Source organism: Streptomyces sp. GL_141 (assembly GCF_057834385.1).
Genome location: NZ_CM174402.1, coordinates 1,362,181 through 1,417,136 on the forward strand (window position 1 = coordinate 1,362,181; position 54,956 = coordinate 1,417,136).

Annotated in this window: 53 protein-coding genes, 1 tRNA gene and 2 pseudogenes (2 of these 56 only partly in view); 8 read left to right on the plus strand and 48 right to left on the minus strand. The window is 70.9% G+C overall.

What is annotated here, in order from left to right:
* On the minus strand, positions 1–353 hold the 5' portion of the coding sequence (locus AC3IX6_RS05920) for an LLM class flavin-dependent oxidoreductase (protein ID WP_489369184.1). Its footprint begins 241 nt before the window's first position; only the first 353 of its 594 coding nucleotides appear in the window; its start codon is at positions 351–353; its stop codon lies off the left edge, out of view.
* A gap of 35 nt (positions 354–388) precedes the next feature.
* Positions 389–1,327, minus strand: a pseudogene (locus AC3IX6_RS05925) (amidohydrolase family protein); the annotation flags it as partial.
* A gap of 264 nt (positions 1,328–1,591) precedes the next feature.
* Between AC3IX6_RS05925 and AC3IX6_RS05930 the strand changes: the two are divergent.
* Positions 1,592–2,089: a CYTH domain-containing protein gene (locus AC3IX6_RS05930; RefSeq protein WP_489369185.1), complete on the plus strand. Its 498-nt coding sequence runs from the start codon at positions 1,592–1,594 to the stop codon at positions 2,087–2,089.
* A gap of 82 nt (positions 2,090–2,171) precedes the next feature.
* On the opposite strand, the gene AC3IX6_RS05935 is transcribed toward AC3IX6_RS05930, so the two are convergent.
* The 22 genes and pseudogenes from AC3IX6_RS05935 to AC3IX6_RS06040 form a co-directional block, all read right to left on the minus strand.
* Entirely contained in the window at positions 2,172–2,975 is an 804-nt protein-coding gene (locus tag AC3IX6_RS05935) for an ABC transporter permease (protein ID WP_489369186.1), read from the minus strand.
* Complete coding sequence (locus AC3IX6_RS05940; RefSeq protein WP_489369187.1) at positions 2,975–3,772, minus strand: hypothetical protein; 798 nt, start codon at positions 3,770–3,772, stop codon at positions 2,975–2,977. The genes AC3IX6_RS05935 and AC3IX6_RS05940 overlap by 1 nt, the downstream gene beginning before the upstream one ends.
* On the minus strand, positions 3,769–4,695 hold the full coding sequence (locus AC3IX6_RS05945; RefSeq protein WP_489369188.1) for an ABC transporter ATP-binding protein: 927 nt from the start codon (positions 4,693–4,695) through the stop codon (positions 3,769–3,771). Before AC3IX6_RS05945 ends, AC3IX6_RS05940 begins: the two co-directional genes overlap by 4 nt.
* A gap of 119 nt (positions 4,696–4,814) precedes the next feature.
* The gene (locus AC3IX6_RS05950) at positions 4,815–6,158 is read right to left on the minus strand and encodes a metallopeptidase TldD-related protein (protein WP_489369189.1); all 1,344 of its coding nucleotides are present in this window, start codon (positions 6,156–6,158) and stop codon (positions 4,815–4,817) included.
* Positions 6,155–7,531 (minus strand): TldD/PmbA family protein, encoded by a 1,377-nt coding sequence (locus tag AC3IX6_RS05955; RefSeq protein ID WP_489369190.1) that lies wholly within the window; start codon positions 7,529–7,531, stop codon positions 6,155–6,157. The genes AC3IX6_RS05950 and AC3IX6_RS05955 overlap by 4 nt, the downstream gene beginning before the upstream one ends.
* Positions 7,532–7,541: 10 nt before the next feature.
* Positions 7,542–8,648 carry a nucleotidyltransferase domain-containing protein gene (locus tag AC3IX6_RS05960; RefSeq protein WP_489369191.1) on the minus strand — a complete coding sequence of 369 codons (1,107 nt, stop codon included), beginning with the start codon at positions 8,646–8,648 and terminating at the stop codon, positions 7,542–7,544.
* Between the two features lie 61 nt (positions 8,649–8,709).
* The gene (locus tag AC3IX6_RS05965; RefSeq protein WP_489369192.1) at positions 8,710–8,853 is read right to left on the minus strand and encodes a hypothetical protein; all 144 of its coding nucleotides are present in this window, start codon (positions 8,851–8,853) and stop codon (positions 8,710–8,712) included.
* A gap of 380 nt (positions 8,854–9,233) precedes the next feature.
* Complete coding sequence (locus AC3IX6_RS05970) at positions 9,234–9,917, minus strand: IMP cyclohydrolase (RefSeq protein ID WP_489369193.1); 684 nt, start codon at positions 9,915–9,917, stop codon at positions 9,234–9,236.
* Positions 9,914–10,480 (minus strand): orotate phosphoribosyltransferase, encoded by a 567-nt coding sequence (locus tag AC3IX6_RS05975; protein ID WP_489369194.1) that lies wholly within the window; start codon positions 10,478–10,480, stop codon positions 9,914–9,916. The genes AC3IX6_RS05970 and AC3IX6_RS05975 overlap by 4 nt, the downstream gene beginning before the upstream one ends.
* Positions 10,477–11,172 carry a dTMP kinase gene (locus AC3IX6_RS05980; protein ID WP_489369195.1) on the minus strand — a complete coding sequence of 232 codons (696 nt, stop codon included), beginning with the start codon at positions 11,170–11,172 and terminating at the stop codon, positions 10,477–10,479. The genes AC3IX6_RS05975 and AC3IX6_RS05980 overlap by 4 nt, the downstream gene beginning before the upstream one ends.
* A 3-nt stretch (positions 11,173–11,175) precedes the next feature.
* Positions 11,176–11,739 carry a phosphoribosyltransferase family protein gene (locus AC3IX6_RS05985; protein WP_489369196.1) on the minus strand — a complete coding sequence of 188 codons (564 nt, stop codon included), beginning with the start codon at positions 11,737–11,739 and terminating at the stop codon, positions 11,176–11,178.
* Positions 11,733–13,154 carry a class I adenylate-forming enzyme family protein gene (locus tag AC3IX6_RS05990; protein ID WP_489369197.1) on the minus strand — a complete coding sequence of 474 codons (1,422 nt, stop codon included), beginning with the start codon at positions 13,152–13,154 and terminating at the stop codon, positions 11,733–11,735. The genes AC3IX6_RS05985 and AC3IX6_RS05990 overlap by 7 nt, the downstream gene beginning before the upstream one ends.
* On the minus strand, positions 13,147–15,291 hold the full coding sequence (locus AC3IX6_RS05995) for a beta-ketoacyl synthase N-terminal-like domain-containing protein (RefSeq protein ID WP_489369198.1): 2,145 nt from the start codon (positions 15,289–15,291) through the stop codon (positions 13,147–13,149). The genes AC3IX6_RS05990 and AC3IX6_RS05995 overlap by 8 nt, the downstream gene beginning before the upstream one ends.
* On the minus strand, positions 15,284–15,544 hold the full coding sequence (locus AC3IX6_RS06000) for an acyl carrier protein (protein ID WP_489369199.1): 261 nt from the start codon (positions 15,542–15,544) through the stop codon (positions 15,284–15,286). Before AC3IX6_RS06000 ends, AC3IX6_RS05995 begins: the two co-directional genes overlap by 8 nt.
* Before the next feature lie 1,239 nt (positions 15,545–16,783).
* Complete coding sequence (locus AC3IX6_RS06005; protein ID WP_489369200.1) at positions 16,784–17,800, minus strand: TIGR03842 family LLM class F420-dependent oxidoreductase; 1,017 nt, start codon at positions 17,798–17,800, stop codon at positions 16,784–16,786.
* Between the two features lie 39 nt (positions 17,801–17,839).
* Positions 17,840–19,228 (minus strand): dihydropyrimidinase, encoded by a 1,389-nt coding sequence (gene hydA, locus AC3IX6_RS06010; RefSeq protein WP_489369201.1) that lies wholly within the window; start codon positions 19,226–19,228, stop codon positions 17,840–17,842.
* Positions 19,229–19,369: 141 nt separating this feature from the next.
* Positions 19,370–19,909 (minus strand): annotated as a pseudogene (locus tag AC3IX6_RS06015) (dihydropyrimidinase); the annotation flags it as partial.
* 17 nt (positions 19,910–19,926) lie between these two features.
* On the minus strand, positions 19,927–21,222 hold the full coding sequence (locus AC3IX6_RS06020; RefSeq protein WP_489369202.1) for an aspartate aminotransferase family protein: 1,296 nt from the start codon (positions 21,220–21,222) through the stop codon (positions 19,927–19,929).
* Entirely contained in the window at positions 21,219–22,061 is an 843-nt protein-coding gene (locus AC3IX6_RS06025; protein ID WP_389687673.1) for a nitrilase-related carbon-nitrogen hydrolase, read from the minus strand. Before AC3IX6_RS06025 ends, AC3IX6_RS06020 begins: the two co-directional genes overlap by 4 nt.
* A gap of 173 nt (positions 22,062–22,234) precedes the next feature.
* On the minus strand, positions 22,235–24,211 hold the full coding sequence (locus AC3IX6_RS06030; protein ID WP_489369203.1) for a hypothetical protein: 1,977 nt from the start codon (positions 24,209–24,211) through the stop codon (positions 22,235–22,237).
* A gap of 45 nt (positions 24,212–24,256) precedes the next feature.
* Positions 24,257–24,655, minus strand: coding sequence for a PPOX class F420-dependent oxidoreductase (locus AC3IX6_RS06035; RefSeq protein ID WP_489369204.1), 399 nt, complete (start codon positions 24,653–24,655; stop codon positions 24,257–24,259).
* A gap of 22 nt (positions 24,656–24,677) precedes the next feature.
* Positions 24,678–25,106, minus strand: a complete 429-nt coding sequence (locus AC3IX6_RS06040) for a MarR family winged helix-turn-helix transcriptional regulator (RefSeq protein WP_489369205.1) — start codon at positions 25,104–25,106, stop codon at positions 24,678–24,680.
* 134 nt (positions 25,107–25,240) lie between these two features.
* Here AC3IX6_RS06040 and AC3IX6_RS06045 point away from each other — a divergent pair, with 134 nt between their 5' ends.
* On the plus strand, positions 25,241–26,143 hold the full coding sequence (locus AC3IX6_RS06045) for an MBL fold metallo-hydrolase (protein ID WP_489369206.1): 903 nt from the start codon (positions 25,241–25,243) through the stop codon (positions 26,141–26,143).
* Between the two features lie 37 nt (positions 26,144–26,180).
* Here the strand turns inward: AC3IX6_RS06045 and AC3IX6_RS06050 are convergent, their stop codons facing one another.
* Together AC3IX6_RS06050 and AC3IX6_RS06055 are read right to left on the minus strand one after the other, a co-directional pair.
* Complete coding sequence (locus AC3IX6_RS06050) at positions 26,181–27,401, minus strand: alginate lyase family protein (RefSeq protein ID WP_489369207.1); 1,221 nt, start codon at positions 27,399–27,401, stop codon at positions 26,181–26,183.
* A gap of 142 nt (positions 27,402–27,543) precedes the next feature.
* On the minus strand, positions 27,544–27,795 hold the full coding sequence (locus AC3IX6_RS06055; RefSeq protein ID WP_243339177.1) for a helix-turn-helix domain-containing protein: 252 nt from the start codon (positions 27,793–27,795) through the stop codon (positions 27,544–27,546).
* A 64-nt stretch (positions 27,796–27,859) separates the two neighbouring features.
* Here AC3IX6_RS06055 and map point away from each other — a divergent pair, with 64 nt between their 5' ends.
* Positions 27,860–28,627 (plus strand): type I methionyl aminopeptidase, encoded by a 768-nt coding sequence (gene map, locus AC3IX6_RS06060; protein WP_489369208.1) that lies wholly within the window; start codon positions 27,860–27,862, stop codon positions 28,625–28,627.
* A gap of 82 nt (positions 28,628–28,709) precedes the next feature.
* Here map and ggt read toward each other — a convergent pair whose 3' ends face one another.
* Complete coding sequence (gene ggt / locus AC3IX6_RS06065) at positions 28,710–30,503, minus strand: gamma-glutamyltransferase (protein WP_489369209.1); 1,794 nt, start codon at positions 30,501–30,503, stop codon at positions 28,710–28,712.
* 101 nt (positions 30,504–30,604) lie between these two features.
* Here ggt and AC3IX6_RS06070 point away from each other — a divergent pair, with 101 nt between their 5' ends.
* Positions 30,605–31,330, plus strand: coding sequence for a hypothetical protein (locus tag AC3IX6_RS06070; protein ID WP_489369210.1), 726 nt, complete (start codon positions 30,605–30,607; stop codon positions 31,328–31,330).
* On the opposite strand, the gene AC3IX6_RS06075 is transcribed toward AC3IX6_RS06070, so the two are convergent.
* The 6 genes from AC3IX6_RS06075 to AC3IX6_RS06100 all read right to left on the minus strand — a co-directional run bounded on the left by AC3IX6_RS06075 (position 31,290) and on the right by AC3IX6_RS06100 (position 38,279).
* Positions 31,290–32,546 (minus strand): cytochrome P450, encoded by a 1,257-nt coding sequence (locus AC3IX6_RS06075; RefSeq protein WP_489369211.1) that lies wholly within the window; start codon positions 32,544–32,546, stop codon positions 31,290–31,292. The genes AC3IX6_RS06070 and AC3IX6_RS06075 overlap by 41 nt on opposite strands.
* Before the next feature lie 84 nt (positions 32,547–32,630).
* Positions 32,631–33,176 (minus strand): hypothetical protein, encoded by a 546-nt coding sequence (locus AC3IX6_RS06080; RefSeq protein WP_489369212.1) that lies wholly within the window; start codon positions 33,174–33,176, stop codon positions 32,631–32,633.
* A complete protein-coding gene (locus tag AC3IX6_RS06085; protein ID WP_489369213.1) occupies positions 33,173–34,621 on the minus strand; it encodes an ATP-binding protein in 1,449 nt (482 codons plus the stop codon). The genes AC3IX6_RS06080 and AC3IX6_RS06085 overlap by 4 nt, the downstream gene beginning before the upstream one ends.
* Positions 34,622–34,630: 9 nt before the next feature.
* Positions 34,631–35,314, minus strand: coding sequence for a response regulator (locus AC3IX6_RS06090; RefSeq protein WP_489369214.1), 684 nt, complete (start codon positions 35,312–35,314; stop codon positions 34,631–34,633).
* Between the two features lie 92 nt (positions 35,315–35,406).
* A complete protein-coding gene (gene murJ / locus AC3IX6_RS06095) occupies positions 35,407–37,158 on the minus strand; it encodes a murein biosynthesis integral membrane protein MurJ (RefSeq protein ID WP_489369215.1) in 1,752 nt (583 codons plus the stop codon).
* Positions 37,104–38,279, minus strand: a complete 1,176-nt coding sequence (locus tag AC3IX6_RS06100; RefSeq protein ID WP_489369216.1) for a lipid II:glycine glycyltransferase FemX — start codon at positions 38,277–38,279, stop codon at positions 37,104–37,106. Before AC3IX6_RS06100 ends, murJ begins: the two co-directional genes overlap by 55 nt.
* 248 nt (positions 38,280–38,527) lie before the next feature.
* On the opposite strand from AC3IX6_RS06100, the gene AC3IX6_RS06105 reads away from it, so the two are divergent.
* The gene (locus AC3IX6_RS06105; protein WP_489369217.1) at positions 38,528–39,739 is read left to right on the plus strand and encodes a L,D-transpeptidase; all 1,212 of its coding nucleotides are present in this window, start codon (positions 38,528–38,530) and stop codon (positions 39,737–39,739) included.
* A 149-nt stretch (positions 39,740–39,888) separates the two neighbouring features.
* Complete coding sequence (locus AC3IX6_RS06110) at positions 39,889–41,505, plus strand: CocE/NonD family hydrolase (protein ID WP_489369218.1); 1,617 nt, start codon at positions 39,889–39,891, stop codon at positions 41,503–41,505.
* Between the two features lie 49 nt (positions 41,506–41,554).
* On the opposite strand, the gene AC3IX6_RS06115 is transcribed toward AC3IX6_RS06110, so the two are convergent.
* The 5 genes from AC3IX6_RS06115 to AC3IX6_RS06135 all read right to left on the minus strand — a co-directional run bounded on the left by AC3IX6_RS06115 (position 41,555) and on the right by AC3IX6_RS06135 (position 45,357).
* Positions 41,555–42,442, minus strand: coding sequence for an amino acid ABC transporter permease (locus tag AC3IX6_RS06115; protein ID WP_489369219.1), 888 nt, complete (start codon positions 42,440–42,442; stop codon positions 41,555–41,557).
* Positions 42,439–43,083: an amino acid ABC transporter permease gene (locus AC3IX6_RS06120; RefSeq protein WP_403719446.1), complete on the minus strand. Its 645-nt coding sequence runs from the start codon at positions 43,081–43,083 to the stop codon at positions 42,439–42,441. The genes AC3IX6_RS06115 and AC3IX6_RS06120 overlap by 4 nt, the downstream gene beginning before the upstream one ends.
* 17 nt (positions 43,084–43,100) lie before the next feature.
* Positions 43,101–44,036, minus strand: a complete 936-nt coding sequence (locus AC3IX6_RS06125) for a glutamate ABC transporter substrate-binding protein (protein WP_489369220.1) — start codon at positions 44,034–44,036, stop codon at positions 43,101–43,103.
* An 11-nt stretch (positions 44,037–44,047) separates the two neighbouring features.
* Positions 44,048–44,791, minus strand: coding sequence for an amino acid ABC transporter ATP-binding protein (locus AC3IX6_RS06130; protein WP_250740493.1), 744 nt, complete (start codon positions 44,789–44,791; stop codon positions 44,048–44,050).
* A gap of 125 nt (positions 44,792–44,916) precedes the next feature.
* On the minus strand, positions 44,917–45,357 hold the full coding sequence (locus AC3IX6_RS06135) for a DUF6278 family protein (RefSeq protein WP_489369221.1): 441 nt from the start codon (positions 45,355–45,357) through the stop codon (positions 44,917–44,919).
* A 112-nt stretch (positions 45,358–45,469) separates the two neighbouring features.
* On the opposite strand from AC3IX6_RS06135, the gene AC3IX6_RS06140 reads away from it, so the two are divergent.
* Positions 45,470–46,366, plus strand: a complete 897-nt coding sequence (locus AC3IX6_RS06140) for a DUF3626 domain-containing protein (RefSeq protein ID WP_489369222.1) — start codon at positions 45,470–45,472, stop codon at positions 46,364–46,366.
* On the opposite strand, the gene AC3IX6_RS06145 is transcribed toward AC3IX6_RS06140, so the two are convergent.
* The 9 genes from AC3IX6_RS06145 to AC3IX6_RS06185 all read right to left on the minus strand — a co-directional run bounded on the left by AC3IX6_RS06145 (position 46,356) and on the right by AC3IX6_RS06185 (position 53,432).
* Positions 46,356–46,991, minus strand: a complete 636-nt coding sequence (locus AC3IX6_RS06145; RefSeq protein ID WP_489369223.1) for a VOC family protein — start codon at positions 46,989–46,991, stop codon at positions 46,356–46,358. The genes AC3IX6_RS06140 and AC3IX6_RS06145 overlap by 11 nt on opposite strands.
* 94 nt (positions 46,992–47,085) lie before the next feature.
* A complete protein-coding gene (locus tag AC3IX6_RS06150) occupies positions 47,086–47,865 on the minus strand; it encodes an exodeoxyribonuclease III (protein WP_489369224.1) in 780 nt (259 codons plus the stop codon).
* Between the two features lie 30 nt (positions 47,866–47,895).
* A complete protein-coding gene (locus AC3IX6_RS06155; RefSeq protein ID WP_489369225.1) occupies positions 47,896–48,528 on the minus strand; it encodes an MBL fold metallo-hydrolase in 633 nt (210 codons plus the stop codon).
* A gap of 43 nt (positions 48,529–48,571) precedes the next feature.
* Positions 48,572–48,646, minus strand: a tRNA-Trp gene (locus tag AC3IX6_RS06160).
* 45 nt (positions 48,647–48,691) lie between these two features.
* Positions 48,692–49,282: a hypothetical protein gene (locus AC3IX6_RS06165; RefSeq protein WP_489369226.1), complete on the minus strand. Its 591-nt coding sequence runs from the start codon at positions 49,280–49,282 to the stop codon at positions 48,692–48,694.
* Positions 49,279–50,442 carry an ROK family glucokinase gene (locus tag AC3IX6_RS06170; protein WP_489369227.1) on the minus strand — a complete coding sequence of 388 codons (1,164 nt, stop codon included), beginning with the start codon at positions 50,440–50,442 and terminating at the stop codon, positions 49,279–49,281. Before AC3IX6_RS06170 ends, AC3IX6_RS06165 begins: the two co-directional genes overlap by 4 nt.
* 16 nt (positions 50,443–50,458) lie before the next feature.
* On the minus strand, positions 50,459–51,358 hold the full coding sequence (locus AC3IX6_RS06175) for an ATP-binding cassette domain-containing protein (RefSeq protein WP_489369228.1): 900 nt from the start codon (positions 51,356–51,358) through the stop codon (positions 50,459–50,461).
* Between the two features lie 2 nt (positions 51,359–51,360).
* The gene (locus AC3IX6_RS06180; RefSeq protein ID WP_489369229.1) at positions 51,361–52,416 is read right to left on the minus strand and encodes an ABC transporter permease; all 1,056 of its coding nucleotides are present in this window, start codon (positions 52,414–52,416) and stop codon (positions 51,361–51,363) included.
* Entirely contained in the window at positions 52,413–53,432 is a 1,020-nt protein-coding gene (locus AC3IX6_RS06185; protein ID WP_489369230.1) for a sugar ABC transporter substrate-binding protein, read from the minus strand. The genes AC3IX6_RS06180 and AC3IX6_RS06185 overlap by 4 nt, the downstream gene beginning before the upstream one ends.
* 218 nt (positions 53,433–53,650) lie before the next feature.
* On the opposite strand from AC3IX6_RS06185, the gene AC3IX6_RS06190 reads away from it, so the two are divergent.
* Complete coding sequence (locus AC3IX6_RS06190; protein ID WP_489369231.1) at positions 53,651–54,655, plus strand: Gfo/Idh/MocA family protein; 1,005 nt, start codon at positions 53,651–53,653, stop codon at positions 54,653–54,655.
* Positions 54,656–54,753: 98 nt separating this feature from the next.
* Here AC3IX6_RS06190 and AC3IX6_RS06195 read toward each other — a convergent pair whose 3' ends face one another.
* Positions 54,754–54,956, minus strand: partial view of a cytochrome P450 family protein gene (locus AC3IX6_RS06195; RefSeq protein WP_489369232.1) — the 3' portion only. 982 nt of this gene lie beyond the right edge of the window; only the last 203 of its 1,185 coding nucleotides appear in the window; its start codon lies beyond the right edge, outside the window; it ends in the stop codon at positions 54,754–54,756.

Consider the following 54,956-nt stretch of genomic DNA (forward strand, 5'->3'; position numbering starts at 1 on the left):
TCGATGGCCTCGCCGAGGCGGGCCAGGGTGTTCGGCGCGCGGCCGGCGACCCGCATCGCCGAGTCCCCGCGGCCGATCCCGCACACCGTGCGGTTGCCGTACATGTCGTTGAGGGTGGCGAAGGTGGAGGCGGTGACCTCCCAGGTGCGGGTGCCCGGGTTGGTGACCATCGGACCGACGCGCATGCGCTGGGTGTTGGCGAGGATCTGGCTGTAGATGACGAACGGCTCCTGCCACAGCACGGCCGAGTCGAAGGTCCAGCCGTAGCGGAAGCCGTTGCGCTCGCCGCGCTTCATGAGGCTGATCACCTGGGAGGCGGGCGGATCGGTTTGCAGGACGAGGCCGAAGTCCATGGCTGGCTGCTCCTTGCTGCGTGCGGGCTTGCGGCTTACAGGTACTGGCAGGTGGAGCGGGGGATGAAGGCGCCGTGGCCGGCCCGGCCCGTGAACTCCCGCCGGTCGATGACGAGTTCGCCGCGCGAGAGGACCGTGTCGACGCGTCCGGTGATCCGCTTGCCCTCGTACGCCGAGTAGTCCACGTTCATGTGGTGCGTCTCGGCGGAGATGACCTGCTCGGCGTGCGGATCGTAGAGGACGATGTCGGCATCGGAACCCGGCGCGATCGTGCCCTTCTGCGGATAGAGGCCGAACATCCGGGCCGGAGTCGCGCACGCGATCTCGATCCAGCGACGCCGGCTGATGTGCCCGTCCAGGACCGCCTGGTGAAGGAGGTCCATGCGGTTCTCCACCCCCGGGAGACCGTTCGGGATCTTCGAGAAGTCTCCGCGGCCGAGCCCCTTCTGCCCCCGGAAGCAGAACGGGCAGTGGTCCGTGGAGACCACCTGGAGATCGTTCGTACGCAGCCCCCGCCACAGCGCCGCCTGGTGCTCGCGCGGTCGCAGCGGGGTCGAGCAGACGTACTTCGCGCCCTGGAAGTCCGGCTCTTCCAGGTTGTCGGTGGACAGGAAGACGTACTGCGGGCAGGTCTCGCCGAAGACCGGCAGGCCCTTGTCACGAGCTGCGGCCAGCTCCGCGACCGCCTCCTCCGCCGAGACGTGGACCACGTAGAGGAGAGCCCCGGCGACCCTCGCGAGCTGGATGGCGCGGTGGGTGGCCTCCGCCTCCAGCAGCACCTTGCGGACCTCGCCGTGGTGGCACGGGTCCGTCTCCCCGCGCGCCAGGGCCTGCTCGACGAGCACGTCGATCGCGATGCCGTTCTCGGCGTGCATCATGATCAGCCCGCCATTGCCCGCGGCCCGCTGCATGGCCCGCAGGATCTGGCCGTCGTCGCTGTAGAAGACCCCGGGGTAGGCCATGAACAGCTTGAATTAGTTGAGGCAATCTCACATGTCTATTGAAAACCCTTGAACACTCCCACAGGTGCATCGATGCCGGAGACGCGACGCCCTTCAGTCGAGGCAGGCAAGGACCTTCTCAACGACGCCGGAGCGTTGCCGTCTTCCGTCTACCCGGAACAGGATCAGCCACACCAGATACCCGGCAAGCAATGATCGAGATGTCACGCATTCATTGACACCAACGATCAGCGAGTGCAACCTTCAAGTATTACCGTGCGAACAGAGGAGTGACTTGTGGAAGATTTGGAGATAGAGCGCAAATTCCAGGTGGTGCGCGACTGGAAGATCCCGGAGGACAGCCGTCGGGCCCGCATACGGCAGGCTTACCTGTCGGCGCCGGAGGCGGACGTGGAGGTACGCATCCGTGCGGTGGACCATACGTTCCTGATGACGGTGAAGGCGCCGTCCTCCGAGTACGACGGGACGGCGAACGTCCGCTCAGAAGTGGAATTCCCGATTTCCGGCGAGGACTTCCTGCGGCTTTGGAAGCTGACCACCGACCGACTGGAAAAGGACCGCTGGTCAGTTCCACTGGGGGAGGCGGTCGACGGGCCCGAGGCCGTGGTCGACGTATATGGCGGAACGCATGAAGGGCTGCGGGTGGTCGAGGTTGAATTCGATGACCTCGAGCAGGCGCAAGCATTCCGACTGCCGCACTGGTTCGGCCCGGAGGTGACGGGCCTCAGCGAATGGGGCAACCGATACCTGAGCCGATCGCACCCCCGCCCCTGAAACATCACGAATCCAGCATGCCCCCGTGGCGGCCCCCGATATCCGGTGGGGGTCGCCACGAATGGCACCGCCTGAACGGATTTCAGGTCAAGGATGTGCGAGCGGCGGCGCGGCGGGCTGCGAAGAGAAGCATGCCCGATCCGGCCACGAACCAGACGGCACCGACGGCGAGTTCCGATACCACCAGAGAAGACTCCCAAGGGGCGCCGTTGATGCCGGCGTCCGCCCATCTCATGGCGTGGGTGAGCGGCATCGCCTCACTGACCGGCTGAAGGAAGCCGGGCAGGTCGTGCACGGGAACCAGGGTGCCGGTCAGCACCATGAGGGCCAGGTCAGCGGCGTTCGGCCCGATGAAGATGTCCTCCACCACGAGGGCCAGTGCCGAGAGGACCATGCCGAGTCCGGCCGTGGTGAACACGCCCAGTGCGAGAATCGCCGCGAACATCGGCACGTCGAGCGGGAACACGCGATAGAGGAGGCAGCAGATCACGTAGGTACACAGCCCGCCCACGAAGCCGTCGACGATGTGCGGGAGGGCGCGCTGGCAGGCGGTGCCGAGTTTGTTCTGGGGGGACGCCAGCCATGAGCCGAGGGTTCCGAACGACCTCTCGTTGCCGATGGCCAGCGCCATGCCGTAAACGACGGCACCGGCACCGGCAAGCAGGCTCGAGCCGACCAGCATCCTGCCGATGCCCGCCCCGTAGTAGGACGACAGCGAGGTGAAGGTGATGGCCATGCCGATCGGCCGGACGATCCGGGAGCTGAGGTACCCGAGCGGGTTGAGCCAGGTGAACAAGGCCCGGTAGGAGAGCAGCGCCCCACGCACAACGTCGTACGAGCTGTCCCGGAAGCGGTGCAGGGTGGAGGATCGCGTCGCCATGGACATCAGAACTCCAGAGGAAGGGCCTGGTGGCGGGCCAGGTGCTCCACCCGCCGGACGGACAGGACGACCAGGGCGGTGAACACCGCGGTGAGAGCCAGGGCGTACAGCAGTTCCATGTGGTCGCCGCCGCGTACCCACGCCATGGCATGGGACTGCGGGAGGAGTTCGGACACGGCCCGGGCCGGTCCGGGAAGCGCCGACTGCGGTACCACCAGGGCGCTGAGCGCCATGACCAGGCCGGTCAGGCCGTTGGTCATACCTGCGGAGTACGGGTAGCGCAGCACGCAGAACCCGAGCAGGCCCACCACGGCAGAAGTGCCGAGAGCCAGGATGACACCCCCGGCCAGCCAGCGGCCCCAGGCGAAGGTGTCGTCAACGCCCCACAGCAGAGCGAGAACGACGAACGTGCCGGGTATGGCCGTCAGCGACTGGACGGCGATACCGGCCAGGCGTCCCAGGACGACCGGCACCATCCCGCCCGGGCTGCCGAGGGCGGCGTATAGCGTCTTCCACCGCTTCTCCCCCATCATGCTGAAAACGACCAGCACGATGATCGAGTCCAGCATGCCGATGCCGGCCGAGCCCACGGCCAGGTCGCTGGTGGCCTCCTGCGCACCGCCGGCCGCGACAGCCATCCTGTGCACGAGGAACGCGAAGACGCAGGGCATGGCCAAGGTGGAGAAGACAGCCATCGGGCTGGAGGCGTGCAAGCGCAGCTGGTCGACGACGGCCCGCTGGAAGGTGGGCAGGAAGACCAGGCGGAGACGGACGGCGGACGTCCGGAGGGGAGTGGTGCTCATGACGCCGACACCACGTCCAGAAAGACTTCCTCCAGGGTGGGAGGGGTGACGGAGATGCTGTTCGTGGCCGAGGGGAACGACTTCAGGATCCACTCCACCGAGGCGGCACCGTCACGGACCCTCAAGGTGGCGGAGCCGTCGCCGCTCTCCTGGCTGAGGAGTCCCGGGCACTGGCCCAGCTGCTCGGGCACCACACCGTCGGTGAACTCCACACGGACGGAGTGGCCCATGCGCTCGGCGGCAGCCGCTCGCAGACCGGCAGCCGTCGACTCGGTGTGGACCCGTCCGTCCTTCATCAGCACGATGCGGTCGCTGAGCTGCTCGGCCTCCCGCATGTCGTGCGTGGTGAGGAGGATGGCGCGGCCTTCGCCGGAGAGCCGGGACACCAAGGCACGCATGGAGGCGGCCGACTGCGGGTCCAGGCCGGCGGACGGCTCATCCAGAATGATCACCGCCGGATCGTGCAGCAACGCCTTCGCGATGTGCAGCCGCTGCTTCATGCCCCGTGAGAACGACGAGACCATGTCCTTGCCCCGGTCGGCCAGGCCCACCGCCTCCAACAGCTCTTCGGCCCGGCGGTCCAGCGCCGAGCCGTGCAAGCCGTACATCAGACCGAAGAAGGTCAGGTTCTTCAGGGCCGACAGACGCGGGTAGAGGCCGTTGTCACCGCCGAGGGTGAACCCGCAGGCAAGGGAGGCGCGCCGCCGGTCGCGGACCACGTCGTGGCCATCGAGCAGCACGGTCCCGGACGTGGGGAGGAGCAGCCCGGTCAGCATCTTGACCATGGTGGTCTTGCCGGCCCCGTTGGGGCCCAGCACGGAAACGAGTTCACCGGCACGGATGGTCAGGTCGATGTCGTCCACGGCTCGGCGGACCGACCCGTCCGCCGAAGTGAAGTCCCGGCGGAGGCCTTTGACGACCAACCGGGCTGACTCCATCCCCTGGTCAGGAACGGATGCAGGGATTTCTGCCACCATGGCACGCGTACTTTCTGGAGAGCAAATGGGAGGTCTTGCCTGTCTTGTCTTCCGGCCAGCGGGACCTACGGTGTGGAGGCCAGGCCCGCAAGGTTCATGACGATCGGGGAAGCCGCCGTGGAGAAGGGGCCTGGCGCATGGGAGACCGCGCCGCCGACGGCCTCGATCGCCGCCAGGAAGTCGAGGGCCTCTCCCCCCACGGCGAAGGGAGCGAAGACCTCGCGCCGTCGCCCGTCCTCGGAGCGCACGATGCGCAGACGGAACGCCAGCCGGCCCCCGGAGCGCAGGAGTTCCACGCCCAGGCTCCGCACGTCGACGACCACGGCGTGCCCGCCGGAGCGGAGGTCCGGAACGTTGCCGCAGGGTGCGAGGCGTACGTTGTTCGCGGACGGCTTGGGGAAGTTCTCGGTGGGGTCCCATCGTGCGTGGCCGGTCAGCTGCCCGCCTTCCGGCGACGCTGCTCCTGCAAGGGTGCGCAGGCGGGTGGTGATCCGGTTCTGGACTCCGTCGCGGGTGACCAGTTCGGTACGTGAGGTGGCGGTTCCCTCGCAGTCGAAAGCGCCGACCGCCCGGCCGTCCGGTGCCCGCGGGTCGTCGATCACCGAGGTACGCAGAGGCCGGGCCTCGGACAGGGGCGTGGCCAACAGCGTGGCGGTGAGGTGCCGGAGCAGTTGGGCAGCGGCGGTAGGGGTGAAGACGACCTGGTCGCCGTCGAACGACCGGGTGCCCGGGACGTCGCTGCCCGTGGCCAGGGCCAGTTCCCGACCGAGGCCCTCAATATCAAGGGCGGCGGTGTCGTTGGCGTAACGGGTGAGGACCGTGGTGCTGCCCGTGTCCGGGCAGATCGCGGCGGCCTGCAGCTCCACGCCCCGGCGTGTACCCGTGGCACGGACGCCGGCGGACCGGGCGAAGAGCGACTCGCTGACGATCTCCGTCAGGTGCACGCTCCGCAGAACCATGGCCGGGCCGGCTGCGCATCGGATGCCGTCGATGAAACGGGACGGGTCTGCGGCGATGCTCTCCAGGTCCAGGGACCGGCCGGTCTGCTCCCAGTGCCCGGTGAAGGTCGCCGAGGGGGTGCGCGAGTCGGCGGTCGTGGCAGGGGAAGGAAGGCTGCCGGCCAGGTCCTGCAGTTCCCGACCCAGCCGGACCAGGTCCGGCACGTCGGGTGCGGCGACGTCGGGCAGGTTGAGGTAGAGCTCCCGGCCGTCGGCGGCGAGCACCAGGTATCCACCGGGGGTGCCGCCGCGCACGGCAAGGCTCTTGCGACCGGTCTCCACCTCGACCGCGAGGCTGCGCCGAGCAGTCCGTTCGAGGAAGAGCCGGAATCGTTCGCCGGGGTGGAGGCTCTGCTCCACCGCATCGGCGACGGCCAGAGCGCCGGGTATCGCGCTCTCGATCTCCCTCATCCCGCACTCCAATCCAGGGCTGCGAAACGCATGGTGGGCGAGTAGATGCCGATGCCGATCATCTGGCCCTGTTTGCCGCAGCTCACGCTGTCGCTGCCGAGGTCCGGCCCGATGCCCTCGATGCGCGCCAGGGTGTCCAGCGCGTCACCGAAGAGACTCACGTCGCGGACCGGGATTCGGTGTCCGTCGGGTGTGATGAAGGAGCAGTCGAGAGCGGAGAACGAGTACTCGCCGGTCATCAGGTTGATCATCCCGGCGCCGAGGCATCCCACGTACAGCAGGCCTTCGGGGCCGACGGCGAGGAGCGCCGCCGGGTCGTCGTCTCCGGGGCGGACGACGGTGTTGCTGGCGCGGGGTATGGCCGGATCCCGGTAACTGCGGCGGCGGCCGTTGCCAGTCGGGGTGTCACCGCTCCGGTGAACCGTGCGTACCGAGGCGAGCGGCATGCCGACTTCTCCCTCCGAGAGGAGGGTGGTGGCACGGGCCGGCGCTCCTTCGTCATCGACGGCGTACGAGCCGTAACCGTCCGGAAGGGTGGGGTCGTCCTCGACGGTCAGGGCACCGGGCAGCACTCCGGGCCGGCGCAGTCTGGTGGTGTACGGGCTGCCCAACGCGAAGTTGTCGCCTTCCAAGGCGTGTCCCACCAGCTCGTGCAGCAAACCGGCACCGGCCGACGGGCCGAACACGACAGGGGTGCGGCGTGGGCCTGTGAGTACGGCTACGGAGGACTCCAAAGCATGATCCAGAGCGACCCGGACGAGATCCGCGGTTCCCTGGCCCGCAGCGGTCTCCCCTGCCGGTCCTCGCACCACTCGTCTGTTCAGGCCCCGGTACGGACGCCCGTCGACGGTCACTGTGGCCTTGACGCGTTGGCGCAGCACCTGGTCGGCGCAGGCCGCGCGGACGCCGTCGGTGTCGGCGGTGGCGAAGACACGGGAGGTGAAGTCCTCCATGACCAGGAGCGAGTAGTCGGTTCGGGGATCGCGGACCGGCCACTTCCCGGCCGGAACAGGGGAGTACCCGAGGGAGCGTGCGCCGGTTCGCAGGGCGTCGAGGGGTGCGTCGCTCGTCGACGCGGATGCGGACGAGTCCAGCCAGGAGGCCAGCCGGCCCAGTGCCGACGGCGGGACGTGCCGATACCGCCAGCGGGTGCCCTGCCGGACCAGGCAGCCCACACCGGTGAGCGGTTCGACGCACGTGGCGAGCGTCCGTCCGTCGGATGTCTCGGAGTGGACCGCCAGACTGTGGGAGACATGGACCTGGACGTAGTCCGCGGCGCCGGCCAGTTTCGTCAGTGTCCACTCCGCGAGTTCGAGCAGACGCTGTCGGTCGGGTGCTGTCGCGTCGCGTCGGAGGCCTTCCTGACCGTTCATGCCGAGGCCCTCAGACCGCGTCGAGAGCGGAGTACGGGGTCTTGGAGACGAGGGACTTGGACTCCAGGGCGTCGAGGACGGACTCGACGCGAGCGGTGTCCATCGCGGCCAGGGAGGGAACGTGCGCGGCCAGCGACGCGATGCCGGCGGCGATCGCCTCCCGTGAACGGCCGTCGCACAGCGCCCATACGTAGGCGACAGGCTCCTTGAGGACCAGCTGGCGACGCAGCTCCCAGTGCAGCAGGATGCCGGCGTCCACAGTGAGAACGTTGTACGAGGGATTGCGCCACAAGCCGTCGGTGGCGGGAGGGGCGTCCTGCGCCCGTACCGGCCACGCGTCGACCGGCACCTCCGCCGACCCCAGCAGCTGGGCAACGGCTATCCAGGTCTGGGCGAAGAAAACCAGTGCCTCGGCCTGCTCCGTACCGCCTTCGGCCCAGCTGCCACGCTGGTACGTGGTGAACGCGTCCATCGGGAAGTTCTTCAGCCCGATCCGGCTGAGCTGCTTGTAGACCCACTTGTTGCTGAAGTACAGGTCGCCGGAGGCGGCGGCGACGGCCTTGCCGGCGTGGGCGGTCAGGCGCTGACCGGCGTACGCGGCGGTGTCGAAGTCGCCCTCGACGGCGGCGCCCAGGAAGTCCTCCAAGGCGCCGTTGATCGCGATGGCCGCGTAGTTGACGGCGGTGCGCCGGATGGCGGGGAGTGCGGTGTCCACCTGCCGGCGGAGGGCCTCGAGCGCGGGCGAGGCCACGATGATCTCGGACGTGCGAAGGCGGAAGACGAAGTCCAGGGGATCCGCGAGCTTGTGCAGGTCCGTCAGCCGGTCGCGGCGCAGCTCGAACGAGACGACGTCCTCGACGGTCTTGCGAGCGGCGGCGAGGGCGAATCGCTCGACGTCGACGCGGTGGCCATCGACGCTGTACTGCGTCGGGAAGTTCTCGTCGGCGTCGTCGGCGTCGCCCAGCACGAACAGGTCGGCATCGCTGGTCGGGTTCCCGAGGCCTGCGGTGAGGCTACCCGCCAGGTACACCGAGTCCACCGCCGGGTTCTGCTCGGCGATCACGTGGCCCAGCTTCCGGGCCGCTTCCATCTTCTCCGCCACGACCGAGCGTCCCATGTCCGAACAGATCCCTTCGTCCGCCGTGGCGGGAGCCGGTCGGCTCCCGCCACGGGTTATGTCAGATGTTGCCGATGTTGCCGATGTTGCCGATGTTGCCGATGTTGCCGATGTTGCCGATGTTGCCGATGTTGCCGACATTCTCCTCGGCAGAGTCGAACTCGACGATGTCCTCGTCGACCTCGATGACGTCCAGGTTCTCCATTGCGCACCTCCTTTGCGTGAGACAAGGCCCTCATGGGCGGCGTACGCGGACCCGGGCGGGACCGCACGGCAATCGTGCGAGATGCTACGACTACCGAGATTTGGGGGGGCCGGCCACCACGAAAACGTCAGGCATTGCAAAGGAATTTCCGTGCAATTGCCGAGCCGCATTCATCTTTCAGGCATCGACCCAAACGCGCAAGTCCACAGGCCCGTTCACCCGAATCGAGTGTGGACTAAAAAACGATATCAAACAATCAGGCCACTCGCGCCGACCACAAAAGGCCCGCCTCCGTGCCGGAATTGAACCAAAATACCGAACTCGGAACGTTCCTCTTTCCCGTTCCCGACAATTCGTCAATTGATCTGAGAGAAAAGTGGTCAGGCCGAACGCTGGATCACGGAGCCCGGCCCCCGGGCGGGGTCGATGACGACCGCGGCAACCCGGTACGCGGGATTCAGGACGGACCAGATCTCGTCCAGCAGCTCGGGGCCGTCGTGCGAGACGACCCTCGTCTCGTCAAAGGGCGAGGCCACGGAGACGGTCTGCCCGTCCGACCGGTACGTGGTCAGCAGCACCGCTTCACCGGGCTCCAGGTCCTGCACGGTGAGGGTCATGACGTTGGTGGTCAGGCGGGATCCACTGCTCGGGCGGGCGGCGCCGAGCACCGCCGTACGGCCCCCGTCACGGCTGAGCAGTGCGGTGATCCGCGAAGTGCGGATCGGCGGGTCGGGCTCGTACTCCAAGCCTCCGAGCGAGTCGGCGGGCGAGGCACCCTTGCGCAGGCGCCCGGTCACCTCGGAGACCTGCTCGCCGTTGCCGAACACCAGCCAGGCGGGGGTGGCCAGGGCGGCAGCGTAGTGGCGCAGCGGGTCGTGCTCGGTCTCCTCGGTCGGCCCCACCAGGAGCTCGTCACCGATCAGGCGCAGGGCGCGGTCCTTGGACGCGGCGCTGCGGCCGGTGAGGAAGTAGGCGCCCAGCACCGTCCCCGAGAGGGTGCGCGCGCACAGCACTCCTCGGCCCGGGTACGGGTTCGAGGACAGCAGGGTCTTCAGGTCTGTCATGGTTGTGCCTTCTCCAGGTGAGAGCCCACAGCTCGGAGCTCGTCGATCGTCAGCAGGGCCGTGAGAGTGACGCCCAGCCGGGCCAGCCTTTCGGCGGCCCCATTGTGGCGGTCCACCACCACCCAGGCGCCCACCACTTCGTGGCCCAGCTCGCGCAGGCGCAGTGTGGACCGCTCCAGGCTGGCTCCGGTCCCGGCCACGTCGTCCACCAGGGCGAAGCGGCTCGCCGGGGGAACGGCGGTGCTCAGCACGCCGACCACGCCGTGCTCCTTGGGTTCCTGACGGAGCGTCCGGGCGGGCAGCCGCCGCCCTCGGTCGAGCGCCGCCAACGAGACGGCCAGCGCCAGACCGCTGCCGGCCACGGCCTCGCCTCCGACGTGGTCCGCCCGCGCGGGGATCAGGTCTGCGAGGACGCCGGCAGCCATGGCGAGGGCGGTGGGATCACCGAGGATCCGATGCCCGTCGAGGTAGTCGCGGAGCAGTGTTCCGTCGCCGCGCCGGGCCTCGATGAACGGGTTGACGTCCCGCAGCGCCCTGGCGAGCGCGCCGGTCCGTCGACTCACCGTGCGGCCTTCGCGGTGAACGCCTCGTCCACCCATCGGCAGACCGTGTCCGCGGTCCCCTCGATCCCGGTCACCGAGGTGTCGATGCCTCGCAGGTAGCCGGCTTCCTCGAGACGCCGGAAGCCGGCGTACACCCGGCCCATGTGGTCCAGATCGATGGGGCGTTCCGCTTCCTCGGGGCGGGACCTGATCCGTTCGACGGCAGTCTCCAGAGGGCAGTGGACGAGGACCGACAGGTCGGGTTGGGGAACGTGGGCGGCGGCGTCGACGAACCAGGACTCGAACTCGTGGCCCCGGGCCAGCATGTTGGCCATCGTGGTGTACAGGTAGCGGTCGCAGATCACCACGCCGCCAGCCATCAGGTGAGGGATCATCAGGGCGTGGGCGTGGTACAGCCGGTCGCCGAGCGTCAGCAGGTAGAGCGCGCGATAGAGCTCCTGCTGTGCGCCGCCGATCTCGGAGAAGCCGCGGAAGACCTCGTGCGCGCGGGCGCTCCGGGTCGGCTGGAAGGTGTCCAGGACGTCGTGACCGGCTGCCCGCAGCCGCTCGCCGGCCTGCCTGATCAGGGTCGTCTTGCCAGCTCCGTCGGTGCCCTCCACGACAAGGAGGAAGCCGGGCGTGGTCAGCGGCGTGAGCGCGGGAAGGTTCAGGCGGTCGGCGGCCTCGGCCGCCGTCGCGATGGGGGTCGGCATGGCTCAGGCGATCCCTTCGACCACGTGCACCTCGCCGGGTGCCACCTTGATCGTCATCAGCGAGTGGACGGGTACCCCGAGGTCCCGCTCGAGCAGTTCGCGGCCACCGTTGTCGGCCTTCTCGACCACCACGGCCACGGAGGCGATCTCCGCACCGAGGTCCCGTACGGCCTCGATCAGCGCCGCGACGGTGCCACCGGTGGAGAGGGTGTCGTCGATGACGCAGACCCGGTCCCCGGGCTCGATCCCGTTGACGTTCAGGGTGCTGCGGTCGTACTCGCTGGAGAAGGCGACCTTCCTGCTCGGGAAGTCGTACGGGTAGTGCCTGGCCATGGCCAGAGGCAGCCCGGTCATCAGGGAGAAGGCGGTGCCGATCGGGGCACCCTTCTCCTCCTCCACCAGAACCTTGGTGACGTCGGTCAAGTCCACGCGGGTTCTCAGGTGCGACGTCACGTACCACAGCAACTCAGGCCTCAGGGCCGGGAGTTGGTCGCACAGTTCGTTGACCGTCGTCAGATAGGAACCGGTGTCCAGAATGTCTGCCCCGAGATACACATCTCTCAACATGAGGGGCCCCCCTTCTCAAAGTACTGTCGGATGGCATGAAGATCGGGCTTGCCCGAGGCCGTACGCGGTGTGGCTGGCACGATGTGCCAGCGGCGCGGAACCATGAAGGAGCTCAGCCTGCGCCGCAGGTGGTCGGCGAGGTCACCGGGTCGCAGGTCGCCCGCGTTCCCTTCGACGAGCGCGGCGACGACCTCGCCGCGCGTCGCGTCCGCGAGACCGATGACCACGGCGTCCTGGACGTTCGGGTGCTCCAGCAGTGCGGCTTCCACCGTTTGCGGGGCGACCTTGGAGCCCGCAACGTTGATCAGCGTCTTGGCCCGGCCGGTGAGGTGGAGGAGCCCGGCGGCGTCGAGGTAACCGAGGTCTCCGGTGTCCACCGCCCCTGGGCCCCCCGGGACCGGCACGAGCCGCCCGGCTTCACCGACGTAGAAAGAGGGGGTGCCGCGCCGGGTGACGAGGATCCTGCCGACCTGCCCGGGGGCCAACCCCTGCCCGCGTTCGTCCACGACGGTGATCCGCACCCCGGGCAGGGGGCTACCGACCGAGGCGGGCGCCTCCCGGGCGTGCGTACGGTTGACGGTCGCGATCCCGCCTTCGGAGAGACCGTACTCCTGCACCAGCGGCACCCCGACCGTCTCCAGCCAGTCGGCGGCGAGGTCCGCGTGCAGCGGGGCTCCGCCGGTCATGGGCATCCGGACGCCGCTCAGCGCACCGGCCCGCACCCGGGGGGAGCGCAGCAGCGACCTGAAGACGAACGGCGTGCCGCACAGCACGGCCGGCACGTACCGCTCGGCGAGCTCCGTGGTCGTCGCGGGGTCGAAGGACGGCACCACCACGGTGGGCGCACCCACCGTGAGCGCGGCCAGGAAGAGACCGGACGCGAAACTGTGAGCGACCGGGGTGCCGCACAACAGCGTGCTTTCAGGGGTGAGTTCCAGACCGGCGGCGACGGACTCCGCCTCGTCGAGGAGGTTCTCCTCGCTTCGCGGTACGCCCATGGCCGTGCCTGTCGTGCCGGAGGTCAGGTGCACCAGCGAGGCCTCCCGCCACCAGGCGTGCGGCGAACGGATCTCACCCGGCAGCGGCTCGCTCACCTCGCCGATCAGTGCTGTGGCGGAGAAGGCGTCGGCCTGCCGGGCGACCGAGAGCCGAGGCATGGCGGGCGGGAAGCAGACCACGGTGACACCCTGGGCGCGGAGTGCCAGGGCGTCGATGAGCCAGCCGGTGTCGCCCGGACGGTGCAGCGCGGCGACAGCGGGAGCCGACCCGCTCCCTTCCGGCAGCTCCAGCGCCCGTCGCCGCACGGCCGCCGCGAGCTGACCCCAGGTCAGCTCGACGGACGGATCGGCGATGGCGAGCTGATCGGGCCGCCGCAGCGCGTGCTCCGTCAGCAGGGAGATGAAAGGATCAGACACGATCGGTCCGCTGGTAGCGCACGACGGCCGAGGGGGCGGCCTCGGCCGTGGTGACGACGGTCAGTGAAGTGAGGGGGCCGCCCGCGAGGCGGTTCAGGGCGTGAAGATGCCCGTCGAGGGGAGACGCCGCTCCGGGTTCCGAGTGGATCAGACGGTGGGGAGACGTCAGTCCCGGCAGGAGTTCCGACAGGGTGTCCTCGTCCAGTCCCGCCGCGTCCAGCCAGATCTCGTCGGCGGGCTCGTTCCCGTCCACCTCGGCGATCGCGGCGAGCAGCGCGGCAGCGGATCCCGCCCGGGACGTCGGGGCGACCCGGCGGACGGCCGCGAGTTCCACGGTGCTTCCCGCCTCGGCGGCCTCGGGGGTGCCCAGGAGCAGGGCCGTGGCCGCAGCAGGGACCCCGGGGTCCGTCTCGTATCGCCAAAGGCGGTTCTCCGGTGCGTCGTAACCGGCCGCGAAGACGGCCTGCTCTCGGCCGGCGGCCACTGCGTCGGCCGCCGAGAGCAGCGCCTCCACCCCTCCCGTCGCGCCGAGGAAAGCCTCCACCCGGCCCGTGATCCCGAAGGCGGAGGAGCACTGAGAGGCCGGCACGTTGAACGTTGACCTGGCAAAGTCCAGCGGGTCCACAGACCGGCCGCCTCGCCCCCGAATCGCAGCCTGCATCCGGGCATGGTTGGCCTGACTGCCGAAGGCCGTGCCGGTCAGCAGGCCACCGCGCCGCGCCGCCTCCGCGGCCATGGGCCCGGACGCACCCAGCAGGGCGCCGATGGCGGACCCAAGTAGCTCGGTCACGCGGTCCGGCGCGGGGGTCCGGGCGAAGGCCGGGGACTGCGGTTCGCCGAGGTCCCGCGCCGCATCGGACGTCCGGTCGTCAAAGGCGGACACCTGCACCAGCTGCTCCGGTTGCGCCTGGGCAGCCAGGTGCACCAGGACTCTCCTCCGTGGTGGGCGGGCAGCGGTACGGAACTCGCCCGGACGATCGAGCACGACGGTGCAGTTGACGCCTCCGAAGCCGGACGCGTGAACCAGGGCCGGAGCCTGCGGACCGGACGGGCCTCTGCCGTCGGCCGGCGTCAGCGCTTCGAAAGCCGGATCCGGCTCGTCGACACCCAGGACCGGTGGGAGCCGAGTGGTCCGCATGGCATCGATCGCCGCGATCGCGGAAAACAGCCCGGCGGCACCCTCGGTGTGACCGCAGCTGCTCTTGGTGGCCGTCACGGCCATCCGGCCGCCGGACGGGCGCAGCACCTCGGCCACAGCTGAGGCCTCGGCGGCGTCACTGGCCACCGATGCCGTCCCGTGCGCGTGGTACACCTGGATCTCTTCCGGGCCGCGGCACGCATCCGCGAGGGCGTTGCGCAGCGATCGGGCAATGCCCTCGGCGCTGGGGGTGGTGATGTGGGCTGCGTCGCTGCTGGCTCCCCAGCCGGCGAGGACTGCGAGGACCTCGGCACCGCGGGACCGCGCGTGGGCGGCGTCCTCGAGTATCAGGAACGCTGCTCCCTCGGCCAGCACGAAGCCGGACCGGTCCTTCGCGAAGGGGCGGGTGACGGTCGGGCTGAGCAGCCGCATCGAGTGAAAGCCCGCGAAGACGACCTCGGTCAGCACATCGACCGCTCCCACCGCCATCACGGGGGTCTCACCGCCGCGGATTCGCTCGGCGGCCCATGCGAGCGCTCCTGTGGCGGAAGCGCAGGCGGAGGAGATCGTGACGTGCGGCCCGTCGAGCTGCCACTGCTCGGCCAACCAGAGCGCCGGCCCCTCCTTGCGGAGGACCGTTGAGTCCGTGTTCGCGGCGAGGGCAGGTCCAGCGGGGTCCAGCGTCTCGTCGGGCAGGTGCCACCCGGCGCTGGTCGAGGCCATGGCCAGGCCGACGCCCGGCACGGCGCCGGCGGTCAGTCCCGCCTGGGCGAAGGCCTCGGCGAGGGCCCGCTCGGCCCACTCGGCGGGAAGGTTGCGGCTGCGGTCCGTCAGACCGGCGGCTCCCGCGTGGTAGACACCGGAGTTCCTGTAGCCCGCGGGCTCGAAGGTCCGGGGCGGTTCGCTGGGCCGGCCGGTGCGCAGGCCCGCGGTGAAGGCGGCGACGCTCTCCCCGAAAGGCGATACGCAGCCGAGGCCGCTGACCACGATCTCAGGCACGGTCAAGTTCGACGCCCCCCTGCAGCCGCTCGATCAGGAGCATGAGGTCCGCTACCGTCTGCACGCCGTTCAGGTCCCCGTCGTCGATCTGCAGATCGAAGAGGTTCTCGACGTCGACGGCGAGCGACAGCCGCTCCAGGGAGTCGAACCCCAGGTCGGTCAGGCGGTCGGATGCCTGGATGTCACGCCCCGCAAGTTCCTCGCTGCGCTTGCGCAGGACCTCGCAGAGCGAAGCAAAGACTGAAGGGTTCATGACAGTGACTCCAAAGGCTAGAGGTGGGAATGTCGCCAACGGCTCGGTCGAAGACAGGGCCGGCCCTCACGGAGAGCAGGCCTACCTTCAACTGGCGGGCGGATCAGAACCGTCGGGAAGGTTCCGACCGATACGAGGAGGGTCCGGCCAATCGACCGACGGAACCGGCATGACCTAAGGCTCTCGAACGGGACTCGCCGTCACCGTTGTCGACGATGCGATGCGCCGACCTGGTCGACATCGAGCCCTCGCGTCGACGGCCGGCACCGCCCTCCGTACGACTCGACACGTCAAACACGGGGGCGTGAAGCGGCACAGACGGACCGAAAGCGGCCCTCGGCCACCGACCGACCCACCTCACGATCGCGAGAACCCCCGAAAGCCGGCCACTGCACGAGAACTTCACCCCTGAACGATCGATCGATGGAACTTCAGCCGTCTCATCGCGGCCCCCCGAGGAGAGGCCGGCGCCCATGGCGAGCACTCGCCGGCACGCTCACACCCCTCCACCCCGACCGAACACCTCCGTAGATTCCTCCAAAGAGGGGGGGTGGTCGATCTTGGCGATTCAGATAGTTGCACAGCCATTGGGAAGCCGCCAGGTGTTTACCCCCAGGTCAGAGCGGTGATCTGGATCACGCAGCTCGCCTGGAACCTTGGCCCCCCTTGGCCGGACCTCGACTCACACCGACTCCCGACATCACCTCAACTCGGCAGGACCCGGTGGTTCCAGGGGAAAGCGCGTCGAGCTCCACCAAAGGACTTCAGAGTGCCCACCGATCAGGCGGTGAGGGAGGGCAGGGGCCTGCGAGCCCTTCGCGCGGTGGCGCAAGAACCCTGCATCTCAACCCTGTTGCACAGAAGCCTTGTTGGCCACCAGACCCTGTCGCAATGGACCTCGCACACCCTCGGCGTGGGCGACGATGTCGACCGTCAGCCGCGAAGGGTGGCCGGCGGTACCGACTGCGGCCCTCGATGCGGATGAGCATCTCGCTCGTGCACCCACTCGAGCACACGACGTGCTTGAAACTCGCCCCGGGCTTCCGGACCGCGATCGATCCTGCGACGACGAACAGGACCACTCGAGCGAGGCCGACGGCATGGTATGAACATCCAAAGTGCGACTGTGCCGTCTCCGTGCGCTCGGCCCACTCCCGCTGTCTCCTCCACGGCCTCTACCGTGCGGGTCCTCGCCGATCCGCGATCGGCGAGGACGATGCGAAAGAGGCCGTTCGCGGGTCAGGAGGTGAGAGCGGGGATGATGTCGGAGCCGTACGCGTCGATGGTCGTTTCCCGGGCGTCGTGCATGTCGTAGAGGGCGAACTGGTCGACGCCCAGGGCCTGCAGGGCGCGGAGCTTCTCGATGTGGGCCTCGGCGGGGCCCAGCAGGCAGAAGCGGTCGACGATCTCGTCGGGGACGAAGTCGGTGGACGGGTTCCCGGCGCGGCCGTGGTGGCTGTAGTCGTAGCCCTGGCGGGACTTGACGTACTCGGTCAGCTCGTCCGGGACCATCGAGGAGTGCTCGCCGTAGCGGGAGACCAGGTCGGCGACGTGGTTGCCGACCATCCCGCCGAACCAGCGGCACTGGTCCCGGGCGTGCGCCAGGGCCTGCGCCGAGTCGTCGGCCGTGACGTACGCCGGGGCCGCCACGCAGATGGTGATCGAGGCGGGGTCCCGGCCGGCCTCCGCGGCAGCCTGGCGGACCGCCTTGATCATCCACTCGGTGAGGTAGAGGTCGGCGAGCTGCAGGATGAACCCGTCGGCCTTCTGGCCGGCGAGTGCGAGGGCCTTGGGCCCGTACGCCGCCATCCACACCGGGAGCTTCCCGTCAGTGATCCAGGGGATCCGGATGGCGTTGCCGTCGACCGCGGCCTCACGTCCCTCGGCGAGGTCGCGGATGACGTCGATGGCCTCGCCGAGGCGGGCCAGGGTGTTCGGCGCGCGGCCGGCGACCCGCATCGCCGAGTCCCCGCGGCCGATCCCGCACACCGTGCGGTTGCCGTACATGTCGTTGAGGGTGGCGAAGGTCGAGGCGGTCACCTCCCACGTGCGCGTACCAGGATTGGTGACCATCGGACCGACGTGCATCCGCTGGGTATTGGCGAGGATCTGGCTGTAGATGACGAACGGCTCCTGCCACAGCACCGCGGAGTCGAAGGTCCAGCCGTAGCGGAAGCCGTTGCGCTCCGCGCGCTTCATAAGGCTCACGACCTGAGAGGCCGGCGGGTCGGTTTGCAGGACGAGGCCGAAGTCCATGCATGGCTCCTTGCTGCTGCTGTGTGCGGGCGTGCGGCTTTACAGGTACTGACAGGTGGAGCGGTGAACGAACGCCCCGTGACCGGCCCGCCCCGTGAACTCGCGGCGGTCGATGACCACCTCGCCGCGCGAGAGGACCGTGTCGACGCGTCCGGTGATCCGCTTGCCCTCGTACGCCGAGTAGTCCACGTTCATGTGGTGCGTCTCGGCGGAGATGACCTGCTCGGCGTGCGGATCGTAGAGGACGATGTCGGCATCGGAACCCGGCGCGATGGTGCCCTTCTGCGGGTAGAGGCCGAACATCCGGGCCGGGCTCGCGCACGCGATCTCGATCCAGCGACGCCGGCTGATGTGCCCGTCCAGGACCGCCTGGTGAAGGAGGTCCATGCGGTTCTCCACCCCCGGCAGCCCGTTCGGGATCTTCGAGAAGTCCCCGCGGCCCAGCTCCTTCTGCCCCCGGAAGCAGAACGGACAGTGGTCCGTGGAGACCACCTGGAGATCGTTCGTCCGCAGGCCCCGCCACAGCGCCGCCTGGTGCTCGCGCGGACGCAGCGGGGTCGAGCAGACGTACTTCGCGCCCTGGAAGTCCGGCTCCTCCAGGTTGTCCGTGGACAGGAACAGGTACTGCGGGCACGTTTCACCGAAGACCGGCAGGCCCTTGTCCCGGGCCAGCGCGAGCTCCGCGACCGCCTCCTCCGCCGAGACGTGGACGACGTACAGCGGGGAGCCCGCCACCCGGGCGAGCTGGATGGCGCGGTGGGTCGCCTCGGCTTCGAGGAGCACCTTGCGGACTTCCCCGTGGTGGCGGGGATCGGTCTCCCCGCGCGCCAGAGCCTGCTCCACGAGCACGTCGATCGCGATGCCGTTCTCGGCGTGCATCATGATCAGCCCGCCGTTGCCCGACGCCCGCTGCATCGCCCGCAGGATCTGCCCGTCATCCGAATAGAACACGCCCGGGTATGCCATAAACAATTTGAACGAACTTACGCCTTCCTCGACGAGTCCGTCCATTTCCTTGAGGGAGTGCTCATTGACGTCGGACACGATCATGTGGAATGCGTAGTCGATCGCGCACTGCCCGTCGGCCTTCGCGTACCAGGTGTCCAAGCCCTCTCGGAGCGAGTGCCCGGGTGTCTGCACCGCGAAGTCGACGATCGTCGTCGTCCCGCCCCAGGCAGCGGCTCGGGTCCCGGTCTCGAACGTGTCCGACGCGAAGGTGCCGCCGAACGGCAGCTCCATATGCGTGTGCGCATCGACCCCGCCCGGGATCACGTACCTCCGCGAGGCGTCGATCACCCTGTCTGCGGTCCACTGCTGGCTGCCCGCTGTCGCCATCGCCACGACACGGCCGTCCTCGATCAGAACATCCGCGTGCAACTCGTCGGAAGCCGTAATGACAAGGCCGCCGGTAATGAGAGTTCTAGTCATGCCCGAGAATTCCCTTCGCCTTGCAATTCCGAACCAAGAGGGGCGCAGAGCGGAACACCGCAAGGAATACGGTGTTCCGGTCGGCGGCACCACCGTAGCGACCCCGGCAGCCGACACCGCTGGGCCTCGCACCGTTCAGCACAAGGCGCCCGCACCCGCTAGGTGGCCGAGCCGCCGTGGAAATTCCTGGTCACGCGAGCCAACGAAACTCTTGAAGGAGGTGACCCCCTCCCCCACCAGGTGGTCCATCTCCTTCAGGGTCCGCTCGTTGACGTCCGAGAGGATCATGTGGAAGGCGTAGTCGACGGCGCACTTGCCGTCGGCCTTGTCGTACCAGGTGTCGAGGCCCTCGCGCAGGGCGTGCCCCGGCGTCTGGACGGCGAAGTCCACGATGGTGGTGGTGCCGCCCCAGGCGGCGGCCCGGGTGCCGGTCTCGAAGGTGTCGGAGGCTGCGGTGCCGCCGAAGGGCAGCTCCATGTGGGTGTGGGCGTCGCCCCCGCCGGGGATGACGTACTTCCCGCTCGCCTCGATCGTCCGGTCGGCCGTCCAGGTTTCGGCGGCCGCCGTGCCGTGTGCCGCGAGGGCGGCGACCCGGCCGTCCTCGATCAGCACGTCGGCGTGCAGTTCGTCGGATGCGGTGATGACGAGTCCGCCGCGGATGAGGATGCGGTTGCTGCTCATGTACGTCTCCCCCGGTGCTAGTTGAGGGTGCGGAGGGCCTCGGCGAGGATTTCGGCGCCCTCTTCCGCCTCGGCGACGGTGAGGGAGAGCGGCGGCGCGATGCGCAGCACGCTCGTGTTGTGGCCGCCGCCCTTGCCGAGCAGCAGGCCGCCGGCCCGGGCGGCCTCCAGTACGGCCGCGGCCGCGTCCGGGTCGGCCTGGTCGGTGCCGGGTTTCGTCAGCTCCAGGCCGGCCATCAGGCCCCGGCCGCGTACCTCCCGTACGGCGGGCACGGTCGCCGCGATGGCCCGCAGCCGTTCCAGGAGCAGGCCGCCGACGCGGCGGGCGTTGCCCTGGAGGTCGTGTTCGAGGAGGTAGGAGAGGTTGGCGACGCCGGCGGCCATGGTGACCGGCGAACCGCCGAAGGTGGAGATGGAGTTGGAGTCGAGGCAGTTCATCACCTCGGCGCGGGCCACGACTCCGCCGATGGACATGCCGTTGCCGATGCCCTTGGCGAAGGTGATGATGTCCGGCGGGCCGTTCTGGGCGTGGGCCTGCCAGCCCCAGAAGTGCTCGCCGGTACGGCCCCAGCCGGTCTGCACCTCGTCGCTGATCCAGAGGATGCCGTGCCGGTCGAGGACCTGGCGGAAGGACCCGTACAGCCCGTCGGGCGGTGAGGTGAACCCGCCCACGCCCTGCACCGGTTCGGCGATGAGCGCGGCGACCCCGCCGCGCGCCTGGCCGAGCACGTCCTCCAGGTCGGCGACGGCCGCGGCGGTGAAGGCGGTGTCGTCGAGGTGGGCGAAGGGGCCGCGGGTGCGGACCGCGCCGTGGACGTAGTACGTCTGGAGCGGCGAGAGGCTGGTCGGGGACCAGCCGCGGTTGCCGGTGATCGAGACGGTGGAGAAGGACCGGCCGTGGTAGCTGTTGCGCATCGCCAGGATCTGGTTGGAGCGGCGGTACGTCGTCGCGAGCAGCAGGGCGGTGTCGTTGGCCTCGGTGCCGGAGGTGGTGAAGAAGACCCGGGCGTCGGGGATGCCGGACAACGCCGAGACGCGCTCGGCCAGTTCGATCATCGGGCGGTTGAGGTACAGGGTGGAGGAGTGGATGATCCGCCCGGCCTGTTCGGCGACGGCCTTGGTGACCTCGGGCAGGGCGTGGGCGGTCATCGTGGTGAGGATGCCGCCGAAGAAGTCGAGGTAGCGGTTGCCGTCCGCGTCCCAGACGTGGCGGCCCTCGCCGTGGGTGAGTTCGATGGGGCGGTCGTAGTAGAGCGCGAGCCAGTCGGGCAGGGCGGAGCGGTGCCGGCTGTGCAGGGGGATCGGGTTGGTCACGGCTGTACGAGTCCTCCGTAGGCGTCGGGGCGGCGGTCGCGGTAGAAGGCCCACTGGTCGCGGACCTCCTTGATGAGGTCGAAGTCGAGGTCGCGGACGAGGAGTTCCTCTTCCTTGTCGCTGGCGACCTCCCCGACGAACTGGCCGCGCGGGTCGACGAAGTAGCTGGTGCCGTAGAAGTCGTTGTCGCCGTACTCCTCCTGGCCGACGCGGTTGATGGCGGCGACGAAGTACTCGTTGGCGACGGCGGAGGCGGGCTGCTCCAGCTGCCACAGGTACCCGGACAGGCCGCGGGAGGTGGCGGACGGGTTGTAGACCAACTGGGCTCCGTTCAGGCCCAGTTCGCGCCATCCCTCCGGGAAGTGCCGGTCGTAGCAGATGTAGACGCCGATCCGGCCCACGGCGGTGTCGAAGACGGGGAAACCGAGGTTGCCCGGGCGGAAGTAGTACTTCTCCCAGAAGCCCCTGACCTGGGGGATGTGGTGCTTGCGGTACTTGCCGAGGTAGCTGCCGTCGGCGTCGATGACCGCGGCGGTGTTGTAGTAGAAGCCCTCGGACTCCAGCTCGAAGACCGGTACGACGATCACCATGCCGGTCTCGCGGGCGAGGGCCTGCATCCGCTGGACGGTGGGGCCGTCGGGGACGGCCTCGGCCCAGCGGTAGTGCTCGGGCTCCTGGACCTGGCAGAAGTAGGGGGCGTTGAAGACTTCCTGGAAGCCGATGATCTGCGCACCCTGGGCGGCGGCCCGGCGGGCGTGCTCCTCGTGTTTGGCGATCATCGACTCGGTGTCTCCGGTCCAGGTGGCCTGGACGAGTGCGGCGCGGACGACTTGGGCCATGAGCTGCTCCTCGCGACGGGTACGCCGGCTTCTACGCACGTAGAGGGTGTACGACGGCTGCGCGTAGGGAGTTGAAGGTAGGCCTCGGCCAGGCCCGGGGCAAGACCGCCTTGCGCGGTTGGAGTAGTCGATCAGCAAACGCAGGAGTTACGCCGGCACGTGGTCGTTTCCGGTCAGGCGACGGGCAGATTCGCGACTCGAAGGGCGTGCAACAGGTCACGGTGATGAGCCCCCGAGAGGGCTTCGGCGGCGCGGAGCAGCCGGGGCGCGAACCACCGGGGATCCCGGCGGGCGAGGCGGGCCGACTCCTCGGCGGTGCGGACCCGGACGAAGGCGGCGAGCAGGGCGTCGGCCTGCGGGGTGTGGCCGGCCTCCCCGAGCACGAGGGCGATCTCGGCGATCTCGGCGGCCGGGCGGGCCGCGCCCTGGCGCAGCAGGGCGCCCTGGTCGGCCGGCCCGAGCGCGGCGGCGGCCGCGGCGAACCGGGCGGGCGGCAGCGAGGCCGCCTCCCAGAGCAGGGTGGCCCAGTCCGCGGCCAGCCCGGCCCGCGCCAGCTCCTCCCCCAGCCGGACCAGCCGCTCGGCGGGCCCGGCGGCCGCCTCGCAGAGCAGCGCGTGCGCCTCCCCGCTGCGCCCCTGCCCCCGCAGGGCCACGAGCCCCTCCACGAACCCTCCGGACCCTCCGGACCCCCCGGCCGCCTGCGCATACGGACCCCCGCCGGAGGCGGAACCGGCCCACTCGGCGGAGTCGGCGTGCGGGCCGCCGGGGCGGGCCTGATCCGGCCAGGGAGTGGGCTCGCCCTGCGGGTGGGGCCGGAAACCCGGGTCGGGGGCGGGGGCGTGTCCCGTGTTCCAGGCCGGGGCGCCGGGCCGGTGGGCACCTTGGCCCGTGGAGCCGGAGTCGGCGCCCGGTCGGCCGGCAGCCGGATTCCAGGCCTCGTGCAGGGCTCCCCGCGCCGGGTCGGGATGTCCGGCCCCGGCTGCCGAAGCGTCCTGTACCGGCGCCGGGTCCGCCGCCGGGGCGGGCTCGGCCGCCGGGCGGGCGGGCCGCCCGAAGCGGGCGCCGCGCAGGGGCGGGTCGGACGACGGCTGCCCCGGGGGCATGGTGACGGCCTGGGCTTCGGGCGCGGCCGCGCCCGCGTACCGGGCCCCGCCGCTGCGCCGCGCACCGCGCAGCCACCGCCCCTCGGCCCGCCCGACCGGCTCCGCCACCGCTTCCGGTGCCGCAGCCGAGGCCGAGGCGGATGCCGATGCCGAGGCCGGGCCCGATGGCGAGGCCGATGCCCTGCCCGGCGCCCAGCCCGATGCCACGTCCGATGTCGCGCCCGACGCCCAATCCGACGCCCAATCCGACGCAGCATCCGGCGCCGCCCCCGACGCCCAGCCCGACGCAGCGTCCGGCGCCGCCCCCGGCGCCCGGTCCGGCGGCGCCTCCGAGGTCACGCCCGGTGCCCGGCCCGACGCAGTGCCCCGGGCGTCCGTCGGCGACCCGGGCCACGCCGCGTCCGGGGACCCGGTCCGCATGTCTTCGCGCGGACCCGGCCACGCCGCGGAAGGCGCCGCGCCCGGTGATGTCGCGGCGCGCTGTGCGGGCACGCCGTTCAGGGGGTCCGGCCGCACGGGCGAGGGGCGTCCGGGGTGGTCGGCCCCCGGGGCCACCGCTTCCAGGCGGGCCGTCAGGTCCTCGTGGCGGGCCGCCGCGCGGGCGGCGTCGTCGCGGGTCCAGGAGAGTTCCCGGGACAGGGCCTCCGCCTCCGCCGGGTCCGCCGATTCCGCGAGCCGCGCCGACAGCACGCGCAGGGCGGCCCGGGCCCTGGCCGTCTGCTCGGCGGCCGATGCGAGCAGCGTGCGCAGCTCCTCCGCCCCGCCCGGCAGCCGGTCCCAGACCCCGACCGCGGCGGCCCGCAGACCGGCCGCGTACCGCGTCTCCCGGGCCAGCGCCTCCGCTCCCGTCGATGCGGCCAAGTCGCCGAGCAGTGACTCCAGTACGTCCCACGGAGGCATCGCGGCCCCGTCCAGACAGGCCCGCATCCCCTCCGGGTCCCGCCGCAGGAACTCCCCGTACCAGCCCGTCCCTGGATCCAGTCGCTGTGTCAATCCCCGCATGTAGCCGGAGAGTTGGCCGATCACCTGCGAAGTCGCGGTCTCCATCCCCGCATTGGATCCCACTGGTGTTACGGGCGGGCTACAGGAGTCTCAAAGCTTGACGGCGGGCGGGGCAAGCTTGACCGCGATCGCGGTGTGCGGCCGCTCGCGCCGGACCACGGCGGCCGGCACGTCGAGCATCCAGAACTGCCAGGTGTACTTGCGCGTCATCAGCTTCCGCACCCGCTTCAGCCCCGCCGCGTCCAGCAGCCGCGCCTCGCCCTCGGCCGAGGCGGCCCCTTCGGCCACCCGCCCGCGCACGTCGCAGGCCACGACCGTGACCCGCCCGTTGTTGCGGATCCGCTTGACCTTCCACGCGTCGTTGCGCGTCCACACGTACAGCTCGTCGCCGTCCGCCACCGCCCACACCGGCGTGGCCACCGCCGTGCCGTCCTTGCGGAAGGTGGTGAGACTGACGTACCTCGCTCTGCCCAGTTCCTCGATCGTCATGCGCCCGACCCTACGCGGCCGGTCAACGGGGGGTGGCGGCCCGCTCCAGCAGGCTCCGCAGCACGCCCTGCTCCTCCGGGTCGAGCCCGGACACCGGCGAATCCACGGAGAGGAGGTCGAGGAGCCGGGCGCGCAGGGCGGTGCCCTCGGGCGTGAGGACGAGCTGCTTGGCACGGCGGTCGGTGGGGTGCGGGTGCCGCTCGATCAGGTGCTGCTTCTCCAGCTTGTCGACGACGAAGGTGGCGTTGGAGGGCTCGCAGCTCATGCGCTCGGCGAGGTCCCGCATGGTCATCGGCCCGCTCATCTCCCGCAGCGCGGTGGCCTGGGACGCGGTGAGGCCGAGGGTGGCGGCGCGCTCCCGCACGTGGTCGGCGATCCGGTGGGCCAGCCCGTCCACCAGCCCGCACAGTTGCCGCTCGGCGATGGCCCGGTGCTCGGGGGGTGTCGTCATGGCGCCAGTTTAACAAGTCCCTCAAGCCAGAATATTTACAACTTGAATGATTCAAGCTTGATGTTTATGGTTGGCCTCGCCACCCCGGCGGACCGGCCGGGAGCGGCCTGACGACCACTCACGGGGGAGCCCTCATGCCCGATTTGACGACGGCGCGCGGAGAACGACTGCGCCGGCCCGCGGGAATCCGCTCGCTGCGGCTCGGCGACACGAAGGTCTCGTACGTGCCCGACGGCGACGTACGGCTCCGGCCGCTGCCGCTGCTCCCGGACACCACCGACGAGGTGTGGACCGCGCACCCGGAGTACCTGGACGCCACGGGCCACCTCGTGGGAAGCGTCGGCGGCCTGCTGGTGGAGCACGGCGGCCGGGCACTGCTGATCGACGCGGGCTTCGGACCGCAGACCCACCGCGCCCCGGACGGTCCCGTCGGCGTGATCCACGGAGGCGCGCTCCCGGACAGCCTGGCCGAACTCGGCCTCGACCCCGGGGACATCGAAGCGGTGGCCTTCACCCACCTCCACTCCGACCACATCGGCTGGGCCGTCCACCCCTCCCCCGACGACGCGGCGCCCCTCTTCCCCCGCGCCGAGTTCCTGATCGCCGCGCCCGAGTGGGACCGGCTCGACCTCCTCGCGGCCGAGGGCACGACCGAGCGGGTCGCTGCCCTCGCGCCGCGCGTGCGCACCCTTGACGACGGGGAGGAGGTCTTCCCCGGGGTGCGCGTGCGGATCACCCCCGGCCACACCGTCGGGCACGCCGAGTACGTCATCACCGGGGGCGGCCGGCGCCTGATCGCCTTCGGCGACGCCGTGCATTCGCCGATCCAGATCGACCACCCGGACTGGTCCTCGGCCTTCGACCACGACCTCGCCCGGACCGCCGTCCACCGCCGCCGCCTCGTGGCCGAGCTGGCGGAGCCCGGAACCATCGGCTTCGGCGTCCACTTCGCCGACGTGGTGTTCGGCCACGTCCGGCAGGCCGACGACGGCGACGGCGACGGCGACGGCCCGGCCTGGCACCCCGTGGACGCCTGAGCCCAGCCGCGCCCGGGGCATCGCCCCGGGCACCGCCTCAGGCAACCGGCGCCGCCGCCTCCCCGTGGGTGAGGGTCTCCCACGCCACGAACAGGTCGTCCGTCCCGGCCGGCCGCGTCTTCTCGACCAGCTCTCGGGTGTAAGGGAGTTTCGCCCCCGTCCGCACCGCGTAGTGCTGGAGCGCGACTTCCAGGTCGGGGCCCATCGTGCGCTCCAGCTTGCCGCCGCACAGCCACTCGGGGGCCTCTTCGCCGAGCTGGTACTTCGCGTGGAACTCCAGTGCCGCCCGGAGCCGCTCGCCCTGCTCGCCGTACAGGTCGACGCCCTGGTGCCAGGCCGTCTCCGCGATGTGCGCGGACGCCGCGAGCGCGTAGCCGACGTGCATGAGGTTGCGGCAGGTCTCCTGGGCGACGCCGTCGACGTACGTCCCCTGGCCGAACCAGTACGCCGCGACCTTGTCCGGCGAGTCCATGCCGGTGCGCGGCGGGGCCAGCGGGTGCGCGCCGTCCCGCTTGAGGTAGAAGTACGCCGGGACCCGCTCCCGGAACCGCTCCAGCGACTCCCGGAAGGCGGCCCGGTCCTCCAGGAAGACGGAGATGCCCAGGGCGGCGTCGGTCATGGCCAGCTCCCAGTTGCCGTTGTACGCCGGCACCTGCGCGCGGACGGCCGGGAGGTAGGCGGTGCGCAGCATCTCCTTGAAGCGGGCGACCCGTTCCTCCCCCCATGCCGGATAGTCGGCGTGGACGATCTCGGCGGCGCGCGCCCAGGTGGAGCCGGACCAGGCGGCCTGGAGGCCGGCGTTGTCCTCGGCGTGGCGTTTCATCACGGCCGACCAGCCGTCCATGATCTGCACGGCCTTGCGGGCGTGGGAGGTCTTGCCGTTCACCGACCACAGCAGGGCGTGGGTGTAGGCGGCGATCGCGTCCTGCCGTTCGTCCAGGCAGGACTGCGGCCCCGAGTTGAAGGGGCAGGGCACCACGTCGGCCGGGTGCGGCTGATAGTCGAGGGAGGCGTAGCGGCTCTTCAGGAGCGCCTGGTACGCCGAGTTCCACGGCTCCTTGCCGGCCGCGACCATCTGCTTCGCGTGCTGGAGCCGGGTGTGGCTGACGACGACGCCCGGGTGGCGGAAGACCACGTCGCCCGGGTCCTTGGCGTGGGCGCGGCCCTCGGGGGCGGCGCACGCCGCGAGCAGCAGGCCGCCCGCGAGGAGGGCGCCCACGAGTCCGAGGCCGAGTCGCTTGGATGTGGATGCGTTCATGTCTGACACGCCTTCACGCTTGCCCCGCGCCCCGGCCCTCCCACCGCCGATTGGGCCGTTCGGCCTGCGGGCCCGCCCTAACGGCACGCCGAAGGGCGGGCCCGGCGGCCGAACGGCCGCGGCCCGCCCGCTCCCCCGGACCTCACACGGGCACGAGGGCGCAGCGCCGCATCACTTCGTCCAGGGAGAGCCCCAGGGCCCCGGCCAGGGCGGCGACGGTGAAGAAGGCCGGGGTCGGGGCCCGGCCGGTCTCGATCTTGCGGAGGGTTTCGGCGGAGAGCCCGGCGCTGGCCGCGACCTCGACCATGCTGCGGCCACCGCGGGCCGTGCGCAACAGGGCGCCGAGCCGCTCGCCGCGCTCGCGCTCTTCGGGGGTGAGGGGGGTACGGACCATGCCCTCATCCTACCCCGGAGCCCAATAAGTATCCCGTTACAGTTATACCGGTATGGTTATTGGCATGGTGGAACTCAAGACAGACCAATCGATCGACCGGATGCGTGCCGCGGGCCGCGTCGTCGCGCACGCCCTCGCCGCCGTCCGGGAACGGGCCGCCGTCGGGGTGTCCCTGCTGGAGCTCGACCTGGCCGCGCGCGAGGTGCTCCGCGAGGCCGGCGCGAGCTCGCCCTTCCTCGGCTACCGGCCGCGGTTCGCCCCGGTCCCCTTCCCCGCCGTCATCTGCGCCTCCGTCAACGACGCGATCGTGCACGGCATCCCCGACGGCTACCGGCTGCGCGACGGCGACCTGGTCAGCATCGACTGCGGCGCGAAACTGGCCGGCTGGGTCGGCGACGCGGCCGTCAGCTTCACCGTGGGCCGGGCCCGCCCCGCCGACCTGCGGCTCATCTCGACCGCCGAGGCCGCCCTCGCGGCGGGCATCGCCGCCGCCCGGCCCGGCAACCGCGTCGGCGACATCGCCCACGCCATCGGCGGCGTCTGCCGCGCCGCCGGGTACGGCATCCCCGACGGCTTCGGCGGCCACGGCGTCGGACGCTCCATGCACGAGGAGCCGGGCGTGCCCAACGAGGGCCCGGCGGGTCAGGGTACGAAGCTGCGCGCCGGCATGGTGATCGCGATCGAGCCGATGCTCATCGCGGGCGGCACGGACGACTACGCCTGCGACGCCGACGGCTGGACCCTGCGGACCGTCGACGGCAGCCGCGCCGCGCACGCCGAGCACACGGTCGCGATCACCTCCGCCGGCCCGAGGATCCTCACCGCCCTGTAGGCCTCACCGGGCTGCAGGCCCCCGGACGGCGAGCCCCACCGGCCCGCGAGCCCCACCCGCCGGATCCGGCCCGGGCCCGCGGCTACCCCCGCGGGTGCACCACCATCGCCGAGCCGCCGCCCCGCCGGGTCGTCTCGGCCGCGGCCAGCCACCGCCCGTCGGGCAGCCGCTGGACCCCGGTGGCCGCGCCGATCTCCGGGTTCTGCCGGAAGCCCTGTCCGAGCGCCTCCAGCTCGGCCCGGACCGGGCTGTTCCACAGGCCCGGCTCCAGCTCGGTGGTGGTCTGGTTGCGCTGGCTGGCCCGCGGCGCGGCGATGGCCTCGACCAGCGGCAACCCGCGGTCCAGGTGCCCGGTCAGGGTCTGGAGCACCGTGGTGATGATCGTCGCCCCGCCCGGGGAGCCCAGCGCCAGCAGCGGGCGTCCGTGCTCCAGCACGATGGTCGGGGACATCGACGAGCGCGGCCGCTTGCCGGGTCCCGGCAGGTTCGGGTCGGGGACGCCGGGCGCCGCCGGGGCGAAGGAGAAGTCGGTCAGCTCGTTGTTCAGCAGGAAGCCGCGCCCCGGGACGGTGATGGCGCTGCCGCCGGTCGACTCGATGGTCAGCGTGTAGGAGACCACGTTGCCCCAGCGGTCGGCGACGGTCAGGTGCGTGGTGTTCTCCCCCTCGTAGGTGGTGGGGGCGGCCTGTCCGGAGCCGCCGCAGGCGACCGGGTTGCGGGGATCCCCCGGAGGCAGCGGGCTGGTCAGCGCCTTGGCCGGGTCGATGAGGCAGCCGCGCGTGTCCGCGTACCGCTGCGAGAGCAGCTCCTTCGTGGGCACGTCCTCGGCGGCCGGGTCGCCGACCCAGCGGCCCCGGTCTGCGAAGGAGATCCGGGAGGACTCGATGAAGCGGTGCAGGTACTGGGCTTCGGAGAGCGCGCCGAGGTCGCTGCGCTCCAGGATGTTCAGCGCCTCGCCGACGGTGGTGCCGCCGGAGGAGGACGGGGCCATGCTGTACACGTCCAGGCCGCGGTAGCCGACCCGGGTCGGGTCCTGCCGCTTGGTCGCGTACGCGCGCAGGTCCCCGGCGGTCAGGTCGCCCGGGCGGACCACGCGGGTGGCGGCCGGGTCCACCGGGGGCGTGCGCACGGCCCGGACGATGTCCTCGGCCAGCGGGCCCCGGTAGAGCGCGCCCGCACCCTTGCGCCGCAGCTCCGCGTACGTGGCCGCCAGGTCGGGGTTCTTGAAGGTGGAGCCGACCACCGGGAGGGCGCCGCCGGGCAGGAAGAGCTTGCTCGTGTCGGGGAAGTCCCGGAAGCGGGCCTGGTTCAGCTCGGTCTGGGCCCGGAAGGTGGCGTCCACGGTGAAGCCCTCGCGGGCCAGCTTCTCGGCGGGCTTGAGGAGTTGGCCCAGCGGACGGGTGCCCCAGGACTCCAGCGCGCTCCGCCAGGTCGCCGGGGTGCCGGGGACCCCGACACCGCGGCCGCTGGTCTGGCCCTCGGCGAAGGGGATGGGCAGGCCGTTCTCCTGGAACAGCCCGGCGGTGGCCGTCGCCGGGGCGGTCTCGCGGCCGTCGATCGTGCTCACCCGGCCGGAGCGGGCGTCGTAGTACACGAAGTAGCCGCCCCCGCCGATGCCCGCGGAGTACGGCTCGGTGACCCCGAGCGCGGCGGCCGTCGCGACGGCGGCGTCCACGGCGTTGCCGCCGGAGCGCAGGACGGCGATGCCGACCGCACTGGCGTCGGCGTCGACGCTGGCGACGGCCCCGCCGTAGCCGGTGGCCACCGGGACCTTGGGCGGGGTGGCGCTCGGCGACGACGGGGCTACGGCCCCGGTCGAGACGAGCGCCCCGGCGAGCGCGACGAGCGCTAACTGACGTGCGGCGGGACCACGCATTCGGTTCCTCCAGTCGACTGCCTGTCAGACCTTGGAGCGGCAGCGTAACTTCCGTGCACCCACCGCGTCATGAAGGCAGTGTGACGGCTACGATCCGCCGCATGAATGACGACGTCCGCAACATCGTGCTCGGGGTGATCGCCACCGCATGCAGCGGCGGGTTCGGCTGGTTCACCCGGACCTACCTGTGGCGCCGTGCCCTGCGCCGCAAGCAGGCCTTCTTCGGCCTGCCGACCGGTTCCGACTCCCTGTTCGTGGTGAACCGGCACATGAGCGGCACCGAGTTCTCGGTGAACCGCAAGGACGCCTTCGCCCTGCTGGAGATAGCCGGCCTGATCAAGGACTGCGGGGCGAACCTGCAGCTCGTCACCCACGACGGGGCCCGCCAAGGCTTCGGCGAGCGTGCCGAGTTCTGTGTCGGCGGGCCCGTCTCCAACGCCCGGACGGCGGCCCACCTGTCCTCCATGCTGCCCGGGGTCCACTTCGACGACAGCCGCGAGCGCTCGCCTGAGCGGGGTGCGATCACCGTCGGCGGAGAGAAGTACCGCTGGCAGGAGGGCCTGGTCGAGCACGTCCTGCTGGCCCGGCTGACGGCCGGGGCTGGGACCCGGCCGGTGTTCCTCATGGCGGGCCAGACCGCCAACAGCAATCATGCCGCGGCCCGTTACCTCGCCAGACACCACAAGGCGCTGGCCCGCACCTACGGACAGGACTCCTTCTGCATCCTGCTGAAGGTGATCAACTCCAATGCCTACGGCCCGGACGTGACCGAACTGGTCGCCGACGTCACCCGCCCGGCCCGGACACCCGCAGCGGCAGCCGTGTGATTCCGTTGATGAAGTTCGACACCAACCGGCGCGGCGGGCCCGCCAGTTCCGGTGCCGGCATGGCTGCGATCCACTCCTCGTAGAGGACGCGGAGCTGGAGCCGGGCGAAATGCGCGCCCAGGCACACGTGTGGGCCGTCGCCGAAGGAGACGTGCGGGTTCGGTGCGCGCCCGAGGTCGAGGCGGCCGGGGTCGGTGAAGACGCGCTCGTCGTGGTTGGCCGAGGCGTGGAAGACCACCACCTTGTCGCCCGCCCGGATCCGCCGGCCGGCGAGCTCGGTGTCGGCGGTGGCGGTGCGCCGGAAGCTCAGCACCGGCGGGTGGACGCGCAGGAGTTCCTCGACGGCCCGGTCCAACGGGGCCCGGCCGTCGGCGAGTCCGGCGTAGGCGTCCGGGTCGCGGGCCAGGGCGAGCAGGCCGCCGGGCGCGGCGCTGCGCACGGTGTCGTTGCCCGCGACGGTGAGCAGGAAGAAGAACATCTCCAGCTCCGCGTCCTCCAGCCCGGCGAGCGCGAGGGTGGTCATCACGTCGTCGCCCGGGTGCGCCCTTTTGTACGCGGCCAGTTCGCGGGCGTAGCCGAACATCTCCCCCAGCAGCGCCGGCGAGCGCGGGTTCAGGGGTGTGCCGTCCGGACCGAGCCGCGGAGCCGGGGCGTCCTCGGGGTCCTGGTATCCGATGATCCGTACGGTCCACTCCAGGAGCAGTCCACGGTCGGCGGCCGGGACGCCCAGCAGGTCGGTCAGGTTCAGCAGTGCGTATTCGTCGGTGACGGTGCGCACCAGATCGGCGGCCCCGTCCTCGGCGCCCTCGCGGGCGGCGCGCAGCAGCGTACGGGCCCGGCCCCGGACCCGGGCGGCGAAGGCGTCGACGCGGGCCGGGGTGAAGGCGCGGGCCACGGTCCGGCGCAGGGTCCCGTGCTCGGGGGGATCCTGGTTGAGCATGGTGCGCCGCAGGAAGGGCAGGTCCGCCGGGTCGGGGTCGCGGATCTGGGTGGCGCCCCGGTGCGAGGAGTACGTGCGGTGGTCGCGCAGGACCCGGACCACGTCGGCGTGCCGGGTGACGGCCCAGAACCCGGGGCCTGCGGGCCAGCCGAGCACCTCCGGCTCGCTCTGCCAGGCCACCGGGTGCCGGTCGCGCAGCAGGCGGTAGCGGTCGTACGGGACGCCTTCGCCGTAGAGGCGCGGGTCGAAGACGTCGGGGGCCGGTCCTTGGTCCATGCGCACACGGTGGCGGGGACGGGCCCGGCCCGCAAGGGGCCCCGCGGGAGGGGTGACGGAGGCGGCGGCGGGCCGCGGCCGGGCTCAGTCCTCCGGCCTGACCTCGCAGGTGGCGCCCTGCTCCTTGCCGTCGGAGCCGACCAGGAGGATCTCGGGGGCCGGCCGGATGCTCACCGCCGCGAGGGCCGTGCACGCCAGTTGGCGGCGGGCCGGCCCGGACAGCGGCTCGACCGGGAGGGGCAGGATCACCCGGACGGTATTGCCGGACGCGGCCACCTCGACCGGTCCGCGGGCCAGGCCCTTGACCTTGGCCTCGGGGGTGATGGTGTCCGGAAGCGGGATCGCGGTGGTCAGACCGGCCGCCCGCGCGGCCTCGTTCGGCCCCTCCAGCAGCATCCCGATCGTGAAGCCGACGTCCGGCCGCTGCACCCGGTCGGTGACCGGGAGCGGGACGAGCGCACCGTCGGGCGCGATGAAGTACAGCAGGCCCGGGTCCGGCGCGGTGGCCAGTTTCACGGTCCCGGCGCGGCCGCTCTCGACGACCCCGGTGGTGGCGATGCCGCAGCCGGTGGCGAGCAGCAGCGGGACGGTCAGCGCGGCCGCGACCGCGGCCCTGCGCACCCGGGTCATACGCGGGCCTCCAGCGGCATGTCGAGGGTGAAGAGCGCACCGCCGCCGGGGCTGTTGGCCGCGTGCAGGGTGCCGCCGTGCAGGCGGACGTTCTCCAGCGTGATGGCCAGGCCCAGACCGCTGCCCGTGGAGCGGGTGCGGGCGGCGTCGGCCTTGAAGAAGCGGTCGAAGATGTGCGGCAGCACCTCGGGAGCGATGCCGGGCCCGCTGTCGGCGACCTCGACGAGGAGCCGCTCGCCCTCGGGCCGGGTCTCGGTGCGGACGCCGACGCGGACCGGGGTCCCGCCGTGTTTGAGGGCGTTGCCCACGAGGTTGGCGAGGACCACGTCGAAGCGGCGCGGGTCGAGCCGGGCGCGGACGCCGGGGGGCAGGTCGGTGCTGACCCGCCCGTCGGTCCAGTGGCGGCGTTCCAGGGTCTTGGTGACGGTCTCGGCGACGTCGACCTCGTCGAGGTTGAGCTCGGCGGCGCGGGCGTCGAAGCGGGAGATCTCCATGAGGTCCTCCACGAGCACGGCGAGCTTCTCGGTCTCGGCGCTGATCAGGCGCAGCGCCTTGGCGGTGTCGGCGTCGAGGTCCTCGGCGCCCTCGTCCAGGACCTCGGTGACGGCGAGCATCCCGGCGAGCGGGGTGCGCAGTTCGTGGGAGACGTCGGCGGCGAAGCGGCGGGCACGGGCTTCGGCCTCCCGGAGTTCACTGACCGACTGTTCGAGTGCGCGGGCCGTCTCGTTGAAGGTGCGGGCGAGTCCGGCGAGTTCGTCGGAGCCGCGCACCTCGATCCGGGTGTCGAGCCGGCCGCGTCCCAGCCGCTGGGCGGCCTTGCGCATGTCCCGTACGGGCCTCAGGACGCTGCGCGCCGCGAGCAGGGCCGGGATCAGGGCGATCGCGAGGCCCGGTACGGCGCCCGTTCTGGCGGCGGTGACCAGGGCCTCCACGGTGGTCTGCTCGGTGTCCAGGGGCACGACCGCGTAGAAGACCGCACCGGTGGTCTCGTAGCCCTCGTCGTACTTGAAGACGGCGGGCATGCCCACGACGAGGGAGAGGTTGCCGGCCCGGTCCTGCGTGCGCTGGAAGGCTCCGTGCGGATGGGCGGTCACCTGCCTGCGGAGCTGTTCGCTGACGGAGGGCGAGGAGGTCGCGCCGCCCTGGTTCGAGCTGGCGCGGAGCTTTCCGTACTCCCCGTAGACGATCCAGGGGTGCGGCTGGCCGCGCTTGCCCAGTTCCCCGACGAGCCGCTGGAGTTCCGGCTGCCCCATGGGCAGTTGGGTGTACTGGGAGTCGACCAGGTCGCGCAGGGTGCTGACGGCGGTGTCCTGGCTCTGCTTGAGGATCGCGTTGCGGGCCTGCTGGTAGGTGAGCGCGGCCGTGCTCACCGCGCAGATGGCGGCGACCAGCAGGAAGGCGGCGATCAGCCGGGTGCGCAGGCCCAGCGGTGCGAAACGTCTCATGCGGGCCGCTTACAGGGGGCCGAAGCGGTAGCCGAAGCCGCGCACGGTCTGTATGTAGCGGGGGGCGCCCTCGGGGTCCTCGATCTTGTGGCGCAGGCGGCGTACGCAGGCGTCCACCAGCCGGGCGTCGGCGTGGTAGCTGTGCTCCCACACGTATTCGAGGAGCTGCTGGCGGGAGAAGACCTGCTCGGGCGAGGCCGACAGGTGCAGCAGGAGCTTGATCTCGCTGGGGGCCAGGGGCACGCGCTCGCCGTTCTTGGCGACGGTGAGCCCGGCCCGGTCGACGGCCAGCTCGCCGTGGAACTGCACGTCGGGGCGGCCGCCCGCGGGCTCGCTGAGGCGGCGCAGCACGGCCTTGATGCGGGCTTCGATGACCTCGGTGCGGGCGGGCTTGACGATGTAGTCGTCGGCGCCGGCTTCGAGGCCGACGACTATGTCGAAGTCGTCGCCGCGTGCGGTGAGCATGATGATCGGGACCTGGCTGGTCTCGCGGATCCGGCGGCACACCTGGACGCCGTTGATGCCGGGCAGCATGAGGTCGAGGAGGACGAGCTCGGGGTGGAAGCTCGCCATGAGGCCGAGTCCGGCCTCGCCGGTCTCGGCGGCGCTCACGTCGTGGCCCCGGCGGCGCAGGCCGAGACCCACGCCCTCCCTGATGGAAGGGTCGTCCTCGATCAGCAGTACGCGTGGCATCGGGTCAGTATTCCAGGCTCGTCGATCGGTCCCCTCCCGCTTTCGGCCGATATGTGCGGCCGGAAGCGGGGGACCGCCCGGACCGGCGGGTCCTAGCGGCCGAGCTTGCGTCGTACGGAGTCCAGTAGGTCGGTGATCTCCGTCAGCCGCAGGGGGCGGGCGAGGAGTACGACGCACAGGACGATCACCGCGGTTCCCACCGCGACCCCGGCGAAGTTCCCGAGGGGCCCGGCGAGGTGCGCGAACCGGTCGACGCAGCGCGCCGCCGCGTACCCGGCGGCGCCCGCCGGGGCGCAGGCGGCGAGGAGCCGCAGGTGGGTCCGTACGGCGGTGCTCCGGCGTTCCGTACGGGTCCCCGTGCGCGGGCCGAGCCGCCGGGACAGGACGTACGCGGTGACGGCCGCGCCCGCGGTGAAGGCGATCGAGCAGGCCGCGGCCATGCCGGTGACCGCCCAGCGCGGGGGCAGCAGGAGGTACGCGGCGGCCGAGAGCCCGGCGTTGAGGGTGGCGATGGAGAGGTTGAGGAAGAAGGGGGTCCGGGTGTCGGAGAGGGCGTAGAAGCCGCGGGAGAGCACGTACTGCGCGGAGTAGGCGATCAGGCCGGGTGCGAAGGCCGCGAGCATGCCGGCCATGACGGCGACGTCGGCGGGGCCGGTGCGCCCGTACTCGAAGACGCTGCCGGTCACCCAGGGGGCGAGGGCGGCGAAGAGCGCGGCGGCGGGGACGATCAGGGCCGCGCTGGAGCGCAGCGCGTAGGAGACGTCCTTGCGCACGGCCCCGAGGTCGCCGTCGGTGGCCGCGGAGCTCATCCGGGGCATGAGGGCGGTGACGAGGGAGACGGTGATGATGCCCTGCGGGACCATCCACAGCAGGTAGGCGTTGCTGTAGGCGGTGTATCCGGCACCGCCGGCGAGGCCCTCGGCGACGGCGTGCTCGCCGGTGGCGGTGGAGAGCCGGGTCACGACCCAGTACGCGAGCTGGTTGGTCAGGACGAGCAGGACGAGCCAGCCCGCGTTGCGCAGCGGGCGGGCCAGTCCGCTGCCGCGCCAGTCGAAGCGGGGGCGCCAGCGGAAGCGGGCGGCGCGCAGCGAGGGGATCAGACCGAGGGCCTGGACGACGATGCCGGCGGTGGTGCCGATGCCGAGCAGCCGGGTCTCGGAGGCGCTCAGACCGTCCGTCGCGCCGTGGGAGACGTACAGGAAGAGCCCGAAGACGGCGATGACGACGAGGTTGTTGAGGACCGGGGTCCACATCATGGCGCCGAACCGGCCGCGGGCGTTCAGCACCTGTCCGAGCAGTGTGAACAGCCCGTAGAACAGGATCTGCGGGAGGCAGTACCGGGCCAGGGCCACGGTGACGGACTCCTGGCCGCCGCTGTAGGGGGTGTACGCCGAGACGATGAGCGGGGCGGCCAGTACGGCGGCGGCGGTGATGACCAGCAGGGCGGCCGTGCAGACGGTGAGCAGCCGGTCGGTGTAGGCGGCGCCGCCGTCCTCGTGCTCCTTGGCGGCGCGGACCAGCTCGGGCACGAAGACGGCGTTGAGGGCGCCGCCGATGAGCAGGATGTACAGGATGTTCGGGACGGTGTTGGCGACCGCGTAGCCGTCGCCGAGCAGGGTGGTGCCGAGGGCGGCGACGATCACGGCGGAGCGGACGAAGCCGGTGGCGCGGGAGACGATCGAGCCGGCGGCCATGAGCGCGCCGCTGCGCAGCACCGAGGTCTTCTTCGGTGCTGCGCGGTCGGTGCGGGCCGCGGTCGCGGCTTCGGTCGCTCTGGGGTCTGCGAGGGTCACCGGCGGGCCATGTACGCCTGGAACGCCTTGTAGAGGGCCGTGTTGGCGCATCCGTCCATGGAGGTCTCCCACTCGCCGAGGGTTTCGACGACCTGTCCGCCGGTGCCGAGCTTCCAGCGCAGCAGCCCGAAGGAACGTTCGTCGGGGTCGAGGGTGGAGGGTACCCCGCGCATGTCGTATTCGTCCGCTCCGAGTGCATGTGCGTCACACATCATGCGCCACTGCAGGGCGTTGCTGGGGCGGACCTCGCGGCGGTGGTCGGCGGAGGCGCCGGTCTGGTACCAGACCCGGCTGCCGGCCACGATCATGGTGTGCGCGGCGAGGATCTCGCCCTGGTGAACGCCCAGGTAGAGGCGCATGCGGCCGGGTTCCTCGGCGTTCAGGACCTCGTACTGCTGCTGGTAGTAAGCGAGCGAGCGGCCGAGCCTGAAGCCGTCGCGCTCCTCGGTGATGCGCAACAGCCGGTAGAACTCGGGCAGCTCGGCGGCCGTGCCGAGGACCGTCTCGACCCCCGCCTTCGTGGCCTTGCGCACATTGCGCCGCCACTCCTGGTTCAGGCCCGACCACAGTTCGTCGAGGGTGCGTCCGGCGAGCGGGACGCGGAAGACGTGGCGGGGCTGGGCGTCGCCGTCGTCCTCGCCTCCGCAGCGCTTCCAGCCGCGGGTGCGCAGCCGGTCGGCGAGCGCGGCGCCGACCGGGTCCACTTCGGTGGCGAGCACGTCGGAGATCTGCCGGCCCGGGCCGGTGCCCGCCTTGGCGGTGGCCGCGTCCCAGCGGCGGTAGGCGGGGGTGGGGCCGATGCGGACGGCGAAGGCGCCGGAGGCCTTGAGGTGGTTCTTGAGGGGGGTCAGCCAGCGGTCGATGTCGGGGTCGGCCCAGTCGGCGACGGGCCCCTCGGGGAGGTAGGCGAAGTATTTCCGGGTGCCGGGGAATTGGCGGTAGAGCACGAGCCCGGCGCCTTCTATTTCACCGCCGGGGTAGTGCCATCCGACCCTTTCCGATCGCCAAAGGTCCTTTACGCCGCCCCAGGACGGGTACTGGAGAAAGCTGGCGCGTCCGTGCCGCGAAAGGAATCCCTGATATTCCGCTTCGGACAGCGGGCGCACGGTGAGCTCCCTGTCCCGGCTTCGGGTCTGGTCCTGCTGGGTGGGGGTCACGAGCAGTGCACACACGGCTGACCGGCCTTCCTTTACGCCCCGTACATCGCGTAAGTCCTATATGTCCGAACGAATCGGTGGATACACAGGACTCTCACAGCCGTCCATGACGGAAGTGCGCGGCGATTGTGACCGGACGATGACCGTATTGCTGCGGTCCATGTCACACAGGAATTCCTGAACTTTTCCCGATCTCCTGCAACCTAGAGTCGTTCCGTACGCATCTTCTATTGCGGACGATCATTACTTCGGAGGGGTTTTCGTTGAGCCGCACACGCCGGGTCTTCTCTGTACGCAGCCGTACCGCCGTGGCGGCCGGCACCGCATTGCTGGCCGCCTCGCTGGCCGCCTGCGGGGGCGGCGCCGCTTCGGGAGGCGCGGGCAAGGCTGAGATGAAGCCGAAGCCGGACATGGCGGTCTCGGTGAACCTCGCCGGCGACCAGGTCAAGGCGGGCCAGCCGGTGACCGTGACGATCGCCGAGGGCAAGCTCGCGGCGGTGAAGGTCACGGACGCCAAGGGCGGCGAACTGGCCGGGCAGATATCCGCCGACGGGAAGACCTGGACCTCGCAGGGCAATGCCCTGCCCTCGGCCGATTACAAGGTCGAGGCCCAGAACACGGACAGCCAGAGCGCCACGACGACGTTCAAGACCTCGGCCCCCGACAAGGTGAACAAGGTCTCGATCAACATCCCCAAGGGCAGCACCGTGGGCGTGGCCATGCCGGTCTCGATCGTCTTCGACAACCCGGTGAAGGACAAGGCCGCGGTCGAGAAGCAGCTGAAGGTCACCACCTCGAACAACACCGAGGGTTCCTGGGGCTGGATCACCGACTACTCGGGCAAGGACCGGGTGGACTGGCGGCCCAAGGAGTACTGGAAGTCCGGCACCGACGTGAAGGTCCAGATGAACCTGAACGGCGTCGACTCCGGCCCCGGCGGCGGGATGTTCGTCAAGGACTACGCCACCGAGTTCAAGATCGGCAAGGACCGCGAGGTGAAGGTGGACCTCGACACGAAGAAGGCGACGGTCACCGAGGGCGGCCAGGTCGTCAGCACCATCCCGGTCTCGGCGGGCACTCCCGGCGGCAAGAAGGCCTCGTGGGACGGGAAGATGGTGCTGATGGCGAAGGAGGGCACCATCCGGATGGACTCCCAGACGGTGGGCCTGGGCGACTCCTACGACAAGATGGTCGACTACTCGATCCGGCTGACCTGGTCGGGCATGTACGTGCACGCCGCCCCGTGGAACACCGCCAACTTCGGCCGCGCCAACACCAGTTCCGGCTGCGTGGGCATGAGCGACGAGAACGCGAAGGCGTTCTTCGCAGCGGCCCAGGCCGGCGACCCGTTCGAGGTCGTGGGGCAGGGCTCCAAGGGCAATCCGGACCTCGGCAACGGCTACGGCGAGTGGAACCTCACCTGGGAGCAGTGGCAGGCCAAGAGCGCCGCGGCCGGAACCCCGCAGGTCGGCTGAGCGCGACCGGGCGACGCTCCCTCCCCTTCTGTGAAGTTGACCATCATTCAATCGTTACCGGCACGTAACTTACTCATGGGTTACTTCCGGTAAGCCCCTCCCGTTACCGTCGGGTCACTTTGACACCCGGCACACGCGAGGAGCGATCGATGGTCCGCACGGTCCGCACCACCAGCACCGCGACCGCCATGGCGGTCGTACTGGCAGCAGCCGCCCTGGGCCTGGCCCCCCATCAGGCCCAGGCGGCTCCCACCAGCACGACCGCCACCGTCTCGGCAGCGTCGGCGCCGTCAGCGGAGCTCCGCTTCCACGACATCCCCGGCTCCGGCGGCATCACCCTCAAGGGCAACGTCTTCACCCCGGCGGGCGCCGGGGCCGGCGCCGCCGGCTCGAAGTATCCGCTGATCGTCCTGCCGACCAGCTGGGGCATGCCGCAGATCGAATACATCGCCCAGGCCAAGAAGCTCGCCGACTCCGGCTACGTGGTGGTCAGTTACACCTCCCGCGGCTTCTGGCTCTCCGGCGGCGAGATCGAGACCGCCGGCCCGAAGGACACCGCCGACGTCTCCGCCGTCATCGACTGGGCGCTCGCGAACACCCCGGCCGACGCCGCACACATCGGCATGGGCGGGGTCTCGTACGGCGCGGGCATCAGCCTGCTGGCCTCCGCGAACGATCCGCGCATCAAGGCCGTGGTCGCGCTCAGCGGCTGGGCCGATCTCATCGAGTCCATCTACTCCGGCCGTACCCAGCACCTCCAGGCCGCCGCCCTGCTCGGCGGCGCCGGCTTCCTCACCGGACGCCCCGGCCCCGAACTCCAGCAGATCCTCGGCGACTTCCTCGGCTCGAAGCTGGACCGGGAACCGCAGATGATCGAGTGGGGCAAGAAGCGCTCGGCCGCGGAGAAGGTGGAAGCGATCAACGCCAACGGCGCCGCGATCATGCTCGGCAACGCCTGGGGCGACACCATCTTCCCGCCCAACCAATACGCGAAGTTCTTCGAGAAGCTGACCGGCCCCAAGCGCCTGGAGTTCCGCCCCGGCGACCACGCCACCGCCGAGCTGACGGGGCTCCTCGGACTGCCCAACGACACCTGGACCAACGCCCACCGCTGGTTCGACCGCTACCTCAAGGGCACGGCCAACGGGATCGACACCGAGGCCCCCGTGCAGGTCAAGCCCCGCAGCGACGGCGGGTACGAGGGCTACGCCGACTGGAAGTCGGTCGGCTCCGGCGGCGCCGAGAAGCTGATGCTCTCCGACAGCGAGCACCTCTTCACCGGCATCGACTCCGGCGCCAACGGCGGGATCGTCATGCTCTCCAGCCTGCTCGACCAGATCGCCCAGGCGCCCCCCACCGCCTCCATCCCGCTGCTCCCCCGCGCCTTCGCCGCCGTCTGGCAGTCACCGCGCTACGAAGAGGAGCGCCGCGTCCGGGGCACGGTCAGACTGCACACCACCGTCACGCCCTCGAAGTCCGACGGCACCTTCGTCGCGTACCTCTACGACGTGGGCCCGCTCGGGATCGGGAAGCTGATCAGCAACGCCCCGTACACCTTCCACGGCAAGCCGGCCGGCCAGTCCTTCGGTGTGGACCTGGAGCTCTTCTCCACGGCCTACGACGTCCCGGCCGGGCACCGCCTCGCGGTCGTCGTCGACACCGTCGACCCGCTGTACATCGAGCACAACCCGACCGGCGGGCAGCTGACCTTCTCCTCGCCGCGCACCGATCCCTCGTACGTCTCGGTGCCGCTGCGCGAGCAGTGATCCACGGCTGCTGCCGGGCCGGGTGTGGCTCTGGGGGACGCCCTCCGGATCAGATCCGGCCCGGCAGCGCCGTTCCCGGGTCGGCCGTGTCGATGTCGATGTCGACCGCCTTGGTCTTGGGGTTGCGCCGCTCGCGCCGGGCCACCCAGGTGGCGAACCAGGACAGGAGCATGCACATCCCGATGTAGATCGGGGAGATGATCATCACGACGGGGATGAAGGGCAGGTCGTAGTCGAGGTTGGAGGCGATCAGCTTGCCCGCGTGCAGGAACTCCTCGTAGGTGATCAGGTAGCCGAGCGAGGTGTCCTTCAGGGCGACCACCAGCTGGCTGATGATCGTGGGCAGCATCGCCCGGACCCCCTGCGGGGCCAGGACGTAGGTCATCACCTGGGTCTTGCGCATGCCCAGGGCGTACGCGGCCTCACGCTGGCCCTTCTCCACCGAGTTGATGCCCGTCCGGAACACCTCGGCCAGCACCGAGCCGTTGTACAGGGTCAGTCCGGCGACCAGCGCGGGCAGCGGCTGGACCTTGAGCGCGACGAAGATGAAGAAGATCATCACCAGTACCGGCATGGCCCGGAAGAACTCCACGCACAGCGTGGACAGCCAGCGCACCGGCCGGTGGACCGAGAGCCGGCCCGTCGCGAGCACCGCGCCGAGCACGAGCGAGAGCACCGAGGCGTAGGCGAAGGCCTTGAGGGTGTTCCAGAGCCCCTTGAGCAGCAGCTCCTGGATGCCTTTGTAGGTGAAGGGGCTCCACTTGGCGGAGGTGAACTGGTTCGTGTCGAAGAGCAGGTAGAGCAGCCAGCCGAGCAGCCCGAGGATGACGGCCGTCGAGGCGATCCCGTAGAAGAAGTGGCGGCGCTGGGCGCGCGGGCCCGGCAGGTCGTAGAGGGCGGTGGACTCCAGGTCACCGTGGAGCGCGTGCGCGGTCATCGGGCGACTCCGAAGCGCTTTTCGAGCACGTTGAACAGCGCGCTGATGGACAGGGTGATGATCAGGTAGCCCACCGCGATCCAGACGAAGGTCCAGATGATGCTGTAGCCCAGCTCGTTGAGGGTCTTGTACGTGCCCAGCAGCTCGGTGACGCTGAAGGCCCCGGCGATCGCGGAGTTCTTGGCGAGCGCGATCAGCGTGGAGCCGATGGGCGGGATGACGGACCGGAAGGCCTGCGGCAGTACGACGGTGCCCAGCGTCTGGCCGAAGGACATGCCGAGGCTGCGGGCCGCCTCGCCCTGGCCCTTGGGCACGGTGTTGATGCCGGAGCGCAGGGCCTCGCAGATGAAGGCCGAGGTGTAGCAGCCCAGGGCCAGCACGGCGAAGAGCTCGAAGGGCAGGACCAGACCGAAGCGCGGCAGGCCGAGCAGGACGGCGAAGAAGAGCAGGGTGAGCGGGGTGTTGCGCAGGATGGTCACCCACACGGTGCCGAAGACCCGGAAGGAGCCGACGGGGGCGACGCGGAAGGAAGCCATCAGGAAACCGAGGACCAGGGCCAGGAGGGAGGCGTAGACCGTGAGTTCCACGGTGCCGAGGAAGCCCTTCCCGTAGAGCGAGAAGTTTTCGGTGAGTACGTCCATGGCGGTGCGCTCTCCCCTCAGCTCGCCGGGTAGCGGTCGATGGCGGGCGGCGCGGGCGCCGGCTGGCCGGAGAGGCCGAGCGTGGCCTCGTAGGCCTTCTTCCAGTTGCCGTTCTTCTCGTTCTCGGCGAGTGCGTCGTCGAGGGCGAACCGCAGGGCGTTGTCGGAGCGCGGGACGCCGATGCCGTAGGGCTCCTCGGAGAAGGGCTTGCCGACCACCTTGAGCTCCTCGGGGACCTTGGCCGCGTAGCCGAGGAGGATGGAGTCGTCGGTGGAGACGGCGTCGACCTGGTAGGTCAGCAGGTTGTCCACGCAGACCGAGTACGTGTCGTAGGCGACGAGGACGGCCCGCGGGAACTCCTTCTGGAGCCGCTGGTAGGGGGTGGAACCGGCGGCCGAGCAGACCTTCTTGCCATCGAGGTCCTCGGGGCCCTTGATGTCGGTCTCCCCCTTGCGCACCAGCAGGGACTGGCCGGCCATGAAGTAGGGGCCGGCGAAGCCGACCTGCTTCTTGCGGTTGTCGTTGATCGTGTAGGTGCCCACGTAGTAGTCGATCTGGCCGTTCTGCAGGGCCGTCTCGCGGTTGGCGGAGGCGATGGTCTTGAACTCGATCGTCTTGGGGTCGAAGCCGAGCGAGGCGGACATCATCTTGGCGATCTCGATGTCGAAGCCGGAGTAGCGGCCGCTCGCGGGGTCCTTCTCCCCCATGTACGGCTGGTCCTCCTTGGCGCCGACCACGAGGTGGCCGCGCTTCTTGGCCTTCGTCCAGGTCGGGGAGTCCGGCAGCTGGAAGCCGGCCCTGACCTGGTAGACGGGCAGGTCCTCGGGCTGCGGGCCCTTGACCGGCGGACTGCCGGACTTCCCGCATCCGGCGAGGGCGCCGACGAGCAGGAGGGCCAGGGCCAGGGCGAGGGCGGCGGCGCGGGCGCGCGGGGGCTGCATCGGGTGTCTCATCGGGCCGCCCCTCAGTGCTTGAGGATCTTGGAGAGGAAGTCCTTGGCCCGGTCGCTCTCGGGGGCCGTGAAGAAGGCCTCCGGGGTCCGGTCCTCGACGATCTTTCCGTCGGCCATGAAGACGACGCGGTTGGCGGCGGAGCGGGCGAAGCCCATCTCGTGGGTGACCACGACCATGGTCATGCCCTCGGCGGCGAGCTGCTGCATGACCTCCAGCACCTCGTTGATCATCTCCGGGTCGAGCGCGGAGGTGGGCTCGTCGAAGAGGAGGGCCTTGGGGTTCATGGCGAGTGCGCGGGCGATGGCCACGCGCTGCTGCTGGCCGCCGGAGAGCTGGGCCGGGAACTTCTCGGCCTGGTTCGCGAGGCCGACCCGTTCCAGTAGCTCGCGGGAGCGCTTGTCCGCCTCCTCCTTCTTGCGCTTCCTGACCTTGATCTGGGCGAGGGAGACGTTGGCGAGGACCGTCTTGTGCGCGAAGAGGTTGAAGGACTGGAAGACCATCCCCACGTCCGCGCGGAGCGCGGCGAGCTCCTTGCCCTCGGCCGGCAGCGGTTTCCCGTCGAGCGTGATCGTGCCCGACTCGATGGTCTCCAGCCGGTTGATCGCCCGGCACAGGGTCGATTTCCCGGATCCGGAGGGGCCGATGACCACCACCACCTCCCCGCGGCCGACGGTGAGGTTGATGTCCTGGAGGACGTGCAGTTGTCCGAAGTGCTTGTTGACGTCCCGCAGCTCGATCAACGGATCGACGGCCATACGCTGCCCTGCCCACTTGTCGGTGTGTCGAGGTCAGCGCAAACTATCCAGCCGCGGAAGGGCACTTCACCGCGACACGCCTAAAAGCCGCATAAAGGCCCGCGAGGTCAGCCTTACGTGGCAGCTCAGCCTTCCGAGGCCTCGGCGTACGCCTGGCTGAGCTCGGGGGATCCCGTCATCGCCCAGGACACCCCCGACTCGACCACGTTCAGTTCGCGGCCCGAGGCGAGCCGGATCATCGGCTGCCCGTTGGGCCACACCTGCCAGGCGGCGCCCGGAACGGAGCGGATGATCACGGTCCCGAGGTAGAAGCCCGCGTCGTTGCCGAGCCACGGGGTGATCTCCGGATCCCGGCGCCAGCGCGGCATCAGCTGGTCGATCTCCTCCAACGAGCGCGGGCTCTCGTCGAGTTCGAGCCCGGCCGAGCGCGCGTGGGCGCGCAGCATCTCGCATTCCGCGAACAACTCGTTGATGCCCTCCGGATCGTCCGCGAGGGCCGCGGCGAGTCCCGCACCCCGGTCCGTTTCATGTCGGTTGATCCAGTTGGCCAGGAAAGGGATGTTCATGGGGCCAGCCTGACACCAGGATCCGCGACCGGCCATAGGACGCGCCTGAGGATCACGGGCCGCGGGGACAATCGGCGTGCACCGGACGATCACCCTGAGCGAGACTGCCACGATGAACTCCGAGGCCCCGGGCACCCCGCAGGAACGGGCCCTTCGCCATGTCACGGGGCTGTCGTCCGGCGATCCCGTCGATCCGGCCCTGCGCGTGACCGTCAACTTCCACCCGGACCGGCAGGTGCGCGGCAGGACGGTCCTGGACGCCCTGGCGCGCGAGGGCACCTACCGCTCACAGTTCGTCACGGGCGTGAGCAACGGCGGCCTGACCGCCCACCCCGGCGGTGACCGGTGGCGCTGGGAGAGCAGGATCTTCGACCGGGCCTACGACGGGGCGCCCGCCCACGAGCGGCCCGTCTACGGGGCCCTGAACTTCCGCCACAAGCCGGCCGGCGGTGCACCGCGCTTCGGATCCGCCCACTTCCGGCTGACCGCGCGATCCCTGGCACGGACCACGTTCTGCTATCCCGACAGCTTCCTCGAACCCTCGGACTTCGGTGTCGCGGCCCGCATGCCGCTGATCCGGCTGGCCGAGGCCGACGACCAGGACGACCTCGACGACTACGTCGAGGCCCAGGTCCACGGACCGGTCGAGCTGGACCGCGACGTGGAGGCGCTGGTCCTGGACCCGTGCTACCGCGGCACGGCGGTGGAGGCGGCGGCACGGCGTCTGCCCTGCGCGCTGGAGTGGCACGGCGGGTTCGGGCTCCGTGTCGGGGAGCTGCGGCTGCACCCCGGCTACCGCGGACAGGAGTACGTCGACCTGGGCGCGGCCATCGCGGTGGGCGGCAGGCTCGATCCCCGGATCATCGGGGACGCCCTGCTCGCCGGCCGCGGTGACGAGCAGGCACTCAAGAAGGTGTGGCACTGCCTCGCACGCTTCGGTGCTCCGGCCGGGCAGGACCCCGGGGCCGGACCTCCGGGCCGGGGCGGTCGGGCCCCGGTCAGATCGTGACCGGGCCGTGGGCGGTGGCGAACTCGACCGCGACCAGGCCCGGCTCCTCGTCCTCGACCCAGGTGACGTCGATCTGGTCGAGGGGGTGGTCGGCCGGTTCGCCGAGGAATTCGGCGATGGAGGCGGCGTCGCCGGCGATGGAGACCCCGTGGATGGTGGTGGAGGTGCGCGGGTCGGCGCTCGGGCGCTCCTCGGCGGGGACCGACCACTGAAGGAAGTAGGGCAGTTGCGGTTCTTCCAGCAGTTCCAGCAGGCCAATCTGCTTCCACCGCAGGTCGAACCCGTCGGGGCGGACCCGGTGGCCTTCGGCCGAGGTGCGGCCGAGGCGGGCCTCGACCGGGGCGATGTCCTCGACGGAGACCACCCAGCCGAGCCAGCCGCCGCCCTCGGCGGCGCGGCGCGCGACCGCCTGGCCGAAGGGTGCGCGGTCGGCGGCGGGGTGGTCGAGTGTGGTGACGACCTCGACGTAGGTGCCGCCGCTCAGCGGGAGAATGAAATTTCGGGTGCCGAACCGCGGATGCACGCCACCGTCGACGAACCCGGCGCCCAGGGCCGATCCGATCCACTGGACGGTCGAGACGAAGCTGTCGCGGGCCACCGCATAGGACACGTGATCAAGTCGCACCGCGTCATCATCACCCGGCGACCCGCACACATCCCGACGCCACGCCCGCCGCCCCGGCCTCGTCCGCCGTGGATTCAGCCGTGGAGCGGATCGATCAGACCTCCAGGTCGACGACGACCGGCGCGTGGTCGGAGGCGCCCTTGCCCTTGCGCTCCTCGCGGTCCACGTAGGAGTCGGTGACGGCCTTGGCGAAGGCCTCGTTCCCGTAGACCAGGTCGATGCGCATGCCCCGGTTCTTCGGGAAGGCCAGCATCCGGTAGTCCCAGAAGGTGTACGGCCGGTCGTACTTGAGCGCGCGCGGGAAGACGTCGGAGAGCCCGGCCGCCCGCAGCTGCTCCAGGGCGGCCCGCTCGGCCGGGGTCACGTGGGTGAGGCCCTCGAAGACCGCCGGGTCGTAGACGTCCTCGTCGGTCGGGGCCACGTTGAAGTCGCCGAGCACCGCGAAGGGGCGCTCCCCCGCCGCGTCCTCGGCGATGGCGGTGGACAGGACCCGGAACCACTCCAGCTTGTAGCCGTAGTGGTCGTGCTCGACCTCGCGCCCGTTGGGCACGTACACCGACCAGACGCGCACGCCGCCGCAGGTGGCGGAGATGGCGCGGGGCTCCTGGACGCCCTCGTAGTCGGGCCCGCCGGGCAGCCCCACGACCACGTCCTCCAGGCCGACCTTGGAGAGCAGGGCCACGCCGTTCCACCGTCCGGTGGCGTTGACGGCCGACTCGTAGCCCAGCGCACGGAGCTCCTCGTACGGGAACTGCTCCGCGGAGCACTTGGTCTCCTGGATGCACACGACATCCGCGGCGGAGCTCTCCAGCCAGGCCAGCAGGCGCGGCAGCCGGGCGGTGATCGAGTTGACGTTGAACGTGGCGATACGCATGCCGTCCAACCTACCGCCCGGCACCGACAGTCACAGGTCGGCGGCGTGCCCCGGGGTGAGTCGGCCGTACTCGGCGCCGCCGAGGTTGCCGATCTGGTTGGCGTAGATCGGCAGTACGAGGTCGGTCAGACCGGCGTCGTGGATGGCGAGGGTCTGGCGCGGCTTGACCTCGCGCACGTAGTCGATCACCTCGGCGATCTTGTTCCAGGGCGCGTGCACCGGGAGCATGAGGGTCTCGACGGGGGTCGCGGGCACGGTCAGCGCGTCCCCCGGGTGGAAGACGGAAGCGTCCACCAGGTAGCCGACGTTGGTGATCCGCGGGATGTCCGGGTGGATCACGGCGTGCAGCTCGCCGTGCACCTGGACGTCGAAGCCGGCCGCGGTGAAGGCGTCCCCGTGCCCCACGGTGTGGACGCGGCCCGGATAGGCGGGGGCGAGCTTCTCCGCGACGCTGCGCAGGGTCCACAGCCGCGCCGCCGGGTTCGCGTCGAGGGCGGCGCGCAGCCGGCCCTCCTCGAAGTGGTCGGGGTGCTCGTGGGTGACGAGCAGGACGTCGGCGCCGAGGCCGGCGTCCGGTTCGCTGAAGGCGCCCGGGTCGATGACGAGCACGCGCCCGTCCTTCTCCAGCTGGACGCAGGAGTGCAGCCGCTTGGTGAGCTTCATGATCCAAGGCTAGCGTCGCGGGCGCCGCTGCACGGTGGGAAGACGGAGCCGACCGGATTCGAACCGGCGTCCTCGCAGTTTTGGAGACCGCGCGCGACGACCTCTGCGCTACGGCTCCGCCCCCGGGGCGCACTGTACCCGCGGGGCAGGGGCCCGGTGCGGCTTACGGCACCGCCGTGGAGACCACGTAGACCTTGGGGTAGCTGGGTTTGCTGAGGTCGACGGTGATGTCGCGGGTGGGCCGGGGGTCCGGGGCGTCCAGGGTGGTCCCGTACCAGCTGCCCTTCGAGCCCCAGCGCCAGCCCGCGGTCGCGGTGTCGCTCGGGGAGATCGACACCCCGCGGGTCAGGTCCTCCCGGCTGGTGCCGACCTCGGCGAGGAAGGTGTCGAGCTCCTCGGGGGTGACTCCGAACTGCACGTACAGGCGGCTGGTGTGCCAGTTGTTGGTCTCCAGGTACCCGACCCGCGAGGCCTTCACCGGGATCGGGACCTCGTAGATGCTGCGCTGCACCTTGGAGGGCCAGGCGGTGCGGACCTTGGCGGCGCCGACCTTGGCGGCCTTGTCGCGGCCGCTCTGGCGGCTCTGCTGGGCGGAGACGGCGAGATAGCCCGCCGGGACGCCGACCAGCAGCAGGATGATGATCGCCGTGATCCAGCGGCGGCGCACCACGTGTTTGCGGTCCTCGGCGGGGGTGGGCGCGCCGGACCGCTCGTCGGGGGACGGGGCCTGGCGGGGCAGGGAGGGCGGTGTCACTGCTGGTCCTGGTCTTCGGGGCCGGTGGCGGTGTCGCGCCGGCCGAACTGCGCGTAGCGCTCGTACCGCTCCACGCGCCGGCGCGTGGCACGGCGGAAGCGGCGGGCGACGAGCCGGGAGAGGTCGGCGGCGCCGACCATGCCGGCCTCGGGGCCGAGCTGGGCCTTGGCGATGCGGGCCTCGGGGCGGTAGCCGCGGCCGGTGAGGTGGCGGCGGAAGGCGTCGCGGGCGGGGCCGATCAGCAGGTCGTCGGCGGCGCTGACACCGCCCCCGATGACGAAGCAGGAGGGGTCGAGGGCGGCCGCGAGGTTGGCGATGCCGACGCCGAGCCACTGGCCGATGTCCTGGAGGAGCTCGACGCACATGGCGTCGCCCTCGCGGGCCAGCTCGGTGATGAGCGGCCCGGTGATCTCGTGGACGTTGCCGCCGACCCGGGCGATGAGGTTGTACGCGACCGGGGAGTCGGCGGCGGCCAGCTCGCGGGCCTCGCGGACCAGGGCGTTGCCGGAGCTGTACTGCTCCCAGCAGCCGCGGTTGCCGCAGGGGCAGCGGTGTCCGCCGGGGACCACCTGCATGTGGCCGAACTCGCCGGCGACCCCGTAGCGGCCGCGCTTGACCTGGCCGCCTTCGAGGATGGCCCCGCCGATCCCGGTGCCCAGGGTGATCATGACCAGGTGGTCCTCGCCCCGGCCGGCGCCGAAGCGCCACTCGGCCCAGGCGGCGGTGTTGGCATCGTTGTCCACCATGACCGGGACCGCGAGCCGGGACTGGAGCGCGTCGCGCAGCGGTTCGTCGCGCCAGGCCAGGTGGGGGGCGAACAGGACGCGGGAGCGGTCGGCGTCGACCCAGCCGGCGGCGCCGATGCCCACGGCGTGCACGTCGTGCCGGTCGGAGAGGTCGAGGACCAGCTCCACGATGGTGTCCTCGACCACCTTGGGGCTCTTGGACTTGTCCGGGGTCTCGGTCCGGATCTTCTCCAGGATGACCCCGTCGGCGTCGACGACCCCGGCCATCACCTTGGTGCCGCCGATGTCGATGCCGACGGTCGGAACGCGCGGGGCGGTCAGGTGCGACCTGCGCTCACGGGTCCCGATGGTCCGCAGGACGGTGCCTCGCGCCGCCCCCCGGTGGGCGAGCGTGAAGTCCCGGTACGTGCTCATCGAGTCGTGTCGTCCCTCATGGTGCGGCGGGGCCCGCGGTGGGGCCGGATGCCGGATCGGATGGAGTGGCCGGTGGGGTGGCGGATGCGCTGTCAGGTCCTGATTCTGCCACTCGCTCCAGTTCGTGGCTCAGTTCGTCGAGCTCGGAGCCGCCCGCCATCTGCCGGGTGAGCTCGTCCAGGGTGATCGAGTCACGGGTGTGGCTGCCCGCCATGGTGCCGCGCTTGAGCAGCACGAACCGGTCCCCGACCAGGTGGGCGTGGTGCGGATTGTGCGTGATCAGGACCACGCCGAGGCCCGCGTCACGGGCCGCGGCGACGTACTTGAGGACCACCCCGGACTGTTTGACGCCGAGGGCGGCGGTGGGCTCGTCGAGTACGAGGACCTTCGCGCCGAAGTGGACGGCGCGGGCGATGGCCACGCACTGCCGCTCGCCGCCGGACAGGGTGCCGATGGGCTGGTCCACGTCGCGCAGGTCGATGCCCATGCGCAGCAGCTCGGCGCGGGTGGTCCGGCGCATGAGTTCCACGTCGAGGCGGCGGAAGGGGCCGCGGCCCTTGGTGGGCTCGGAGCCGAGGAAGAAGTTGCGCCAGACGGGCATGAGCGGGACCACGGCGAGGTCCTGGTAGACGGTGGCGATGCCGTGGTCGAGGGCGGCGCGCGGGTTGGCGAGGACGGTCTCCTCGCCCTCGATCTCGAAGGTGCCGGCGTCGTGCCGGTGCAGCCCGGCGATGATCTTGATCAGGGTGGACTTGCCGGCGCCGTTGTCGCCGAGGACGCAGGTGATCTCGCCGGCCGAGACCTCCAGGGAGACGTCCTGGAGGGCGCGGATGTTGCCGTAGTACTTGCTGACCCCGGTCAGCTTCACCAGGGCGGGGGCGGCCGCCGGGGACTTCTCGGTTCCGGTGTCGGTCATCGTCACTTCGCCTCCGCCCGCTTGCGGACCCATGCGTTGAGCAGCGTGGCCAGCAGCAGCATCGCGCCGAGGAAGAACTTGAACCAGTCCGGGTTCCACTGGGCGTACACGATGCCGTTGCTGGTCATGCCGAAGATGAAGGCGCCCACGGCGGAGCCGATGGCCGAGCCGTAGCCGCCGGTCATCAGACAGCCGCCGATGACGGCCGCGATGATGTAGAGGAACTCGTTGCCGACGCCCTCGCCCGACTGGACCACGTCGAACGAGAAGAGGATGTGCTGCCCGGAGATCCAGGCGCACAGCGCGACGCCCATGTACAGGCCGATGCGGGTCTTCACGACCGGCACGCCGGTCGCGCGGGCCGCGTCCGCGCCGCCGCCGACGGCGAAGATCCAGTTCCCGGCGCGGGTGCGCAGCAGGATCCAGGTGGCCACGGCGACCAGGACCAGCCACCACAGGATGGTGACCTTGAGGGTGACCGAGCCGAAGGTCCACTGCGAGGCGAAGAGCGCGCGGGCGGAGGAGAAGCCCTCCATGTCGGCGATGGTCTTCGTGGAGACCGAGCCGCTGATCAGCTTGGTGAAGCCGAGGTTCAGGCCGGTCAGCATCAGGAAGGTGCCGAGCGTGATGATGAAGCTGGGCAGTTTCGTGCGGGTCAGCATGAAACCGTTGAAGAACCCGATCCCCAGGGTGACCAGCAGCGATACGAGGACGCCCACCCAGACGTTGGCGGTCATCTGGTAGCTGAACATCGAGCTGAGCAGCGCCGACGAGGTGACCATGACACCGGCGGACAGGTCGAACTCGCCGCCGATCATGAGCAGGGCCACCGGGACGGCCATGATGCCGATGGTGGAGGCCGAGTACAGGATCGTGCTCAGGCTGGAGGCCCGCAGGAAGCTGTCGGCGGCGAAGGAGAAGAAGACGAAGACGGCGGCCGCCCCGACCACCGCGCCGAGCTCGGGCCGGCCGAGCAGGCGGCGCAGCAGCGAGGTGGGTGCGAGCCGCTCGTCGCGCGGGGCGGGGGCGGGGGCCTGGGTGGTGGTGCCGGTGCTCATCGGCTGCCCCGGTTGATGAACTTCTCCAGCGTGGCCGCCTCGGTGCCCGTGACGATCTGCGGCCCGGTGAGCACCGGGCGGCCGCCGCCGAGCACGTCGGCGTTGTAGCGGTAGAGCCAGAGCAGGTCCACGGCCTCGTAGCCCTGGAGGTAGGGCTGCTGGTCGACGGCGAATCCGAGGGCGCCGGACTTCAGGTCGCGGGCCACGGAGGCGTTCAGGTCGAAGGTGTCGACCTCGGCCTTGCTGCCCGCCGCGTCCTTGGCCTTGACGGCCGTGGGGGCGAAGGGCGCGCCGAGGGTGACGATCGCGTCGACGGAGGGGTCGGCCTGGAGCTTGGCCTGGAGGGCGGCCTGGACGGACGGCATGTTGGTGCCCTCGACGTACAGGTTCTCCATGGTCCCGCCGGACTCGCCGAAGGTCTTCTTCGCTCCGGCGCAGCGCTGCTCGTGGCCGACGTTGCCCTGTTCGTGCAGGACGCAGACGGCCTTCTTGCGGCCGCGCTTGCCCAGCTCGGTGCCGACCGCCTCGCCGGCGATCTCCTCGTCCTGGCCGATGTGGGTGAGCGCCCCGTACGCGGCGGACTGGGCGGATCCGGAGTTGACCGTGATCACCGGGATGCCGGCCTTGACGGCCTTGGCGAGGACGTCCTTGAGCGCCTCGGGTTTGGCGAGGGAGACGATCAGCCCGTCGACCTTCTGGTCGATGGCGTTCTGGACGAACTGGGCCTGCTGCTGTGCCTGGTCGTCGTGGGCGTAGACGAAGTTGATGTTGTCCTTCGCCGCGGCCTCCTTGGCGCCCTTCTGCACGATGTCCCAGAAGGTGTCGCCGTCTCCCGCGTGGGTGACCATCGCGAAGGTCCAGCGCGGGGTGGAAACGGCGGGCCGGCCCGCCGCCTCGGCCTTCGCGCGGTCCTCGGCGCGCTTGCCGCCCGTACTGCTGCAGCCCACGAGGGAGGCACCCAGTACCGCCGCGAGCACCGCGCCCACGAGGCGTACCCCTGTCCGAACCCTAGCCACGTCTGCCCGTGCCTTTCGCTTGTCGGGTCGCTTGCCGGGCCCTTCCGCGAGCGCTGTCCCGCCGCGGTGCCCGGTCGCCGAAACGGTCATATGTTTCACGCCGCAGCCGCCCAGTATCCGTCACAGTGCACCATGCAAGGTCATCGGGGCCATTGCGGAACGTGCCGGACACAGCGGGACAGATTGACAGCTCCCCCGGACGGGGTCAGGTTGAGTGCATGCGCATCGGGCTCATCGGAACGGGCCGGATCGGTTCCTTCCACGCGGCGGCACTGGCCCGGCAGGCGGACGCGAGCTCGCTGCTGCTCGCCGACGCCGACCCCGCGCGGGCGGTGCGGCTCGCCGACCGGCTCGGGGCCACCGCCGCGCCCACCGTCGAGCAGATCTTCACCTGGGGCGTGGACGCCCTGGTGGTGTCCTGCGCCACCGAGGGGCACGCGGACCTCGTCGTACGGGCGGTCCGCGGCGGGCTGCCGGTGTTCTGCGAGAAGCCGGTCGCCCCGGACCTGGAGCGCACCCTGACGGTGCTGCGCGAGGTGGCGGCGGTCGGCGGGGTGCTCCAGCTCGGCTTCATGCGCCGCTTCGACGCGGGCTACACGACGGCGCGCGAGCTGGTCCGCTCCGGGGCCCTGGGCCGGCTGCACACCGTACGGACCACGACCGCGGACCCCTCGCCGCCGAACGCCGCGTACCTGCGGACCTCGGGCGGGCTGTACCGGGACTGCCTGGTGCACGACTTCGACATGGTCCGCTGGGTGACGGGGCGCGAGGTGCGCGAGGTGTACGCGACCGGGTCGGACGCGGGGCCGCCCGCGTTCCGGGAGGCGGGCGACATCGATACGGCCGCCGCCGTCCTCACCCTGGACGACGGGACGCTGGTCTCCAGTACCGGTACGCGGTGCAACGGCGCCGGGTACGACGTACGGATGGAGCTGGCCGGGGAGCTGGACCAGGTCTCCACCGGGCTGGACGACCGTACGCCGATCGCCTCGACCGAACCGCAGGGCCCGCCCCCGGCGACCAAACCGTGGCCGGGGTTCCTGGAGCGCTTCGCCCCCGCCTACGAGGCCGAGCTGGCGGCCTTCGTCCGGCTGGTGTGGGGCGACGGCCCCAACCCGTGCGACGGGGTCGAGGCGCTCGCCGCGTTCCGGGTGGCGGAGGCCTGCGAGCTCTCGCGGCGCGAGCGGCGCCGGGTGGCCCTGGAGGAGCTCCCGGACCTCTGAGGCCCGTATCCGGGCAGTCCGGGCACCCGGGGTCCCCAAGCCGGCCGACCCGGCCGCCCCGCCCGTTGCTGCCGTCCCGCGGCTCCCGCGCACGCCCGCTACCAGCGCACCGGGTGGCGGGTCGTTCCCCGGACCAGGGTCCCGGGGGCCCATTCCAGGACGGCCGGCTCCTCCCGGAGGTCCGGGAAGCGCTCCACCAGGGACCGGATCGCGATCCGGCCCTCCAGCCGGCCGAGCGGGGCGGCGACGCAGTGGTGGATGCCGTGTCCGAAGGCGATGTGCCCGCCGCGGCCGGGGCGGC

Excerpts from the sequence above, each read along its gene's own strand:
- AC3IX6_RS05935 (WP_489369186.1), bottom strand. The coding sequence starts at position 2,975 with ATGTCCATGGCGACGCGATCCTCCACCCTGCACCGCTTCCGGGACAGC.
- AC3IX6_RS05940 (WP_489369187.1), bottom strand. The coding sequence starts at position 3,772 with ATGAGCACCACTCCCCTCCGGACGTCCGCCGTCCGTCTCCGCCTGGTC.
- AC3IX6_RS05950 (WP_489369189.1), bottom strand. The coding sequence starts at position 6,158 with ATGAGGGAGATCGAGAGCGCGATACCCGGCGCTCTGGCCGTCGCCGAT.
- AC3IX6_RS05955 (WP_489369190.1), bottom strand. The coding sequence starts at position 7,531 with ATGAACGGTCAGGAAGGCCTCCGACGCGACGCGACAGCACCCGACCGA.
- AC3IX6_RS05960 (WP_489369191.1), bottom strand. The coding sequence starts at position 8,648 with ATGGGACGCTCGGTCGTGGCGGAGAAGATGGAAGCGGCCCGGAAGCTG.
- AC3IX6_RS05965 (WP_489369192.1), bottom strand. The coding sequence starts at position 8,853 with ATGGAGAACCTGGACGTCATCGAGGTCGACGAGGACATCGTCGAGTTC.
- AC3IX6_RS05970 (WP_489369193.1), bottom strand. The coding sequence starts at position 9,917 with ATGACAGACCTGAAGACCCTGCTGTCCTCGAACCCGTACCCGGGCCGA.
- AC3IX6_RS05980 (WP_489369195.1), bottom strand. The coding sequence starts at position 11,172 with ATGCCGACCCCCATCGCGACGGCGGCCGAGGCCGCCGACCGCCTGAAC.
- AC3IX6_RS05985 (WP_489369196.1), bottom strand. The coding sequence starts at position 11,739 with ATGTTGAGAGATGTGTATCTCGGGGCAGACATTCTGGACACCGGTTCC.
- AC3IX6_RS06000 (WP_489369199.1), bottom strand. The coding sequence starts at position 15,544 with ATGAACCCTTCAGTCTTTGCTTCGCTCTGCGAGGTCCTGCGCAAGCGC.
- AC3IX6_RS06005 (WP_489369200.1), bottom strand. The coding sequence starts at position 17,800 with ATGGACTTCGGCCTCGTCCTGCAAACCGACCCGCCGGCCTCTCAGGTC.
- hydA (WP_489369201.1), bottom strand. The coding sequence starts at position 19,228 with ATGACTAGAACTCTCATTACCGGCGGCCTTGTCATTACGGCTTCCGAC.
- AC3IX6_RS06025 (WP_389687673.1), bottom strand. The coding sequence starts at position 22,061 with ATGGCCCAAGTCGTCCGCGCCGCACTCGTCCAGGCCACCTGGACCGGA.
- AC3IX6_RS06030 (WP_489369203.1), bottom strand. The coding sequence starts at position 24,211 with ATGGAGACCGCGACTTCGCAGGTGATCGGCCAACTCTCCGGCTACATG.
- AC3IX6_RS06035 (WP_489369204.1), bottom strand. The coding sequence starts at position 24,655 with ATGACGATCGAGGAACTGGGCAGAGCGAGGTACGTCAGTCTCACCACC.
- AC3IX6_RS06040 (WP_489369205.1), bottom strand. The coding sequence starts at position 25,106 with ATGACGACACCCCCCGAGCACCGGGCCATCGCCGAGCGGCAACTGTGC.
- AC3IX6_RS06045 (WP_489369206.1), top strand. The coding sequence starts at position 25,241 with ATGCCCGATTTGACGACGGCGCGCGGAGAACGACTGCGCCGGCCCGCG.
- AC3IX6_RS06050 (WP_489369207.1), bottom strand. The coding sequence starts at position 27,401 with ATGAACGCATCCACATCCAAGCGACTCGGCCTCGGACTCGTGGGCGCC.
- AC3IX6_RS06055 (WP_243339177.1), bottom strand. The coding sequence starts at position 27,795 with ATGGTCCGTACCCCCCTCACCCCCGAAGAGCGCGAGCGCGGCGAGCGG.
- map (WP_489369208.1), top strand. The coding sequence starts at position 27,860 with ATGGTGGAACTCAAGACAGACCAATCGATCGACCGGATGCGTGCCGCG.
- ggt (WP_489369209.1), bottom strand. The coding sequence starts at position 30,503 with ATGCGTGGTCCCGCCGCACGTCAGTTAGCGCTCGTCGCGCTCGCCGGG.
- AC3IX6_RS06070 (WP_489369210.1), top strand. The coding sequence starts at position 30,605 with ATGAATGACGACGTCCGCAACATCGTGCTCGGGGTGATCGCCACCGCA.
- AC3IX6_RS06075 (WP_489369211.1), bottom strand. The coding sequence starts at position 32,546 with ATGGACCAAGGACCGGCCCCCGACGTCTTCGACCCGCGCCTCTACGGC.
- AC3IX6_RS06080 (WP_489369212.1), bottom strand. The coding sequence starts at position 33,176 with ATGACCCGGGTGCGCAGGGCCGCGGTCGCGGCCGCGCTGACCGTCCCG.
- AC3IX6_RS06085 (WP_489369213.1), bottom strand. The coding sequence starts at position 34,621 with ATGAGACGTTTCGCACCGCTGGGCCTGCGCACCCGGCTGATCGCCGCC.
- AC3IX6_RS06090 (WP_489369214.1), bottom strand. The coding sequence starts at position 35,314 with ATGCCACGCGTACTGCTGATCGAGGACGACCCTTCCATCAGGGAGGGC.
- murJ (WP_489369215.1), bottom strand. The coding sequence starts at position 37,158 with ATGCGCCAACACGGCCCTCTACAAGGCGTTCCAGGCGTACATGGCCCG.
- AC3IX6_RS06110 (WP_489369218.1), top strand. The coding sequence starts at position 39,889 with ATGGTCCGCACGGTCCGCACCACCAGCACCGCGACCGCCATGGCGGTC.
- AC3IX6_RS06115 (WP_489369219.1), bottom strand. The coding sequence starts at position 42,442 with ATGACCGCGCACGCGCTCCACGGTGACCTGGAGTCCACCGCCCTCTAC.
- AC3IX6_RS06120 (WP_403719446.1), bottom strand. The coding sequence starts at position 43,083 with ATGGACGTACTCACCGAAAACTTCTCGCTCTACGGGAAGGGCTTCCTC.
- AC3IX6_RS06125 (WP_489369220.1), bottom strand. The coding sequence starts at position 44,036 with ATGAGACACCCGATGCAGCCCCCGCGCGCCCGCGCCGCCGCCCTCGCC.
- AC3IX6_RS06130 (WP_250740493.1), bottom strand. The coding sequence starts at position 44,791 with ATGGCCGTCGATCCGTTGATCGAGCTGCGGGACGTCAACAAGCACTTC.
- AC3IX6_RS06135 (WP_489369221.1), bottom strand. The coding sequence starts at position 45,357 with ATGAACATCCCTTTCCTGGCCAACTGGATCAACCGACATGAAACGGAC.
- AC3IX6_RS06140 (WP_489369222.1), top strand. The coding sequence starts at position 45,470 with ATGAACTCCGAGGCCCCGGGCACCCCGCAGGAACGGGCCCTTCGCCAT.
- AC3IX6_RS06150 (WP_489369224.1), bottom strand. The coding sequence starts at position 47,865 with ATGCGTATCGCCACGTTCAACGTCAACTCGATCACCGCCCGGCTGCCG.
- AC3IX6_RS06155 (WP_489369225.1), bottom strand. The coding sequence starts at position 48,528 with ATGAAGCTCACCAAGCGGCTGCACTCCTGCGTCCAGCTGGAGAAGGAC.
- AC3IX6_RS06170 (WP_489369227.1), bottom strand. The coding sequence starts at position 50,442 with ATGAGCACGTACCGGGACTTCACGCTCGCCCACCGGGGGGCGGCGCGA.
- AC3IX6_RS06175 (WP_489369228.1), bottom strand. The coding sequence starts at position 51,358 with ATGACCGACACCGGAACCGAGAAGTCCCCGGCGGCCGCCCCCGCCCTG.
- AC3IX6_RS06180 (WP_489369229.1), bottom strand. The coding sequence starts at position 52,416 with ATGAGCACCGGCACCACCACCCAGGCCCCCGCCCCCGCCCCGCGCGAC.
- AC3IX6_RS06190 (WP_489369231.1), top strand. The coding sequence starts at position 53,651 with ATGCGCATCGGGCTCATCGGAACGGGCCGGATCGGTTCCTTCCACGCG.